The sequence below is a fragment of the Chloroflexus islandicus genome (assembly GCF_001650695.1).
Classification (GTDB): domain Bacteria; phylum Chloroflexota; class Chloroflexia; order Chloroflexales; family Chloroflexaceae; genus Chloroflexus; species Chloroflexus islandicus.
Genome location: NZ_LWQS01000049.1, coordinates 67777 through 125447 on the forward strand (window position 1 = coordinate 67777; position 57671 = coordinate 125447).

The following is a 57671-nucleotide window of genomic DNA, read 5'->3' on the forward strand; positions in this document are numbered from 1 at the left end:
GCAAGAAATTCTGCCGCCGCCCCGGCAGTCGTGCCCGCGCCGGTGGTTGCACCCGCGCCGGCAGTCGAGCCGGCCCCGGCGCCGGTCGAGATTCCTGCCGACGCTGAACTGGTGCCGTTGACGCCCATGCGGCGCAGCATCGCCGAGCACATGGCCCGCTCGGTGCGTACCTCGCCGCACGTGACCACGGTGATGGAGGTCGATCTGAGCCGGGTGCTCGCGCACCGCGCCGCTCACCAAGAAGCCTTCAACCGGCAAGGGGTGCGCTTGACCCTCACCCCCTACTTCGTGATGGCGACCGTGGCCGGTCTGCAAGCGGTGCCGGTCTTCAACGGCAGCTTCACCGAGCAAGGCATCATCATGCACCGCCGGATCAACATCGGCGTAGCGGTGGCGCTCAATGAAGGCTTGCTGGTGCCGGTCATTCCCGACGCCGACGAGAAGAATCTGCTCGGTCTGGCCCGTGCCGTCAACGATCTCGCCGAGCGGGCGCGCACTAAGCGGCTGCGGCCTGAAGAGACCCACGGCGGCACGTTTACCATCACTAACCACGGCGTCACCGGCAGCCTGTTTGCCACGCCAATCATCAACCAGCCGCAAGCGGGCATTCTCGGCATCGGTGCGGTGGTCAAACGACCGGTTGTCATCACTCAAAACGGGCTTGACGCCATCGCGATTCGCCCGCTCTGCTACCTCTCCTTCACCTTTGACCACCGGATCGCCGACGGCGCCACCGCCGATCGCTTCCTCGCCACGGTCAAGCAGCGGCTCGAACAGTGGGAGGGGTGAGCGGAACATAAGCGCGTATTCCACGCGCAGACGGCAGGTTCCATGGAACCTGCCGTCTGCGCGTGGTTGCATCCGGTTTTAACCCGCATCAATTCGCCAAACCGCTGTAGCAATGCGCGCCAGCTCACGTTGGCGGCGTTCGAGCAACTCCATTGTCCATTCCTCTGGCGCCAGTTCAGCAATGTCTTTAGTCAATTGATACGTGCTCTGCCGGTAGATATCCACCTTTTCACGATAACTGGCATTGCCGGCGCGTCGGTTGGCCGGTGCATGAAGCAAGGTGAGATTTCCTAAGCGATAAACAGCAGCTTCCCATTGTGATTGCGGAAACATCTGTTCCCATTCTTGGCTCGGATTTTCAGGCAGAATATGTTCAATCGAAGCCGGATCGGTATCAGGATCGCAATGGCGGCCAGATCGATAGCTTTCGAGCATTGCCAAGATATATTTGACCAGCTTTTTGCGTTGGCCGTTGGTTGAAATGGCCAAGGTAGCGAAATCATTCTCGAATTTATGGTCTGGCACGTAAATCGGACGCAATAGCTCAAATACTGCCGCTGGTGTTTTGGCTTGATGAGAGATGATAGCTTTGGCCGCTTCGTGATATACCGGCTCCAATTCATTAGGATTTAACGTGCTTACCACTGTATGTCTAAACGAGATGATCGAAACCATCCTAAGAATGCTGACAAAATTAGCAGGATTATCGGGCATCCATCGTTCCCAAGCGGCAAATAGCACTGGTGCCATCTGGCGCACATGGAACAGGTTGAGTTCGCGAATGTATGGTCGTGCCTCGCTGAGTTCAATCCAGAAACCATGATTTGGATCCGACAAGGCGGCGAATAGCTCAGCCCGCGACTCAAGCGCGGTAAGTAGCGCGAATACCTCAATCGGATCGCGCACTCGTTCCCGAATGAGTTTAAAGAGTCGTTGGCTGCGCACTTTGGGTAGTTCACAGAGCAAGTGATAACGCAAAAATTCGGGAAAACGCTCAGGGGTTACAGTATCAATCAGCTTTTGCCAACGCCGTTGCAACGCTTCCTGATCAGCTTTTACCTTAACCAATGAGAAAAGATAATTTTTGAGCAAATCGGTCGTGGTTAGCTCTAATCCTCGCGCATTCAACGTTTCAAATACAGTGTACGCACTGAGATCGTCGGCGACAGTAATCAGGATGAACAGCAATTGGCGGGCGATTGTCTCAGATAATAAACGAGTGAGTTCAATCCCATTCTGTTGAATATCGCTTAAATCACCAAGGCGCTCCTTGAAATATTGAAAACATTGCCATAATAACCGATTGGATTTTGGTAAGATTCGTGGATTAATCGGCTTGCGCAACTGTACTAAATAGTCTTGATAAAACGGGTTATCAGTTTCGTTAAGCGTCAGCCGGCTACTCTCGATTAACGAGGCCGGATCGCGCTCACCGATAAACCGGTTGCGCAGTTCTTTGGCCCGTTCACGATTGTCATCCGCATCAATCCCTTGTTTAGCCAAATCACCAAGTCGATCAATCACCGCCAACGCTAAGATACTGAGTGTCGCCATGCGTTGTTGGCCATCAATAATCAACAGATCATGATCGCTGCTCGCCTCTTGTACAACCAAAGCGCCCATATAGTGATATTCATTGGTTTGCTGGCGCAAGGCGAGAATATCGTTCCACAAATCTTCCCACTGCTCTTCCGACCACGAATAATCACGCTGATATGGCGGCACACGATAGCGTTTCCCATTTCCAATCAGCTCAAGAAAGCTGATCGTGCGCGTATTGAGCATTGTTGCACGGCTCATAGCCGACCTCACGAATAGAGTATTGTTTTCTAGATCATAGCATATTCCGCGTTCAGTAGTCTTCCACATCTACGAAAAACTGTTATGCCCCGCCAGCACTCTCACCCATACCGGGCCGGTCTGGCCGGCTTAGTCTGCGCTTAACAATCATCATCTACAATGGACATTGCTGAGGTTTTCCTTCACCACCGAGAAGGGCAGGACAATGGCACAATGGCGTAACCCGGCGGCGGCGCGCATCGCTGGTCAAATCGCGACCGGCGCTTTTGCCCTCGCGATGGCGGGGCAGCTTTTGTTGATCATCGGCGTGATCCCGGTCGCGTGGGCATGGGGCGGTACCCAGAAAACGCTCAACCCGACGGTGCAGATTGGCGGGGTGGCGGCAATTGCCATTCTAGCCCTATCGGCCTACGCCATCCGGCGGCGCGCCGGGCTTGACGGCGCGGGCCGTCCGGGGAGAGGGCTGATGATTGTGGCGTGGCTGATAACCGCTTATCTGTTCCTGAATACCCTAGCCAATCTCGCGTCGCCAAGCCTCGGCGAAAAACTGGTGTTTGGGCCGGTGGCGCTGGTCGCGGCGCTGTCGTGCTTGGTGGTGGCGTGGTCAAAGCCGGTTGAGCAGTAGCTTGTACCGCAGAGGAAGCTGAGGATGAAGCGCATTTGCGCTCCCTTCGCGCCCTCAGCGTCTTTGCGTGTACACTCTCTGCGCCTTTGCTCGCTTTGCGCCTTAGCGTTACCCCCGGCCCTGCTCCTAACTCACGACAGGGAGCGTAAGGCATAGCAAGAGCGGAACGCCGTAGCTCCCCTCTCCCGCGCCAGTGGGAGAGGGGCTGGGGGTGAGGGTCAGAAACAATGTCACGACCAACAATCCTTTATTTCCTCCTTGCTTATGGCCTAAGCTGGTGCGTGTTTACGCCACTGGCCTTGCAGGGCCGAGGGATCATCAGCGGCGTGCCGGCGTGGTTGCATCTGCTCGGTGCGTATGGCCCGTTGGCGGCGGCGTTCATCGTCACGTTGCTAACGGCTGGTTTTGCCGGGGTGCGCGAGTTGGCGAGCCGGATGGTGCGCTGGCGGATCGGCTGGGTTTGGTGGCTGGCGGCGTTCAGTCCGGTGGCGGTCTTTGGGGTGGTGGTGGTTGTGCTCCGCCTGATTGATGGCACGTGGCAGGCTGCGGCGGGCTTTGGCTACGTGGCCGAACTGCCGCAACTCGGTTGGCTGGCGGGGTGGGCCGTTTGGGTTCTCACTTTCGGGATTGGTGAAGAGACCGGCTGGCGCGGCTTTGCCCTCCCGCGCTTGCAGGCCCGCTACAACGCCCGCGACGCTGCCCTGATCGTGGGGTTGCTATGGGCCGGTTGGCATGCGCCAGCCTTCTTCTACAACTACGAACCTTCGCTGATCGCCGTTGTCACTTTTGTAGTCGGGATCGTCGCCGGCGCGATGGTGCTCGCGTGGCTCTACAACAGCACCGGCGGCAGCATCTTGGCAACGGCGCTCTGGCACGGCACGTACAATGCCGTCGTGGCTGGCGGCGAAGCGGTGGTCGCGGCAGTCACGACCGCTGCCGTTATCCTTGCGTTCATCGTGATTGTGCGCCGCTATGGGCCAGAGCATCTCGCGGCGCGACCGAGGCAGGCGGTGGGGGAAAGCGGTTGGGGTTGAGCCTGTGGAGTGCGGCAGTTGACTGCCGCATGCGAGACAAAACTCGGTGATGCGCTCGGAATGGTTGGGGTGAGCCTGTGGAGTGCGGCAGTTTGACTGCCGCACTCCATACCAGCTATCGAAACGGCTTGGTTCAGTGGAATAGCATGAGTCGCAGGCGAGGCGGATGCCGGTGTATTCTGCCCATTGCGAGATGATATTCATGCTGGAGAATAATCCGTGAAAGTCACCTTGCTCACCATCGGCTCGCGTGGCGATATCCAGCCCTTCATCGCGCTGGCGCAAGGTCTAGCACGGGCCGGTCACGATGTCATGCTCGGCGGGCCGCCCGATTTTACGGAACTGGCTGCGCGCTATCAGGTGCCGTTCACACCAATTGGCGCCAGCATCCAGATCCTCCTGCAAGATTCTGCCGTAAAAAACGCCATTACCGGCGGCGGTGTGTTGCGATTTTTACGCACTCGCAATACGCGCCGCGCCGATCTCTATGCCCAGTTGAACCGCGAGGCGCTCGCGCTCTGCCGCAGCGCCGATTTCATCATCTACAAAAATGCAGTGCTGGCAGCGTTTGGGATTGCCCAGAAATGGGGTATTCCCTGCGCTGAGGTGCGGTTGCAACCCTATACCCCAACTACGGCCTTTCCGGCTTTCTTCTTGAAAGGAAGAGCAAGTTATGGCAGGCTGATCAACTGGTTGTCCGGGTTCGTGCTGCAGACGGTAGTCTGGCAGATTTTACGCAACGACGTGCGCGCATTCTGGCGCGATGAGTTGCAGTTGCCGCCGTTGCCGGGCTTGTGGCCCGATCGGATGCTGGCCCGAGCCGGAGTTCGCATCTTTTCCCCGATCAGCCAACACGTCTTGCCGCGCCCGCACGATTGGCCGGCCCACCTTTACCTCACCGGCTACTGGTTTCTAGGGCCGCCGCCCGGTTGGACACCGCCGCCAGAAGTGGTTCGTTTTCTCGCCGCCGGTGAGCCTCCAGTCTATATTGGCTTTGGCAGTATGCCTCATCAAGCGCCACGCGCCACCTTCGATCTCATCACACGCGCGTTGCAACGCAGCGGCCAGCGAGGGATTGTCTACAGCGGTTGGGGTGGACTAAGCGGAGAAGTGGTTAGCAACCGGCTGTTGGTGATTGAGAGTGTGCCGCACGAATGGCTATTCTCTCACGTGAAGGCAGTTGTTCACCATGGCGGCGCCGGTACTACGGCGACCGGATTGCGCGCCGGCGTGCCGAATGTGGTTGTGCCCTTCTTTGCCGATCAGCCCTTTTGGGGTTGGCGGGTAGCGGCATTGGGTGCTGGCCCAGCCCCATTACTGCGGCAACGACTTACTGCCGAACGGCTAGCGATGGCGATCGAGCAAGCCGCTCACGATCCGACCATGCGCGCTCGCGCTCGCGAGATTGGGGCCCGATTACAAGCAGAGGACGGGATTGCACAGACGATCGAGCTGCTGCGTGTGCAGTGACCATGATCTCAGATATATTGAAATCATTCCTCATTTTGTATAATACAGCTTACGATCACCCGTCACTCATAAGGAGCACCCCCATGATCAACGACGATCGCCCGATCAGCCGGTTTCCGGTCGTTGACCGGATCGCCGATCTGCCGCCCGACATCCGCGCGCGGATCGAACAGGTGGCCGAAAAGAGCGGCTTCATCCCGAATGTCTTTCTCTTGCTGGCTCACCGTCCTGACGAGTTTCGCGCCTTTTTCGCCTACCATGATGCGTTGATGGACAAACCCTCCAATCTCAGCAAAGCCGAGAAAGAGATGATCGTCGTCGCGACGTCGGCGGCCAACGACTGTCTCTATTGCGTGATTGCCCACGGCGCGATTCTGCGCATCCGCAGCAAAAACCCGCGGCTGGCCGAGCAGGTCGCTACCAACTACCGGCGGGCCGAAATCACCCCGCGCCAGCGTGCCATCCTTGACTATGCGCTGAAAGTCGCGGTTGACTCGGCGCGGATCAGCGAGGACGATTGGCAACCGCTGTACGCGCATGGCCTGACCCAAGACGACATCTGGGAGATCGGCGCGATCGCGGCCTTCTTTGCCATGAGCAACCGGCTGGCGAATATGAGCGCGCTGCGCCCGAACGATGAGTTCTACGCGATGGGGCGGTGATGCGTCGCTGACCGCCGGGGACGCGGGACGCTGTCTCCTGCGTCCTCGGTGTTGCTGTGGTGAACGTTTACCGCCGAGGGCGCGGAGGAAGAGCCACAAAAAGACGCAAAAGGCACAAAGGTATCTCATGAGAGAGCTGTATGGCGTTTGCCCCCTGACCCGCTCTCCTGCTGGGGGATGGCCCCCACCCCTTGCCCCTCCCCCGCTGGGGGAGGGGGGTGCGAGAGGAAATAGCCACAAAAAGACGCAAAAGACAGAAAGGTATCTCATGAGAGAGCTGTATGGCGTTTGCCCCTCCTGACCCGCTCTCCTGCTGGGGGATGGTCCCCACCCCTTGCCCCTCCCCCGCTAGGGGAGGGGGGTGCGAGAGGAAATAGCCACAAAAAGACGCAAAAGGCACGAACAGAACCAAGTTTTGTTACGTGTTCTCTCCCGCGACGAGGGCAAGGTGTTTACCGCCGAGGGCGTAGACAACGCAAAGGGAGGAGAACAGAGCGTAGCGGCAAGAGCCAACGTGTCATTGCGAGGGCGCAGAGCGCCCGAAGCAATCCCCGGCGAGAGTGAATGGAAACATCTTGCTAGCGACCAATCGCGCTGCGTTGCCTGTGACACAAATAGGCGTCCCCTTTGTGCCCGCTGCGGTGGCGAGTTTATCGCCGCGTTTGTAGTACAAAGAACAGTTCGGTGCATGCAGTGTCGCTGCGGTAAGCTGTTAGGTGTTCCTGCCGACCCATATCTTTTACTGTAAGAACATGCGACAGCTCGCAACAAACTAATATGCCACCCCTTGGCCTTGCTTTCCACCTGACTCAGCGCGGTAATGCGCAGCACACCCGTTATGGCTGGCTGCGGCTCACGCCGGCTTACTCTGTCCATACCGTAACTGATCTGCTCAATCGTTATGCGCTGGCTGATGATGTGGTGCTCGATCCGTTCTGCGGTTCGGGAACCGCAGCGGTAGCGTGTGCTGAACGCGGTTTGGCTTGTATCTCGACGGACATCAACCTGTTTTTGGTGTGGTTAGCTCAGGCTAAAACAAGGATATATTCACCGGCGGAAGTTGACCAATTTCGCCAAATTGCCGCTGAGATTATTCAACATGTCGAAACCATACCACGTGACGTAATCTGGTTGCCTGAGATTCATCAGCGTGAAAAGTGGTGGGATGCCGAGGTTTTGCAGCTTCTTGGGGCGCTATGGTATCAGATTCAACAACTCCGCCAGCAGATTTCAGAATCGATCCACGATTTACTCAAGATCGCATTTTGCCGGGTGGTTATTCTGCACTCGCATGCGAGTTTCAGCCATCAATCAATGTCCTTTAAACCAGCGCGCCAACCGGGTCTGTTTGCCCGGACGCTTGATGATCTTGGTTTGACATGGCAGGCGAGCGTCAATGATATTGCGCGTTCGTTGCAGACTCCCATTATCGTGCCGCCGGCAATATATCTGCACGATGCGCGCCAGCTTTCAGCTTTGATCCCGCGCAATGCCATTTCACTGGTCATCACCTCGCCGCCGTATCCTAACCGGATGAGCTATATTCGCGAGTTGCGTCCCTATATGTACTGGCTCGGCTATTTGAACAACGGGCGCGATGCTGGCGAACTCGATTGGCAAGCCATCGGCGGTACGTGGGGGATTGCCACTAGTTATATCGGGCGCTGGCCAATACCGGATGATCACGGTGTTGTATACCCGCATTTTGCTGAGTTGATCCAACAGATTTCCCAACATAGCGATCTGTTAGCACGCTATGTTGCGAAGTATTTTGTTGATATGCGGCAGCACATCGCGGAACTGTATCACGTCACGCGACCACATGCACGGGTCTTTTACATTGTTGGCAATTCGACGTTTTACGATGTGCTGGTGCCTACCGAACAGATTCTGGCCTCGATGCTGCAAGCAGCAGGTTTTAGTCAAATAGACATAACTCCGCTACGCAAACGCACCTCAAAGAAGGAACTGTACGAGTATATTGTGTCAGCCCAGAAAGCATGATTCTTGCTACACAATTTCTGCCTACATACCATCGTTTTACCCCCTCCCACGGTAGACAGCCGCGATCAAGCGTGTTATATTCAAGACAAACCGCCGCCCATACTCAATTTATTGGCATGCAAGAGGTTGTCATCCCATTTCATATTGTGATCGGAGCGCGCACGCCGCAGGGGTATCCATTGCGGGCAATGTGCGGCGGGCGCAGCGCCGAGGAGACGATGCCGCCGCCGGTGTTGGTGAAGCCGCCGGCTGAGCCGGCGACGGAGTTGGGGGAATGGCTGTTGCCGGCGCCCATCCGGCGGTTGTTGATCGAGACGGCGCGGGAAGCTGCCGAGCACGGGGCGCGGATGCAGTTGCGGCTAGAGGTGGCCGCCCCTGAATTGGCAGTCTTGTCGTGGGAGTGGCTGGCATTAAGTAACGGTGAGCAACAGTGGCAGCCGGCCATCCGTGACGACTACCCATTGGTGCGGATCAGCCCCCGTGCTCTGCGCCCGCTGCCGCCGCGTCGGGTCGCCGGGCCGCTGCGCATGCTGATCGCGGTTGCTCGTGGTCACGATGTGGTCGCCAATGCGTTGGGAGAGGCGCTGATTGAGCCGGTGCGGGCCGGGAAGTTGGTGGTTGACCGGCTGCGCGATGCGACCGCCGATGAGATTGTGGCCGAGCTGGCCGCCGAGCCGCGCCATCTCTTGCACGTGATCGGCGAGTTTGAACAGCCGCCGCGCCAAGCGCCGCGTCTCCGGCTGGGGCGAGCGGTGAGCGCCGGTGAGCTGGCTGAGTTGTTGGTGAGCATTGATGAGTTGCGACTGCTCACGGTTGCCGGTGCGCCGCCGGAGGCTTGCGCGCTCTTTGCCGCTGCCCTCCACGAAGCTGATGGCCGGGCCGTAGCGGCGCTGCCCGATCTGAGCGCCGCGGCGCAGGCGCGCTGGAGCGCGGCATGTTATCAGGCGCTGGCTGCCGGCGAACCGGTTGATATTGCGCTGACGGCGGGCCGGGCGGCTCTGGCGAATGCGCAAGAGCCGTGGGGCGCGCCTCAGCTCTACCTCGCACCCGGTGGCGAGCAGCTCTTCCGCCCCGGCGAACCGCCGATTGCACCGGCGCCACCGGAAGCGGTGCGTCCGCTGCGCCAGACCACCACCGCGCCGCGGCCACGGTTCGCACCTACCGAGACGAGTGTGGGTGCGCCGACCAAGCGGCTGCAAGACTTGACCCGTCAATTCCGTCTGCAACCGCAATTGGTGGCGCTGATTATCGCCAGCCTCGTGCTGATCGTGCTGGTTAGCCAAGTGCTGATTGTGCCGGGCAGCGATGCGGTGCCTACGCCGGTGGCAACCCCAACCCCGCCGCTGTTGCTCGACCCGATCCGTATCCCGGTGCCGACCCTCTTCCCAACCCCGGCGCCGTGAGCACCGCATAAGCTGGTTTAGGGTAAGGGCGGGATTCATGATCCAAGCGCAAAGCGTGTAGCATAGCGCCATTGGCACGCGCCTTACCTTCGTTGCGCCCTAACCGCGCCAGAAAGGAACGACGATGACCATCCCGCTCGATGCCGCTTACGCCGATCAGCTCGATGCCGCCGATGATCTGGCCGGGTTGCGGCAGGCGTTTGTCAATGATGAACCTGACCTGATCTACCTCGATGGCAATTCACTCGGACGGTTGCCGCGCGCGACGGCGGATCTGGCCGCCGATCTGGTGCGCCGGCAATGGGGTACGCGCCTGATCCGTGGTTGGAATGAGGGATGGTTTGAACTGCCGGAGCGGATTGGGGCGAAGATTGCGCGCTTGATCGGTGCTGAACCGGATGAGGTGATCGTTGCTGACAGCACGTCGGTCAATCTGTTCAAACTGGTCATCGCCGCCTTGCGCGCTCGTCCCGGACGCGAACGGATCATTAGCGATGACCTCAACTTTCCCTCTGACCTCTATATCTTGCAGGGAGTGGCCGATCTGCTCGGCGGGCGGCACGAAATCGCTATGGCCTATTCGAGCGACGGCATCCACGGCCCGGTCGAGACGATCCTCGGCCTGCTCGACCACAACACCGCCTTGCTCACCCTCTCGCATGTCGCCTTCAAGAGCGGTTTTCTCTACGACATGCCGGCCCTGACCGCCGCTGCCCATGCGGTGGGGGCATTGGTACTGTGGGATGTGAGCCATTCGGTCGGCGCTGTCCCGATCAATCTCTCTGAGAGCGGGGCGGATCTGGCAATTGGCTGTTGCTACAAATACCTCAATGGCGGGCCGGGGGCGCCGGCGTTTCTCTACATCCGGCGCGATCTGCAAGCGCAACTGGTCAACCCGATTGCCGGCTGGATGGGGCAGCGCAACCTGTTTAACTTCGATCTCGATTACGAACCGGCCCCCGGCTTGCGCCGCTTTCTCACCGGCACGCCGCCGGTGGTGTCGCTAGCGCTGATTGAGCCGGGGGTAGACTTGTTGCTGGCCGCCGGGATCGACCGGCTGCGGGCCAAATCGCTCGCGCAGACGGAATATCTGATCGAGTTGTGGCAGCAGCGATTGGCCCCGTTGGGGTATACCCTCAACTCACCGCGTGATCCGGCCCGGCGCGGATCGCACATCTCGCTCGGCCACCCGGAAGGTCTGGGCATTGATCTGGCTCTGATCAACGAGTTGGGGGTATTGCCCGACTTCCGCGCCCCCGATAATATCCGGCTTGGCGTTGCCCCGATCTACACCAGCTTCCGCGACATCTACACCGCGGTCGAGCGCATGGCGCAAGCTGTGACCGAGCAACGCTATCTCAAATACCGCGACCATCGTCCGGCGGTGACGTAGGGACGGTTTTGTTCACATAAAGCGTTTTATCATAGAGTACGACAGTCATACTGCCGCAAGCCATATCTTTCTACACCAGCTTCCGCGACATTCACACCGTGGCCGAGCGCATGGCGCAAGCTGTGACCAAGCAACGCTATCTCAAATACCGCGACAACCGACCGGCGGTGACGTAGAGGCGGTTTTTAGAGAGCATTCTATCATGGAGTACGGCAGTGTGACTGCCGCACTTCATATCTTTCTAGTCACCCGCCAAAATAACCTCTTATATCATTCGCATAATCTGGATGTAATTCATAGTAGCGGCCTCGATCGGGCGCACGGATCAATGGTTCTTTACCGAGCGCTTCAATCCGCATCGTGATACCGGCACGAGCGCCAGCCAATTGCATACCGCTAAATTGGCTGTCGTCAGTTTCCATTTGTAGTTCCTCAATCAACTTGCGGCGTGAAATCTTATCGCTTTGCCTACTTAACACCTTGAACAATGCACGTTGATTTGAGGTTGAGTTAACTAAAAACTGGTAAATTTCATCACGTGTCCAAACACCGGCACTATTGAATGGTACGGCTTCCTCTTCTTCGGCAGGTAACGAGCGACGGAGCGTTGCGATTTCGATAATCACACGCACGAGGTGTCCAACATCAATTGTGTCGATGGGCAGTAGAATGCTCTGGATTTTTTGATTGACATCACGTAATTCTAGGGTATTGAGATCTTCTTTCAGTTTCAACAGGTTTAGCAGGTCATCGCAAGAAATCAGACGCACGCGATCACGGTATGCGCTGCCGCGTATCTGATCAGCTAGCGGGAGAGCATCGCCCTCACCAATGACATACAAACCAAACACTTTCGTGTAAGGAACCCCGACCGTCGTCGCCAGTCGTTGTAAATATTCACCGATCTGGCCCACATCGTGCGCAATCCATGTGCCGGATTTGACTTCGATCACAATATGTTCACCGGTTGACTTTTTCCACAAGCCATCGAAGCTAATGCTATTCCGGTTTGAACTATAGTGGCCAAACTCGATCTGGAAGCCAAGATACTGGCCGATCGCGATGACAATGTCTTGGAGGTGGCGCGGCCATTGTTGTGTGATCGCTTCTTTCACCCAGAGATGAAAGTGTTCGTGTTGCCATCGCGGCTGGGTAATAAACGCGCGAAATGTCTGTGCCGCTCGGTTGCCGTCTTTCAATTCTTCGCCTAAAAGCTGGTTGATACTTGCGAGCGAAATCTGCTCTTTCATCATGGCTCTCCACTTGTGGAGTCTTTATTCTTAGTTTAGCATCAAACAGTAAATATGTCTATATCGTTTCTACAATTGCAAAGCTGTTATGTACGCGACGAACGCTTGTTTCTGTCTATCACTCGTCGGCACTTAACATCAACACCCCGCCCCACTACCGAGTTCAAGGGCGGACAGAACATCCGTCCAGAACCCGGCCCTAAAGGGCCGGGCTAGAGGTACGAAGCCCGCTGCGCGGGCTACTGGCCCTCACCCCCAGCCCCTCTCCCACTGACGCGGGAGAGGGGAGCGCAGTGCCAAGCGTTGAGGCATCGCAAAGCGATCAACGGGGTTGTGCTCGACCAAACTTCTGCCTACCCCTCAACCCTACCGGGGCAGGGTGCATTTCACACCGTAGCATGATCGCTCATTCCAGCTCTAACACGCTATCCAACCCGCGGTGCAGACCAACCAATCCGCTCACCCGGCGGATGGCTAGCAACGCGCCGGCCACGTAAGGCTCGGCGCTGGCGCCGGCGTCGTGGCGAATGGTCAGGCGTTGGTCTGGCATGCCAAACACTACCTCAAGCGCAATAGTGTACCCCGGTAAGCGCACTGAATGCACCTGCATCCCATTGAGGCGCGCGCCGCGGGTTGCCGGCACACCTTTCGTCGCCTCAAGCGGCACGGTCAGCTCGGCGGCGCGGATGCGGCCTAGGCGCGCGGCGAGTTCGCGAGCCGTACCGCTCGGCGCATCGGGTTTGGTATCGCGGGCATAGTCGATGATCTCCCACTGTGCGATATAGCGGGCGGCAACCTCAGCAAACTTCTGCAACAACACTGCGGTGAGAGCAAAATTACCCACTGCCAGCACACCTCTTCCAGCCGCCTGTGCTGCCGTCGCAATCTCAGCGTAATCGTCGTCGCTCAACCCTGAGGTGCCGATCACCACGTGGCAGCCGCGATCCAGCGCCGCCAGCACATTGGCTTTGGCCATATCAGGCTTGGTGTACTCGAAGAAGACATCGCACGGCTGGGCTAGCGCCTCGGCGGCGGTGGCGTAGACCAGACAATCGAGCCGCGGCTCGCCCAACACCGCACCCAACCGCTGGCCAGCGGCGCGCCGGGCCACCGCGGCGGTCAACACAATATCATCCGTCGTGGCAATCGCGCGGGCCAGCGCCGAACCGGCCCAACCGGTCGCGCCGGCTAAACAGACATGAATGGGCATGGGAGACCTCCAGTGGGGACGTGCTGCGAGGAGCCCTTGTTGTGATCAGTGCTTTGATTGTAGCAGAACTGGCTTGTGGTGTTGAGCGGAGGCAATTCCCAGCCGCACTCGCCCAGTGCGACTCTGTTGCTGGTGATTTAAAAGGAATGTTTATAGGTATTTTAATCAAATTATGGTTTGACTTTGTGCGATCTTTGCGAGAGTGTAGCAATATGTGAGGGTTTTCTGCTAGAATCTCTTCAACAAAACGTCAACCATAGCCCCAATCACAAAACCTAGCACCGCTCCCACCGCAATACCCAGCCAAATCTGCGGCCAATTGCAGTAAGCGATGCTCCAGTCTTCGCTCACGGTGGTGATTAAGCATTTAAACAAGGTAAAATCTCTGCCCCAAGGGTCGTAGAGCAACGCAACGCTAACCATACTCACAGCAAGGCCGATCCATTTTGAGCTGCTGTCCATTATGCTACTCCATGTCTAGACCGCATTTCTGCAATGTTGTGAGCAATATCGTATTGATATACATGCACTTATTGGAACCAAAACGGGTATAATAAGTGATCAAACATCCAATCGTTTCCATAGACCTGCGACCCGCCGAGGAGTTTGTACCGATGTCTGTTGTAGTACGTATAGCGATAGTATGGCGCAGCCGCTGTCGCTTTGTCACCCCGTAAACCCTGTATCTGACTTGAAAATTTTGTCATCTTGCCGGCCATCTTTGCCGTTCTGACCCTCTCTTGCCGCACCGCTGCCCACCGGCGCCAGTTGCTCGCTACGCGGTTGGGGTATCCACGTGGCAATAGTTCGTTCGCGCTCCTCCTAACTATCGTCAAACCAGCGGGGCGAGGGGATACTCGCCAAGGATGCGTCAAGCCGCCTTTTATACACCGATCGCGAACATCCTTTGCGCTGTTCCGTCAAGGCGCTGGCCTTGGCGCGCATTGCTTTCAAAGGAGTATTCGCTATGCCTAAGCATCAGCGGCTGGCGATATTGGTGCAGTTGCGGAAAGCGGCTGGGGTGACGTTGACCCAGATGGCGCATGCCTGCGGGTTGCGCGGCAAACGCGCCTACGAATCGGTGGCGGCATGGGAACGCGGTGAAGCGACGCCGCGCCCTACGATCCGCGATCAGTTTTTGCTCTATCTGGCCCATACGCTTCAGCTCGCCAGCCAACCCGCTACCCTGCGCGCGGTTTGGGCAGTGTTGGTTGAGGAGTGGGGCTGGGAACCGTTGCAGCCGGTTGATTGGGGGTTGATCGAGCAAGGGTCGCTGGCGGCGCCGGCAGCTCACGAGAGCGCGTTGCCATGGCGCACGGTGCCTGAACCCGGCCCCTTGCCGGCGGGGTCGTTGCTGCCGTTCACGCCCTATCCCCACTTTGTCGGGCGTACCGGCGAGTTGTTGGCGTTGGCGAACCTGTTTCGCGTTCAGGCTGCACCGGCAGCACGTCACTCGCTATCCGGCCCGCCAACGAGCGTGATCCTCACCGGGCCGGGGGGCATCGGCAAGACCCAGTTGGCGATTGAGTTTGCCTATCGCTTTGGCCGCTTTTTTCCCGGCGGCGTATTTTGGCTGAGTTTGGCGAGCGCTGAAGCGGCGCCGGGTGGGGTTGCGCTGTGCGGGACAGTGATGAATCTGCATCCCCATTTTGAGCGTTTGACCCTCGATGATCAGGTGCGGCTGGTCACGCAAGCATGGGCCGAAGATACGGCGCGCCTCCTCATCTTTGATAGCTGCGAGGATGAGTCGTTGCTCGCTCGCTGGTTGCCGCAACGGGGTGGTTGCCGGGTGTTGGTCACCAGTCGCCGCAGTTGGTGGAGCCAGCGGGAGGGGTTGGCCCTGTTGCCGCTGGGCTTGCTGAGCCGGTCCCAGAGTGTTGAGTTGCTGCGAAAGCATTGCCCGCTCGGCCAGAACCGTGATGAGGAGTTGATCGCGATCGCTGCCGAACTCGATGATTTGCCGCTAGCGTTGCATGTGGCCGGGAGCTATCTGTCGAGCAGGATCGATACGGTGACGCCGGCCCAATACCTTGCTGACCTGCGCCAGAGTCTGGCCGGACACGAGCAATCTCATCCGTCCTTGCGCGGTCAAGGGCCGCGCGGACGCTCCTTGCCAGCCCCGACCGGCCATTTGAACCATTTTGAACAAATCGTCTTGCTGAGCCTCGATCGGTTAGATCGTCGCGATCCGGTTGATGGCTTGGCCTACCGGTTGCTGTTGGCGGCGGCATGGTTTGCTCCCGGCGAACCCATCCCGCTCGACTTGCTGCGTGCTATGCTGCGCAGCTCTGCCGAGCAGATACAGTTTCAGGCCGCTGTGCAACGGATGCTCGATACCGGTCTGCTCTTGCCGGTTGATGCAGGGGCGGCTATGGTACGCTTGCACCGGCTCGTGGCCGCTTTTCTCCACCGGCTCGCCGATGCCCGTGAGGCGCAGATTGCCGCCGAAGCCGCGTTGCTGACGCACGTGCGCCGGCTGAATGACGCTTGCGATGTGCCGGCCTTGCTGCGACTGCAAATCCATCTGCGGGTGGTGACGCAGACCGCGCTGCCGCACGGTGATGCGCTGGCTGCGGCGTTGGCCTTCGAGCTGAGCCGCCATTTGGGCGAGATTGAACAATTCGATGCCGCACTGTCTTACAATCAGCGTTCGCTCGACCTGCGCCAGCGTCTCTTTGGCCCCGATTCGCTGCCAGCCAGCGCTAATTTGCACTACCACGCCTTATTGCTCGATTGGCTGGGTGATTATCCCCGCGCGTATCACTATCACGAGCAGGCGTTGGCGATCCGCTTGCGTTGGCTAGGGCCGGATCATCCCGATACGGCAACGAGTTTGCTGTACGCCGGCGAAGGCGCCCAGCGCATGTGTGATTATCCGGCTGCCCACCGCTATTACGAACAGGCGCTGGCGATCCGGAGCCGTGTGTTCGGCCCTGAGAGTCCGCAAGCCGCCGAACTGTATAACCATCTGAGTTTTTTGCTCGGTGTGTTGGGGGAGTTTGACGCGGCGTTGCCTTACGCCCAACGCGCCGTAGCGATTTGGGACGCGCAACCGCAGCCGAACCGTTCATTGCAGGCGATGGCAATCAACAATTTGGGCTATCTCCACCGCGTTCGCGCCGAATACGATCTGGCGCTGGAATATCTGCGCCGGGCGCTGGCTATTCGGCAAGAAATCTATGCGACGTCGAGTTATATCGGCATGACCCGCAACCATATTGGACGGGTGTACTACTGTCAGGGCCGGTATGCGCAGGCGTTGGTCGAGTTAGAGGCCGCTTTAGCGATGATTGAGGCCGCAGTTGGCCGTGAACATCCGTATACCGCCAATGTGCTCGGCAATCTCGGCATCTTGGCGTTCGATATGGGCGATACCACGCAAGCGCAGCGCCAGTTGGCCGAGGCGCTCGATATTCACCGGCGGATGGTCGGGCCTGAACACTGGTATGTGGCGCGCGACCTCAACCGGCTGGGTCTGCTGCGCTTGTCGTTGGGTGATCAGGCGGCGGCGTACCGCTGCCTCCGCGCCGCATGGCGGATCAGGCGGCGCATCTTTGGGGCGCTGCATCCTGATACGGCGAATAGCCTCAGCCATATCGGGATGCTCTATCTGACCAATGGGCGGCTATCGCAAGCGCGCCTGCTGGCGATCGAGGCGTTGCGCTGCCATCAACTGCGATTAGGCGAACGCCATCCCTATACGGCCCGTAGTCTGTTGCGCATGGGGCAGGTGTCCGCCGCGCTTGGCGATCAAGCGGCGGCACGTGATTACATGGCGCGCGCGATTGCGATCTACATCGCCGTGCTGGGGCCGGATCACCCCTACACCCGCGCTGCCCGGCAGGCGGCGGGAGGAAATCTATAGGGCAACCTCACCCCTTGACCGCGCGTACGCAGAGAAACCCCGGCTCGCGCATCAGTTCGGCGTAGTGTTCGGGGTCTTTTGCGGCAAATTCGGGGGTGGGCAACGGTTCGAGAATCTGCTCAAGCCTGAAACCGGCCCCAATCAGCGGGTTGATGACGGCGCTGAGCGGGCGGCGGTACGAGGGCATCTGCACCGTGATGCCAAAGCCATGCCATTCGTATGCCACCTGCTCGATTGCGAAGTAGTTGCTGGTGGCGCGGTGCTGGTCGAATTTGGTCTGCGGATGTTCAATCGAAAAGATGAAATGGCCGCCGGGCCGCAAGATGCGGTGAAATTCGGCGAAGGTTTGCGCCCAGTCTGCGACATAATCAAGCACGAGCGGGCTGATCACCAGATCAAATGACTCGTCCGGCAGGAATGTGAGCGGTTGGCCAAGATCGGCCTGTAACACCTGCGCGCGACCTTGCAGCCGCTGTTGCGCGAGCCGCACCATCGTGGCATTCGCGTCAAGCGCCACGACCTCGGCGCCGCGGTCGAGCAGCAGTTCGCTGTAGATGCCCGGCCCGCAACCAGCATCGAGCACGCGCTTGCCTTGCACGTCAGGCAACAGCGAGAGGGTTGCCGGACGTTCATAATAGGCGTTGTGCGGTTTGGTCGCCACTTGGGCGGCGTATGCTTCGGCCAGCAGGTCATACGCTTGTTGGGCGATCGGTTCCGGTGGTGGTTGGTTCACAAACGTTTCCTTCTTGTGTGCGCCGCGCTAGCGCTCTGACTCCAGATCGTACACCGGCAGATAGCCGCGACGGGCCAAATGCTGGCAGAGGAGACTGTAGCCAGCTCCCGTACCGATACAAAGCACGAGGGTTGGCCAAAAACCGAACCGGTTGGGCGCCATCGCGACCAGCACCCCAAACAGCGCCATGATCCCGGTTGAGGTAAACACAAAGGCTGCCGCTCCCGGCGGAATGGCTTGATCGCTGGCAAAGGCGGGCAGTTTGCGCCGGCGGAGCGTATGCACGAGTCCGCGACCAAAGGCAATCGCTAACCAGAGAAAAGCCCCAGTGACGAAAGCCAGCGGCAATGCGCCCAAGCCAAACCAGCGCAAGAGGTGTGCGTCAGGCGCCAGCGCGCTGGTCAATGCCAACCCGCCAATTGCCCCGCCGAAGAAGACGGCAGCCATAACCAGAAATGTGATGATAGCCGGCTGGCGCATAGAAAGGCTCTTTCCAGTCGTGTTGAAGGTATGGAATGCAGCAGGTTGACTGCCGCACTCCATGCTCTGAGCCGGCAACCGGCGACGCTTCACAGAGCGGCAAAACGCGCCTCACGTGCTTAACCGCAGCTCACCGCGCTGGCGCAGGCCGGCAGGGTTGCGCACGACAATCTGGCCGCGCCCGCTGCTGATGAGGCCATTTAGCGTCCCTGAGCGCCTGTTATGGAATGCGGCAGTCAAACTGCCGCATTCCAAACTGGCTCCACTTCACAGAGCGGCAAAACGCGCCTCACGCGCCCAACCGCAGCTCACCGCGCTGGCGCAGGCCGGCAGGGTTGCGCACGACAATCTGGCCGCGCCCGCTGCTGATGAGGCCATCGTCGCTAAAATCGGCCAAAATCCGGCTCACCACTTCGCGCGAGGTGCCCAGTTCGGCGGCAATCTGCTGGTGGGTGGCGCTGACGGTCGGCGGGTCGCCTTGGGCGTGGCGCAGCAAAAACTCGGCCAACCGCACATCAACCCGGCGGAAGGCGATCTCATCCACAATCGCCATCACGGTAGCCAGCCGCTGCGAGAGCAATTGAAACACGTAATCGCGCCACGGGCTGTAGCGATCGATCCAATCGCGGAAGGTCGTTTGGCCCACCACAAAAGCGGTGGCATCGTGCTCGACGGTGGCAATCGCCGGGAAGTTGCGCTGGCTGAGCACGCAACTGGTGGTGAGAATGCAACTTTCGCCGCGGCCAAAACGGTAGAGGGTGATTTCACGCCCGGTTTCGCCAATCTTAAACACGCGCACCTGCCCGCCGGCCAGCACCGCAAACGCGCTGCACTCATCGCCTTCGGCAAAGATGGTTGCTCCTGCCGGCAAGCGCAACAGCGTCGCCTGCGCCGTGAAATCACGCGCAATCGCCGCCGCCGGATCGCGTAGGAAGGGCAATATCTCGCTGGCTAGCCGCAGTTCGTGTGCTTGGAGCATGTTGGTTAACGCTGAGACGCGAAGCTGTGGATCATAGTCATTCACCGCTCTCTAATATCGTAGCATACTTATCGGCTTATCAACAACATTCCCTATTTCCCCTGCCTCGCTCCCGCCCCAAGCCGGCCAGCAGCCCGCGCAGCGGGCTTCGTAGCCCTAGCCCGGCCCTTTACGCGGGCACGCTCGACGCAAAGGCGCAAAGGGTTGAAAGTGGGCAGGGGAGGGCGAGAATCTTTCGCTCTACTTGAGGGGCGGACAGAAATTTGGTGGAGTACAACCGTTAACCGCTGGGCAATGCCTCAAAGCTAAGATCTGCTCCCCTCTCCCGCGCCAGTGGGAGAGGGGCTGGGGGTGAGGGTGAAACAGTCCATCTCAAAGCCATAAACTGTATTTACACTCATTGCCTACTGTCCGCCCTTGAACCCGCCCCAAGCCGGCCAGCAGCCCGCGCAGCGGGCTTCGTAACCCTAGCCCGGCCCTTTAGGCCGGGTTCCCTGATCGCAAAGGCGCAAAGGGTTAAAATTGGGGAGGAGGAAGGCAGTGAGTATCCTTCCTCCTCCCCATTCCCTATTCCCCACTCCCTCTCTCCCGCGCTTGCGCGCGAGATGGGGCTTACCCCTTCTGCTCAAGCAGCGCCCCAATTCGCTCGGCCAGTTGGCGGAGCCGCACCGGCTTCGCCAGATAATCATCAGCGCCGGCGGCCAGACAACGTTCGCGGTCACCCGGCATTGCCAACGCTGTCAACACCAGAATCGGGAGGTTGCGGGTGGCTACGTCAGCACGGAGATGGCGCATCACTTCGATGCCATCCATCGTGTGCATCCGCACATCAAGCAGCACCAGACACGGTAGTTCGCCCTGCACGTAAGCTAACGCCTCTTCGCCCGATTCGACATGCACGACCCGGTAGCCGCAGCGCGTTAGGTACTGGGCAAAGAGCGATGCACTGGCTACGTCGTCTTCAACCATCAGCAAGGGCCGATCACCAGCGAGCGGCGAGGCGGACGGCAAATCGGTCGGTACATCGGCTTCGTGCTCCTTCTGGCGCTCATTGGCAAACCATTCAAGTAAGCGCTGTTGTTCATCCGGTTCCCACGGGAGCAAGACGTGGAACCGGCTGCCAACGCCGACTTCGCTTTCAAGGCTCACGCTGCCGCCGTGCAAGCGGGCCAACTTCGAGACCAGCGCCAAACCGAGGCCGCTGCCGGTCACTTCTTGTTGGCGTTCGTTTTCGATCTGCTGGAAGGGTTCAAACAAGCGCGCGGCATCTTCAGCGGCGATGCCAATCCCGGTATCCCAGACGGTAAACCGCACCGCCCCCCGTTCCGGCTCGCCGCGCACCTCCAGCCCCACTTTGCCGCCGGACGGAGTAAACTTGATCGCATTCGAGAGCAGATTAATCAAGATCTGGCGTAGGCGGCGCGCATCGGCCAAGATCACTTGCACCGCAGGGTCTAGATCGTAGATCAATTCGAGTCTGGCCCGCCGGGCCATATCGGCCACCATCGGGCGTAGCGAATAGCAGACATCTTGCACCGAGACGGGGCCGATATCTAGTTCCAGCCGTCCAGCTTCGATTTTAGCAATATCGAGATAATCGTTAATCAGCGCCAACAGATGCTGGCCGCCCTGCTTGATCCCATTGATAGCGTTTAATTGTTCTTCGCTCAGCGGGCCGACCAATTGCGCGCGCAGCACATCAACGAGGCCGAGAATTGCGGTGAGCGGCGTGCGCACCTCGTGGCTCATGCTGGCCAGAAACTCGTCTTTCAGTTTGGTGACGCGCAGCAAGCCGGCGTTGATGCGGGCCAGCTCGACGTTCTGGCGCTGGATGCGGTCTTTGAGCAATTGCAATTCGTTGCGGCGTTGGGTGAGCAGTCGTTCTGAGACGCTGCGGTGGGTCGTATCGGTAATGATCTGAATGAGACCGGTAATCTTGCCCCGCTCATCCATCAGCGGCACGGTCAGCAGATCGAGATAGAGCACCGAACCATCGGGCAATTGACGGTTGATCAACGGCAAGCTCAGCCGGTCACGATCCCCGCTGAGAATCTCGGCTAGCGCCTGCTCGTTGCCAAACAGTTCTGGCAGCAGATCGATCAGGTGAACGCCGATTGGCGGTTCGCCGCCAACCAGCGCTAATAAGCCACCAGCTCCCTGAACGTGCAACTCTGGATCGACGATCAGGTAGGCACTGCCAGTTTCGATCAGCACCTGTTGTTCAACCGTCAATTTCATACTCGTCTACGCTCCGCTCCTGCTTAGATGTTGATACCGCATCGTATATGGAGTCTACCGGATAAAACGTGATCTCAGCGCTCATTCTCATGGGGTTTCGTTGCCTATTCTGAAGGCTCGCCGTCTCGTCACGAGCCAGAGCGACGGATTACGGTCGCGGGAAGGGTGTCACAAGCTCTGGCGGGATCGGTCGCACCAAGCCTACCCACCGTGACGGCACCCATCCAATCAGTTGCACCGGACGTTGATCAATCCGCACATCGACTCGCACCTGATACCAATCGCCATATTGGGCTAAGACGACCACCGGTGCATTGCGTGGTGCGACAATCGGACTGCGCTCGCTGGCTTCATCGGGGAAGCTGTAGAGATAGACATTCCCCGTCATCACGCCATCGTAGGGAATCGGCGTCGCTGTCGGCGTCGGCGTGATGGTCGGCGTTGGGGTAGCGGTTGGGGTGGCCGTCGGCGTTGGGGTAGCGGTTGGGGTGGCCGTCGGCGCAAACAAAGCCGCCATCCGCGCTTCCACGCTGATTACCCACCAGCCGCAGAAAAAGATCGGTGACAGCGCGATCAAAAGCAGCAATGTGATAATGGCGCGCTGGACGAAAGAGTTGGCAGGTTTGGATTTGGCCAACTGGACAGTCGCTAAAGGGATTTGTTGGCGAATAATCGCCTCAGCCTCGGCCACCAAACTATCATCATCGCCGGAAAACGCGCGGAGCCGGTCATAGCGCCCTTCGTGGATCGCGACCAGTGTTTGGTGCAACTGTTCGCGAAAGCCGCTTGGTTCGACGCCGGTGATCACTGCGGCGAGGTACGCGGCGCTGCCGCTCGCAATCACAATCTGGCGCGACTCATAGCTAATCGCGCCGAGTTCATCGCCCTCGCCGAGCGCATCGCGGGCAAAATCGCGAATCGCCGTCAGCATCCCGCTCACTAAATCGCGGTCGCTCGCCGGCGTGCCGGAAGCGGCGATATGGCAGATCAGCAACCCAGAATCGCGCTGGATCAGAAAGACTTCCTGCACCGAAAAGGGTAATTGCTTGCGCAGTGCATACTCGCCAGCCGAAACGCCTTGCGCCCGCGCCTGCCAATAGCCGGGATCGAGCATCAACATAGGGCCGGTGCGGATGCGGGTGTCAATCTGGGAGGCCAAATCGCGAATGGCTTCGGTGGCTGCGCGCGCGATCATCGCGCCAATCACCGGATAGAGCGCGTCAATAATATCTTCGCGCGCCTTATAGACCTGCTGACGAATGGCCTCGCCGATCGCCGGCGCAATAGCGCGCGCGATCTCATCTTTTGAGGTATGGATCTGCTCGGCCAAGATGTCAGCGATCACCGGACTGATCTTATCGACCAGCGCTTCCGGCTTCAGCAACACACGCCGCAGCTCTTCGATCTCACGATGCGTCTGCGGTTCGGTAGCCATAATCGCCTATTATTCATCCTTCGCCGAAGAGAGGCCTTCGAGCAAGCCAGCCACCGGACTGCCGGTTTCTAACCGGGTTGCGATTTCGATCAACATACTGGCCAGCGCCTTGCGATCGGTCTTCTGATTATCGAGCCGGTCGGCGATGCGGCGCAGCTCGGTGCGCAGCGTGTCTTCGGCGCTGCGCAATTCGCGGCGCAGGGTTTGGGTGCGCTGCTCAAGCAGATCGCGGGTCTCAGCGAGGTTCGCGCGGCCCGAACGAATCTCAAGGTCGTGATGGCTCTGTACCCGCCGCAGCTCGCTTACCCCGTCTCCCAACCCGTTCAACGCCGCTTCGTGCTGGCGCACCTGCGCCGAAACCTGCTGCAAGATCGACTCGCGCGCCCGCGCCCGCTCGACCTCGCGCCGCAGTTCGTCATTCAGCCGGCGCGTCTCGACATCAAGCGCATCAAACCGGCGCAGCATCGCCTTCTCAACCTCGCTCAGCCGGTCTTGCAGTTGGCGCACATCGTCGTTGAGGTGTTCGATTTGGCGGCGCAGGTCGCTAAATGCGCGCGCGTATTCCTCCATCTGCGGCCCGAAGATGATATCGCGCAACCGATCGACTTCGGCTTGGCGCGGTTGGCGCGCGCCCGAACCTAAGATAATCTGCCGCACCCGTTCTAGCTCTTCGGCCTCTTCGGGTGTGTTGATCCCATTTGCTTCATTCATCATATCCGCCCCTTTTGTTGTTTAATCCGGCGCCCCAAGATCTGGAACGCCTCATAGACTCCCTCGCCGGTTCGCGCACTGGTGCAGAGCCAGTCAGCCGAGAGCGTTGCTGCTACTGCGGCAATCTCTTCGTCAGCAATGCGCCGTTGTGTGGTTAAATCGGCTTTGTTTGCTGCGATGACTAATGGGGTTTCGGGACTGGCGCGGTGAAATGTAGTGGCATATTCACTCAATACTGGTAATGTGTCAGGGCGGGTCAAATCACAGACGAGCAGCGCTCCGGCTGAGCCGCGATAATAGTTCTGCACGATTTGATCGAACCGCTCGCCGCCAGTGGTGTCCCAGATCAACAGGTTCACTTCGGTCTGTTCGAGGTTCATCGTATGGCGGCTGATCTTGACGCCGAGCGTGCTGAGGTACCGTTCATCGAAGACGCCTTCGACGAAGCGGCGGATGAGGCTAGTTTTGCCGACAGAAAATTCTCCCAGCAAACAGATTTTCGCGACAAGTCGATTCACGGCGCCTACTATTGGTGAAGACGGTTCCAATATATTTCCATCCATGGATCTTGCCTGTAGTATAACACGACTCTCTTACCGTATTGTAGCAATGGTGCGCGCGGCCCCTTCATTTCGGATGACGTAGTTTTGATAGCGAGGGCAATATCTCTCTGTGATTTGAACGTAGGATTGTTTGTGGATTCGTGGCTTGACTTAGCGTGTATTTTGTTAAAGAAAGTTAAAAGTGGTTGCATTGCCGAGAAAGTCGCTGTATTGTATTGTAAATAAGAACGGTTATTAATGCAAGTCTGCTAAATAAATTGAAAATAGGTTTGGTGTCTTAGATGAGAATCGTGTAGTGTATCGCAAACCATGCCTTGGCAATATGTTCTGCCAGTCGTCGTAGATTATGCGCGCTGCAGCACAATGATCGTCTCGATATGCGGGGTTTGCGGAAAGAGATCAATCGGCTGCACCAGAATGAGATGATAACCGGCAGTCGCTAATGGGGCCAAATCGCGCCCGATTAGGCCGGGATGGCACGAAATGTAGACGATCCGTTCCGGGGCATGAGAAATGACCGCCTCGATCAACGCCGGATGGCACCCGCGCCGCGGCGGGTCGAGGATCGCGGCCTGAAATGGGCCGGGCAGGCGTCCTACCACCCGCTCGGCAGCGCCGGCAATATATTGCACATTTGTTATCTGATTAGCGGCGGCACTCTGGCGACCATCCTCGACCGCAGGTTGGTACGCTTCTACTGCCACCACTTCGTCATACGCGGCGGCCAATGGCAAGGCAAAACTCCCCACGCCGCTGTAGGCGTCGAGCAAGCGCCCGCCGTGCGGCGCTAACGCCGCCCGCACCACCTCGACCATGCGCTCGGCTTGTGCGTGATTGACCTGAAAGAAGCTGCTGAGACTCAGCCGGAAGACCACCCCGCCTAATTCGTCATAGATTGCATCAGCCCCCACCAGTGGTTCGTCGCCGAGCGTGACCCCGGCTAACACCGGCGTAGCGGCCATCCACGCTGCGGCCAACCGGGCCAACGCAGTACGATCAGCGCCGGGGGCGGGATCAATCCGGGCGGCGGCGTAGCCATACGTTGCGCTGGCCCGCAAGTGTACCTCATTGATGAGGCCGGCAAAGGGCAGTTGGCGCAATCCGGCCAGCGCCGCGCGCAAGGCCGGCAATAAGAGCGGATCATCGGCCAGATCAACCACCGTCTTGGCGCCGGCGGCGTGGTAGCCTAACGCTGCGCCATCGGCGTGCAGGCGGGCACTGTTGCGATAGCCCCACGGCTGCGGCGCTGCAATCGCTGGCTGGATCGGAACTGCAACGCCGGGCAGAAATTTATTGATCTGTTCGGCGACAATGGCCGCTTTATAGCGTACTTGGGCTGGATACGCAATGTGTTGCCATGGCACGTGATCGCCGGGGCTGATCAGCGGCGCCACCCGATCCGGTGCAGCGTGCAGCACCTCGCTCACCGTTGCGCGCAGAAAGCGCGGATGGCGCTCGCGCACCAGCGCGCGCACTCGCTCTCCCGGTAACGCTCCGCTTACAAACACCACTAGCTCGCCGAGCCGGCCAACGCCGTCGCCACCCTGCGCGATCCCGTCAATGTCGAGTTCGATAACCTCATCCATACCTGCCCGCCGCGAATCCTGCCGGCCAGTTGCCGCAGCGCGCGGGTATTATAGCCGATGCGATGCTATTGGTGCAGGCTGGCTTTTACCGCTGCCTCGAGTTCAGCCAGACTCAGTCCGTACACCGCGTTGAGCATTTCCGGCACTATTTCGCTGCGGAAAGGGCCTAATCCGCTATCCATCACTGAGAAGAGCGGCAGCGCTTGCCGCAGCCGTTCGGCTGGTACGCGGCTAAACGAGCGATAAAAGTCCCAGAATCGCTCGCTGCCGTAGGTGTCGATTAAATATTGGACGACTGCGGCGGAAAAGAGATATTCGGGGCCGGCCCTGCCGCCGATAAAGTCGAATTGGCCGAGTTGATCGGCAGCCGTGAGTTGCGCAAGGCTGATCTGATCGGGCTTGCCTTCGCTAATGAGGTATTGGCGCAGCTCAGGCCGGTATTGGCCGGCGAAGTGTATGGCGGCGCCTTCGATAAGCCAGACCGGCGTGAACGGCATCGTCTCGCGGGCGAGCGCCAGATGAACCATCTCGTGCTTGATGGTAGCTTTCCGGCCAAAGGGGTCATCAACCGCATCGCGTTCAGTGAAGCTGGCCCCGTTCAGATAGAAAGCCCAACCCTGCGTTTGCACTGTCTCATCTAGCAGAAGGTAGTTCCAGATGGCTAACCCCAGCGTGCGCGCGCCTTGCCCGGTTTGCTCACGAAAATCGTCCTGATCAACCATGACGTAGACGGCAAACCGTGAGTCGAGCCTGAGTCCGGCAGCTTGCAATTCGGCGTAGACCTGCTCGCATTCGGCGGCAACGGTATTGGCGAGATCGGCAGCGGCTGGCCGGTAGAAGATCAGGAAATGTTCGCTCTCAGCAAACTGTGCGTCATCGAGCCACCAGAAGGGCGCCGGACGGTCAACTTCGTACCTGCTCACCACCCAGCGGCCATCTTGCCGGCTGAACCAGTAGGTGAGAGTATGCCGGAAGACGTTTTCCTCCGGCAACCCGCGCCAGCGGTATGAAATGTTGACCGTTACCTGCGACTGCTCGCCGCGTTCCCATTCCGATCCCACAAAAAAGGCATTCGGCGCCAGCGCCAACCGGTAATCGGCCAGCGGCAGGTGCCGGCTCCGCTCGAAGATGGCTGTTTGCGCTGGTTGCACATCGCTCGCGAAGGTGCTCAGGTAGCCGGCCAGATCTCCCGCCATCACCGCCTGCGCCTGCCGGTTTAACAGCTTTTCCAGCATTTGCAGCGCCTGTTCCTCAACGGTTGGCGTTGCCCTTGGCGGCGCGCCACCGGTGGCCGAGGTGACGGCGGCGCTCGCCAAGCCGTGTTCGTTGAAGGTGAGCGTGGCCGTGGTATAGCGTGGAAAAAAGAAGCGGATCTGCTCGATCGGTTGCGGTCGCGCGAACGCGATTTCGCCGCGATAGCGTTGCCCCGGCATGAGACCGCCGGCAGGGGTGATACCGTCGCGCAATGAATCACTTACGCGCAGTGGTTTGTAGACGACTCCCTCGGCGTCAAACAGCCGGCTATCGCTTCCGGTCAGATTACCGCTGATCCCTACTGGCCGCCGGCCAGTATTGGTGAACGCAACAGCAAACACGATCTCGTCACTGGTGACCGTAATCTGCTCGATCTGCAAGCGCAGCGGAACAAGCGTAGCGTGGCTGCTGTACAACGCCACGTCGAGCGGGTATCCGCCATTGGGTACGGTGAGCTCCGGTGCAGGCGCCAACCGATCGAGTGTAAAGGTGATGGGATCAAATGCAGGTGTTTGCAGAATAAACGGCCCACCTGCCGTTGGAATCGGGAACGTTATGTCACCCACGTTCGCTTGCCCCGGCAAGTAGCCTTCCTTGAGATTAAACCGTTCAAGATTGGCGCTTGCTGCAGAAGGACGATATTCATTACCGGCGCTGTCTAACAGGCGCAGGTCGTTGAAGCCTATATAACTGTTGAGATACCTCAGCTCAGAAGTTATATGTTGAATGCCAAAACGTAGTACGAGTGCGTTTTCGGTCAGGATTGCCTGATAGAGAACGGCCTCAAACGCAGTGAATTGTTGGCTGTGTGCGCGTTGATTGATGCGGTATGTGCCGGGTGTGGCTGCGAAGCTGTTGGTAATGGGGCGTTGGGATGATGTTTCTGTAGCGCTAGCGGGGGGTGATTGATCTGGCAGATTGGCTGTTTGATTGTGACTGGGCGGCGATGAAGCGGCGCATCCACTGATACACAGGAGTATGATGAGCCGAAAGATTGCGTGCGGTAACTGCGTCATAGCGTCTCCTTGAGGTTTGCGAAAACGGTAGGGATGACGATGAGCAGAGCAGCCGGTCTGATCGAATGGGATGTTGGGCCAGCGAAGGAAGCGCAGGATTTGATGTTTCTACTGCTCAAACTATATCATTACTACAATATGTCAGCAAGGGGTAAATGGCGCGCATTGATGGGTGAGCCTAGCACCGAACGGGTAGCCGGCGTTGGGAGACTAAGGTGTTCTCACGCATGCGTGGTGCGACCAGCACCGGTGGAAACGCGCTGGCATCTCAAGCGATTCTGCTAAATTGCCCTTCAACAAGTGTGCTGACGGTCGAAGTGCCGCAGTATAATGCAGCCAGCACGCTGTTGTGCGCTTCATATCTCCGCTTTTTTATCGCAGGTGCTGCTATGCACACACTATCCTCCCGGCTCACGTCGTTCGCTCGCTTCGCAATGGGTTTGGTCTTGAGTGTGACAATCGCTGGATGCACCCAACCTGCTACCGGGTCGCCTACCCCAGCCGCCACCGCCGTTCAGCCATCGCCGCAGCGTCCGCCAACTGCTACTCCGGTCGCCGGCCTCGCGAATCCTGCTTCAACTTACTGTATCGAGCAGGGTGGCCAGCTTGAGATCCAATCTACCGAGGGCGGCCAGATTGGGGTGTGCCGGTTTAGCGATGGGACAGTATGCGAAGAGTGGGCCTTCTTCCGCGGCGAGTGCCGGCCCGGCGAGCGGTACGATCTGCCGCAGACCGCTCCGACCGAAGCCGCCGCCAATCCGTTGCGCGAGGTGTTTGCGGCGATGCGGGCATCATTGCCGGCGAACGCGTTCGCGCAGTTCGCGGCGCAGCCGTTGCGCACTACCGATGGTCGCCAACTCTGGATGGTGTATAGCAGCGGGATGCGCAATTTTGACCTGACCCCGCCTGTGCCGCATGTGATCGCGCTCTTTGAGGAGGCTGGCGGAAGCTGGCGCGAACTTGACCGGGCAACGCTCGCCAATCCTGATGCCGAAATCGATTATCTTGGCGATGTGCAGCAGGTCACGATCGTCCCCGGCGAGATATGGATTCAGATCGAGGGCGGGATGGGGGCGCATGGCGGCAGTTACTATCTGTATCGGTTCACTGGGCAAATGCTACAGCTCGAGTTGGCCGCCTCTGCGCCGAGTCCCGGCGTGGGCCGGATCGAAGACTTGAACGGCGATGGCGTGAATGAAGTGGTGCTGAATCGTTCTGAACCGTACATCTTCTGTTATGCTTGCGGCGTCTACTATCCATTTTATCAGGTCTACACGTGGCAAAACGACAAGCTGGTAGCGCTAGCGATCAGCGAGCTCACTGCTGATCAGGCGGCGCCGTTCGCCGATCTCAACCAGCAAGCGGTCGCGTTTGCCCAAGCTGACCTGTGGTCAGATGCGTTGGCGGCAATTAACGCGGCAGTGGCGCAGGCCGGCGCTGCCGATCCGCCCACTGCAGCCGGCTCGCTGCGCTGGAATCAGCGCCTGATCCAGTTGATCCACGATGCGCAGCGCGAAGCAGTAGCTGACAGCGCCTACCCGTTGATCAACCATGTCTTCTACGGCGATTATGCCGGTGCGGTTGATCTGATGCGTAACTATGCCCCAAGCGATATTTTCAATCCTGCCTCGCCGTTGATCGCCGGTACGGTGGCTGATGGCTGGCAGTCGGAGCTGAGCACGTATCTGCGTAAAGAGACGGAACGGGCGCTGGCGGTATCGCCTGATTGGGCCGCGATCTATTTCATCCAAGCTTGGGGTAGGTTTTTGGCCGATCCGGCTGACCCGGCGATCGGTGATGATCTGAAGCAGGCGGCGGCATTGGCTCCCGATGATAGGCTCTTTGCTGAAACTGCGGCGTGGTGGGCAGCGCGCTAAAACGAACACCACCGGCGCTTGCGCCGGTGGTGGAATGGTGGGCCCCGTGGGACTCGAACCCACAACCGATTGATTAAGAGTCAACTGCTCTGCCAATTGAGCTAGAGGCCCGCTGAGAATATACAACAACCTGCCCAAATTGTCAACTTGTCGTAACCGGCGAGGTTTTGTACAATGCGAGAGGTGTCCATGACAGGTTCGCTGCATCGCTATGCCGAGTAATCGCTACTATCAAGAATACGGCCCGATCTACCGCCGGCGGGCGGCGCAACGCGAGCCGCTCCCCGGCGATGAGCTGCCCCCCGATGAGCCGCGCCGGCCACGGACGCGCCGGCCCCTGCGCCGGCGCCGCCGGCGTGCGCCGGTATGGGTGTGGCTAGCGTTCGTGTTGCTCTTGGTCGTAGCTGCGCCGGTGGGTGCTGTCTATGCGGTTGATCTGGTCTATCCCAATACGATCTTGCCCGGCGTTTCGCTCAACGGCGAGCCGATCAGCGGGCGCAGCCGCGCCGATCTGATCATCGAACTGCGCCAACGTTATCGCGCCTTTGAACAGCAACCGGTCACGCTCACCTTCCGCGATCGGGTCTGGCAGCCAACCTTGCCGGAGCTGGGGGTGGCGTTCGATGTTGAACGACTAGTAAACGACGCCTTCGCCTTGGGCCGTAGCGGCGACCCCTTGACCCGTGCCCGCGATCTGTGGCTGCTCTGGCGCGAGGGGATCGATCTCAGGCCGCGGTTGGCGGTTGATCTCGGCCAAACGCAGCGGTACCTGCTCGGGATTGCGCCCCAGATCGAGCAACTCCCCGCTGACGCGGTGCTCAGTTTGGCTGATGCGCGCGTGATCGGCCAACCCAGCCAACCCGGTACGCAATTGTTAGTCGATGCCACGGCCAACGATGTGCTGCTGGCCGTGCAACAACTCCGCCCGCAGACGGTGCCGGTGCGCACCCGCCAGCTTGCGCCGCTGATCGACGATACCGATCTGGTAGTGGCCCAGCAGATGGCGGTGCAGTTGCTGCGCAGCCCGATCGAATTGGTCGTCGAGGATCAGCGGATCGTGTGGCCGCCTGAACGGTTGGCCGAGCTGTTGCAGGTGAAGCCGGTTGATGGCCAGCTCGTCATTCAACCCGATACCGAGCGGCTCGCTCGCGCTGTCGAGGGTCTAGCGCAGAGCATTGATACCGGCACTGCCGAACCGCGCCTGCGCTTCAGCGATGGCCGGGTACGGATCGTCGCCGAGGGCCAGCCGGGCCGGCGCTTGCGGCAAGCTGAGGCCGTCACCGCTATCGCCGAGCTGCTGATGCAACCCGACCCGATTACCCGCACCCTCGCGTTGCCGGTTGACCGGATCGAGCCGCAGATCACGGCTGCCAACCTCGATAGTCTCGGCATCGTCGAATTGGTGGCCGAAGGGCGCAGCAGCTTCGTTGGCTCAGCTCCCTACCGCATCACCAACATTCGCGCCGGCGCCGCGCGCATGAACGGCGTCCTCATCGCTCCCGGCGAAGAGTTTTCGTTCAACCGCCAGCTCGGCGAGGTCAACGCCGCCAATGGCTTCGTCGAGGGCTATGCCATCATCGGCAACCGCACCCAACTCGAATGGGGCGGCGGCGTCTGCCAAGTCAGCACCACCGTCTTCCGCGCCGCTTTCTGGGCCGGCTTGCCCATTACCGAACGGCATGCCCACTCGTTCTACATCAGTTGGTACGACCGGTTTGGCCTTGGCCCCAACGGTGACGGCCAAGGGCTAGACGCCGCCATCTTCACCGGCGTGCAAGACCTGAAGTTCGTCAACGACACCGGGCGCTGGCTATTGATGCAAACCAGCATCGATGAGCAAGCGCAAGTGTTGGTGGTGCAACTGTACGGCACCCGCCCCAACCGCGACGTGCGCATCGAAGGGCCGATCATCGCCAACGAAGTACGCGCGCCGAGCCAGCCGGTCTACGTTGATGATCCCACCTTGCCGCGCGGCACCCTGCGCCAAACCGACGTTGCCCGCAACGGGCGCGACATCTCGATCTACCGCATCATCACCGACGCCAACGGCCAAGAACGGCGCGAACTCTTCTTTACCCGCTTCCGGCCATGGCCGAACATCTTTGTCCGTGGGACGGGGTGAGGCATAAACACTCCCCAGCCGGCTGAGGGGTGTGGTGCAACGTAGTGGCGTGATAGGTCTTATTGACAAACAAATGTTCTGCATATATGATGATGGGAAAAGTGCTCTGACGAGGCCGTCGATGATCGATCCGCACGCATACGCACCCGTTCAAGACAGTAAGCATGTTCGCATTGGCGACGCAGTTGTCTACCATGCCGATTGCTTCACGTGGATGCGCGCCGCACCTGCCGAAAGCATCCATGCGATTGTGACCGATCCACCTTATGGATTACGCGAATTTGAGCCAGATCAATTGGCTAAACGGGAACGCGGTCAAGGAGGGGTTTGGCGCATCCCGCCATCGTTTGACGGCCATACCCGCGCACCGTTGCCGCGGTTTACTGCACTGACCGAGGATGATCGCCGGCGATTGGCTGTTTATTTTACTGAGTGGGGCCAACTTGCGCTCAGGCTTCTACGCCCCGGTGGACATCTCTTTATTGCCGCAAATGCGTTACTAGCGCAATTGGTCTTCACTGCCCTGAGCGATGCCGGATTTGAATTTCGCGGCCAGATAATCCGGCTAGTACGCACCTTGCGCGGCGGTGATCGGCCCAAGAATGCCGAAGCAGAGTTTGCTGATGTGTGCTCGTTACCTCGTGGGTGCTACGAACCGTGGGGTTTATTTCGCAAGCCGTTGCCTGCCGGCATGACGGTCAGCGAATGTCTTCGCACCTACCAGACCGGCGGCCTTCGCCGTAATCCCGATGGCACGCCATTCACTGATGTCATTGAGAGCGAGCGCACGCCGCAGCGTGAACGAATGATTGCTAACCACCCTAGTTTGAAGCCGCAATCCTTTTTGCGCCAGATTGTGTATGCTGCTCTTCCCCTCGGTACGGGGGTGGTTCTCGACCCATTTATGGGTTCTGGTTCCACGATCGCGGCTGCATTGGCGGTAGGTTATCCGGCGATTGGCATCGAGCGCAATGAGCAATACTATCAACTAAGCTTGCATGCCATTCCGGCGCTGGCAGATTTGTATCCTATGCAATCAACGCTATTGCTGCAACCGTGATCGTTATTCTCTGTACACCCAATTCTCACGCAATTTTGCCATACCTTGCCGGTTAATCGTGGCGGTGATCGTACGCCGGCTGGTGCTGCTTCGTCCTGAGAATGACCAATCACTTTGCTCAAGTAACGCTGCATAGACGGCTTTGAAGCGAAATGGCGTGTAGTGTATCGTGTGATCACGTTGAGAAGCCGTATGGGTGCTAATCTGAAACACCATCAGCCAGACCGCCTCTAGGTTATGACCTTGCCAGCCTGAAGCATGGCGTGAGGCTTTGATTTCAATGCCTTCACGAGCGTACTGGATGGCATCTTCAGGAAACATACCCTTCGGTATCAAATCTGGATGGCCATTCGGGTAGCGATTTTTAACCAGTTGCGAGCAGTAAAGAGGTAGTCTTGTACTGATAAACTCTCCAACCATGCCACTGATTGTTGCCGGCATCAGCCAGTGCTCCAGATAAGGCAAGGCATGATCCTGCAATTGCTGATTGATAAGCTGCCAAAATGTGAGCCAATCTTGCATTGCATGTCGCACATGGTCAGTAGTAAGTTGGTAGGGCAGGCGACAATGCATGTTGAAGCCAATAGGGTTGAGCGAATGTGCGAATATTGTCATTGCTGTCCTAATGAAGCTGGAGAGGAGGTTATCTATACTTGGTTGTGCGCTATCATCTTGGTAAAGATTTGGTTCAAATGTAGCAGAAAGCCAGCAACGATTGGTTAAGAGTGCTCCATCAAAAATCACTTCCCAATATCTGCATCCGGCTTTGCCTCACTCACTGCCAACGACCGTTCATTCGTTCATTGTGCCATCGCCCTATCTTCAAATTCCTCTCGCTGCCTCATCATTGTAGCGCGGATTGCGGAATACGTTTACTTGCAAGCATTATCGTGGTTGGTCGGACGCAATCGCCACTTCCCCACTTGTCATTGCGAGCCGCCCGCTCGCCGCTTGTCATTGCGAGCCGCGTAGGGGCAATGCGCAGCATTGCCCAGCGCGGCGAAGCAATCCCCCACGCGCACGGGAGCGGACTCTTTCCGCCGCCGGGGGAGATTGCTGTGGGGGCTACGCCCCCTCGCAATGACAATGGTTCCCCCCGCCAGCACGGGAGCGGCCCGCTCAGGCATCCTTCCCGGCGACTCCCTCCCCCAGCGGGGGAGGGCTGGGGTGGGGGCCACGTCTCCCGCTTGCCGGTTGTCATTGCGAGCGAAGCGCAGCGGAGCGAAGCAATCCCCCGCGCGTGCGAGAGCGGGCTCCTTTCCGCCGAAGGGGGAGATTGCGTCGGGGGCTGCGCCCCCTCGCAATGACAATGGTTCCTCCCACGCGCACGGGAGCGGCCCGCTCAGGCATCCTTCCCGGCGACTCCCTCCCCCAGCGGGGGAGGGCTGGGGTGGGGGCATCAGCCCGCGCAGCGGGCTTCGTAACCATAGCCCGGCCCTTTAGGGCCGGGTACCGGACTCTTGCCGCCGCCGGGGGAGATTGCTTCGGTCGGGCGGCACCCAGCAACGCGGGGTGCCGCCACTCCCTCGCAATGACAATCGTTCACCCCTCTTGTCACGGTGGCAATTCCATGCCAATTCGTGGCCAAACTCATTATCTGCTATACTACCAATATTCAAAGGAAAACGAGCATGGCAGCCATCCGCCTGATCCCAACCTTACGCCGGCAAGGCCACCCGCTGGCCGATCCGCTGGCCCAGCAGCAGATACTGGCCAACGTGCCGGCGCCGCCGTTCGCGGACACGTTGGCCGCGTATGGGCTAGGGCCGTTGCGCGCCGGGTCGCGCATTGAGGTGTTGCAGATCAATGTCGGGCGGCGCTGTAACCAAACCTGCCGCCATTGCCACGTCGATGCCGGCCCCGATCGCACCGAGGTCATGCCGCCAGAGATTGTCGCTGCTTGTCTTGATCTGCTCGCCCGCTGGCAGATCCCCGTGCTCGATATTACCGGCGGCGCGCCAGAGATGCATCCTGCCTTCGCCGAGATGGTGCGGCGGGCGCGCGCGTTAGGCTGCCACGTGATCGATCGCTGTAACCTGACGATTGCCCAATTGCCCAATTATCGCTACTTGCCCCGCTTTTTCGCCGAACAACAGGTTGAGATCATCGCCTCGTTGCCCGCTCCCGATCCCGCCGGCACCGATGGCCAACGCGGCGCTGGCGTCTTTGACCAGTCGCTCGCCACCCTGCGCGAATTGAATGCGTTGGGCTATGGCCATCCCGGCAGTGGCTTGCTGCTCAATTTAATCGCTAACCCGACCGGGCCGCATCTGCCTGAACCGCAGGCGACCCTTGAAGCGCGCTGGCGTACCGTGCTGGCCGAGCAGTATGGAATTGTCTTCAACCAGCTCTATACCTTGACCAATATGCCGATCAGCCGCTATCTGGCCTATCTGCACGAGAGCGGCCAACTCGACGACTATATCCAGTTGCTGGTGCAGTCGTTCAATCCGGCGACGGTGGCTGGCTTGATGTGCCGTACGACGCTCTCGGTCGGGTGGGATGGCCGGCTTTACGATTGCGATTTCAACCAGATGCTCGATCTGGCGCTGCCGCAAACAATTGTAGATGTGACGCTGAACGATCTGATCGATCGCGATATTCGCACTGCTGCCCATTGCTACGCATGCACCGCCGCCGCCGGTTCCACCTGAACAGGGGCGATCGGCGCGCCGTGAGCGCGCTGCCCGTCCTCGTGATGATGGCCCGCCGTCCCGAAGCGGGCCGGGTCAAGACGCGCCTGTGCCCGCCGTTAACTCCGGCGCAGGCCGCGACGCTCTATGCCGCGTTTCTGCGTGATCTAGTCGATCTGGTGCGCGTAGTGCCCGGTGTGCAACCGCTGATCGCCTATGCACCGGCTGAGGCGGGTGATTATTTCGCGGCGCTGGCCCCTGCTATCGCCCGCCGTCCGCAAACCGGCGCCGATCTCGGCGAGCGACTGGCTGCGGTGACCGATGCGGTGTTGGGTGAAGGCGCGCCGGCAGTGCTGGTGATCGGCAGCGACAGCCCTAGCTTGCCGCCGGCCCAGATCACCCAAGCCGTTGCTGCGCTGGCTGGCGGCGCTGATCTCGTGCTGGGGCCGGCGGAAGATGGCGGCTACTATTTGGTTGGGTTGCGCCGGCCCGCCCCAGCCTTGTTCACCGAAGTACCCATGAGCACCCCCACCGTACTGCGCGATACCCTCGCCGTCGCCGAGCGATTGGGCCTGCGCACGGCCCTCATCGATCCGTGGTACGACATTGACACCATCGCCGATCTGCACCGGTTGCGCGCCGATCCGGCCCCGCTGCGCCATACCCGGCCCGTGTTGGCAGCGGTGCTGGCCAGCTTGGCAGAGGAACGCTAGCCTCACCCCACCGCTATCCGCACCCGCGGTACGGGCCGGTTCCACTCCGAGATGCGCTCGCCAATCACCACGCCACCCATACGGAGGTAGAAACCGAGCGCATTGGGATCAGCGTCCAGCTCGATCTGCGCGCTGCCACGCTCGCGGCATACAGCGATGGCGTAGCGCAAGAGCAGCTTACCAACGCCGCAACCAATCCATGCCGGCGTCACCCATAGGTCTTCAAGGATGGCTGGGGTCTGTTCGATCAGTAGCCGGCCCCAGCCGATCGGGATTGTTTCAGAGCGGGCCACAAACACCACATCACGCTCGATCGCCGTTGGGGTGATGATCGGCGTCGCCGCCCACGCCTCGATCAGGTGGCTGGGATAGCCCCAATGGCTCTTGGCTGCAATCGCGATCTGTTGCAGGGCAGCGGCTTCGGCGGGTTGGGCGCGGGTGATGATGATTGATGGCATAACGATCCTTTTGCAGTGATGATTGACTTGTCAAAAATCTTGAAAACGGCGATAATGAGGCGGCGAAACCGGTGTGCCGGCGGTAGGACACCTGCCGCACACCATGACGACAAGACATTGTACTGCACAGGTGTCTATGCCAACCGAATCCAGCCAACCCGGCCCGCGCATGGGCGAATTTGTGGCCATGATGGCGCTGATGACCTCACTGGTGGCGCTGTCGATCGATGTGATGCTGCCGGCGCTGGCCCAGATCGGCGCCGATCTCGGCGTCCAGCACGAGAATGCCAACCAGTTGGTGGTGACGATGGTCTTTTTGGGGTTGGCGATCGGCCAACTGCTCTATGGGCCGCTTTCGGATAGCATCGGGCGCAAGCCGGCCATCTACCTCGGCTTTGCCCTCTTTTTTGCCGGATCGCTGCTCGCGATCGCGGCTGTCAACTTTCCGATGATGCTGGCCGGACGGTTGCTGCAAGGGTTGGGGGTGGCCGGGCCGCGCGGCGTGTCGATGGCGTTGATCCGCGATCGGTTTGCCGGGAGGGCAATGGCGCGGGTGATGTCGTTTATCATGGCCGTGTTCATTATTGTGCCGATCGTTGCGCCGGCGCTAGGGCAGGCGATCTTGCTCGTGGCGGCGTGGCGAGCGATCTTTGTTGTCCTGTTGCTGTTAGGGATGGTGGCGCTGATCTGGTTCGGGTCACGCCAACCCGAAACCCTGCCCGCCGGACGGCGCGCGCCGTTGTCAGTGACGCGCATTGGGCTTGCCTTCCGCGAAGTGCTCAGCCACCGGATTGCCCTCGGCTACACGCTCATGGCCGGCGTGGTAGCCGCCGTCTTGCAGAGCTATCTCAGCTCGGCGCAACAGATCTTTCAGCTTCAGTATGGGCTTGGCCCGCTCTTCCCGTTGTTTTTCGCGATCAATGCGCTCGCCATCGGGTTCGCTTCATTCACCAATGGCCGGCTGGTCATGCGTTACGGTATGCGACCGTTGTTGCATGTTGCCCTGTTGGTTCTCGTCGGTGTTACAGTCGTCTTTGTGGGGGTGGCGCTGGCAACCGGCGGCCAGCCGCCGTTGTGGCTCTTGATGGCCTACCTCGTCCCATGCTTCTTCTGCCTTGGCATCCTCTTTGGCAATATGAACGCGATGGCGATGGAGCCGCTCGGCCACATTGCCGGCATTGGTTCGGCGGTGGTTGGCTCGCTCTCAACCTTTGTCGCCATTCCGCTCGGCGCGATCATCGGGCAGGCCTACAACGGCACCGTGACGCCGCTGGCCATCGGCTTTGCCGCGCTGGCGCTCGGCGCGTTGGGGTTGATGCGCTGGGCCGAGCGCGGGCAGATGGCGGCTGCGCCTGACACTGAACCGGTGGTGTGAGCAGCAGAGTTCCGCTGCGCGTGCTGGCAGAGGGCGATGCCCCGCGTTACTTGTGCCAATCAATTCCGCTGTTTTATGGAGCACATACACAAGCAGGGGTCAAACACTCTGGCACTGGCCAGATGAGAGTGCGGCAGGTTGACTGCCGCACTCCATCGTTGTTCACCAGACTTCTTCCAGCATCGCCAACAGCTCTGCTGGCGTCGCCGGACGCGGGTTGTTGAAGATCGCCGGCTCGACGGCAGCCAGCTCGGCCAATTCGGGCAACGCCTCGCGCGGCACGCCAACATCGCGCAGCCGGGTGGGCAAGCCGCAGTCGGCGGTCAGGGTATGCACGGCGGCAATGCCATCGGCGATCACCTCGGCATTACTGCGTCCGCCGACGTTGACCCCCATCGCGCGCGCAATCCGCACATAGCGTTCAGGCGCGACTTCGCTGTTGAAGCGCATCGCCGGCGGCAAAAAGATCGCGTTGGCGGTGCCGTGATGCACCGGGAACTTGCCCCCCACCGCATGCGAGAGGGCATGGACAACGCCAAACAAGCTGTTGCCGCAGGCGATGCCGGCCATGGCTGCGGCCATCAGCAATTGGCTGCGCGCTTCGATGTTCTCGCCGTCATGCACCGCGTCGCGCAAGTGAGTGGCGATCATATCGATCGCCGCCAGCGCCAGACTATCGCTGAAGGGGTTGTTTTCGGTCGAGACGTAGGTCTCAATCGCGTGCGAAAGCGCATCCATACCGGTAGCCGCAGTGAGGCGCGGCGGCAGGGTACGGGTCATCATTGGGTCGAGAATGGCCAGATCAGGGGTGACATAACGACTGACGATACTGATCTTGCGGTGCTCCGCTTCATCGAGAATCACCGCGATCGGGGTCACTTCGCTGCCGGTGCCGGCGGTGGTGGGGATGGCGACCAGCGGTGTCAGCGGTGTCTCGATCACGTTGTAGCCTTCGTAATCCGGGATCGATCCTCCCAGTGTGAGCACGATGCGAACACCTTTCGCGGTATCGATCGGGCTGCCGCCGCCAACGGCAATCAGCAGGTCGGCGCCGGCGGCGCGGGCCTGCTCGGCGGCTTCCGCCACTTTCGCCACCGATGAATTGGCCGGCACATCGTCAAACACGCCAACAATCTCAACGGGGGCAATGCCGGCCTTGATCGGTTCGAGCAAACCGGCTTGCACCACCCCTTTGTCGGCCACAATGAACGCGCGGCGCTGCGGCAACGCATTGCTAATCACTTGCCCCAATTCGGCAGCCAGCCCAATCTGGTAGAGCACACGCGCGCCAAGGCTGAATTCAAAAAAGTCTTGCATCGCCTCGTCCTTTATCTGTCAAAAGAGCACTGCTACGCTCATTATACGACCGGAGGGAAGAGGGGGAACGCCAAGGCGCAAAGCGGGCAAAGGCGCAGAGATTGTTAACGCAAAGACGCGAAGAACGCAGAGGGCGCAGAGAGATGTGGGATGGAGATCGTTCGCTGCGTCCTCTGCGCTCTCGGCGGTAAACACGATCTACCCCTCACCCCCAGCCCCTCTCCCGCTGTGCGGGAGAGGGGCGCTGCTTTCGCGTGCTCAAGCTGTGTCTTGCGCGGAGACAACGCGGCTCCCCCTCTCCCGCCGCAAGGTGGGAGAGGGGGTCGGGAGGCGAGGGCCAGCAGCCCGCGTAGCGGGCTTCGTAACCTTAGCCCGGCCCTTCAGGGCCGGGTACGAGCTGAGGCATCCGTCCCGCTCAAGCGGGAGATTGCTTCGGTCGGGCGCCACCCTGCTGCGCGAGGCGCCGCCACTCCCTCGCAATGACATCTAGGACACGCCAGCGCAACACAAACCCCTCTCCCTACACGTGGGGAGCGGGGCGCTGCGTTATCTCGCTCGATCTCTAGCGCTGCCGAATACCACACTGCACTCCAATCATATCTTTTTTGTGTCTTTTGCGACTTTTTGCGGCTATTCCTCTCGCTCCCTCTCCCCCAGCGGGGGAGGGGCAAGGGGTGGGGCCGTGTGCGTCTCCCCTCCCCCCCATGTCATTGCGAGCCGAGCGAAGCGAGGCGAAGTAATCCCCCGCAAGCACGGGATTAATCCCCTCAGACATAGGTTCCGCCGAAGGGGGAGATTGCTTCGGGCGCTGCGCGCCCTCGCAATGACAGGTCGCGCACGGGAGCCAGCGCTTACTCCCTCCTCTGGCGGGTTGTGGGGCGGACAGAACGTATGAGCGTAATGTAGTTGATGGCGTTGCGATCGCTGGTTCGCCCTCACCCCCAACCCCTCTCCCGCACGGCGGGAGAGGGGCGCTGCTTGCGTGCGCTCAAGCTGTGTCTTGCGCGGAGACGACGCGGCTCCCCCTCTCCCGCGCTAGTGGGAGCGGGGCCGGGGGGTGAGGGCCGACGGCCACACTGCGCTCCAATCATATCTATATTTGTGCCTTTTGCGTCTTTTTGCGGCTATTTCCCCTCGCACCCCCCTCCCTCAGCGGGGGAGGGGGCTAATACAGCTCATTACTCATTGCATAATCCCTCTTATCATTCTAGCCAAACGCGAATACGCCGCTCCAGCTCGCCGATGTCTTCGGGGCAGCGCTGGCGAATGCGCTCGTAGCGGCGCGCTGCCTCTTGCCCTAACGTGCGCCTCCCGCCACCCGGTTCATCGCTCACGCCACGCTGGCGCGCAAGCTGGTCAAAATAGCGTTCTTTTGGGTTTAGCTAAGCACGAATGCTTGCCCACGACCATCCATCGAGCAGGTCGTGACCGGCTAACAGCCAGACCTCAATCTCTTGCCAAGCATGCTCAGCCAGAAACAGCCGTGACTCAGGCAGCAGCGCTTGCGCAGTGCGCTCAAGTTCATCTAGTCGCTGTCGGCGATGTTCGTCGCCATCACGGTCAACGCAGAGCAAAAAGAGATCAACCATTCCCTTATAGCGATCAATAATCTCACCGATCCGCTCGGCTTTCAGTGCTTCACCGATACCGCCGAGCAATGGATCGCGGCAAACGACGATACGGGCGCGTGGTCGTCCAATCGCCGCCATCATCGCAGTCACTAATGGTTGCAAAATATACTGATCTTTCCGAAAGTCTTCTGGAATAACCAGCACTCTCATCGCGCTTCCTCAGCCATCAAAGTGACCGCGTCTTCTAACCATCCCGACTCATGGAGACGCGCGAGATCGTGTTGGTCAATGACGCGCTGCGCTTCGGGAATGTCGCGGAGCCGGATGATACGGGCATCAGCTTGATCGGCTAGCCGATACGTGAGCGTGATGTGTTGGCGCGTTTCCGCGCTTGCAAGTCGCAGCACTTGCGGCGAGTGCGTGCTGGCGACCACTTGAAGCTGGCCTTGTTTGGTCTGGCGTTCAATAAGCTGGAGCAGCAGATGAAGACGGGTAGGGTGCAGACCATTGTCAAGTTCTTCAAAAAAGTAGAATCGAGCTGGTTTCGGGCCGAGCAAGGCGGCCAGCATGCCAAGAAAGCGCAACGTCCCGTCCGACGCGCTGTAGGCGCTGACCTGAGCGCCGTTTTCCTCGACAAGGCTGACCAAAATTCGCCCAATTTGGTCGGATGGGAAGGCGAAGTCAACCGCATCCATCGGCGTCAATTCTCTGAGCCATGCCCGCAAGGTTTCTTTACGCTGAGGATCAGCGCACATAGCGTACAGCACAGCGGAAAGGTTCTCACCTTGATCACCGAGGACGAGTTGGCCCGGAAATGACGCTTGCCGCATCGCCTGCGGATTCAAATCCAGAAAACGCATGTCAGCGAGCGTGTCTAGACCCAACTGGAGCTGCTCGCGCACTGCTGAGGTTACTTTTGGGTGATCAACGCACTGGGCCAGAATCGTTTGATGACGAGAGAGCGTTTGGGTAGGCGTCCGGCCAAGGCCGGCCTTGCGCACGCGCACCCGGATATGGGCCGGATCATGAGGCGCCACTGGCTCTGATTCAAATAGATACTCGTCGTTAACTGCCAAACGCTCAGATGTGACGAGAGGCAACTGGTTTTGCAAGGCCACCTCAATGCGATACGTCATGGTTTGCGTATCGCTTTTCCCCGGTATGGAAAACGTCACTTCCAACCCAAATTGCTGCGCGCCAAACGCAGCAATCTCGCGCGTGCCGCCGCGGATGCCGCGCCATTGCAATACCCCGCCTTCACCATACTTCTCGCCGATAATCTCGGCAAGGCTGTACCCGCGCCCAACCCCGTGGAGAAAGCGGAATGCGTCGCGGAGGTTGCTTTTCCCGCTCGCATTGGCGCCAACAATCAACGTGAACGGGCCAAGGTGGAGCGTGCTCTGCCGAAAGTTTTTGAAGGCGGTGAGGCTCAGGCGCTGGATCATGCACAGCTCCTCACAGGGGCTTTAACAGGCTGATCTTCGATGATTGAGATTATAGCATGGTTGGACAGATAGCCGGCTCCGCAGAGGGTTAACGCCAAGGCGCAAAGCGGGCAAAGGCGCAGAGATTGTTAGCGCAAAGACGCGAAGAACGCAGAGGGCGCAGAGAGATGTGGGATGGTGATCGTTCGCTGCGTCCTCCGCGTCCCGTTAGTCCCCCTCCCCCAGCGGGGGAGGTGGTCAGGGGGTGGGGGCCATCCCCCAGCGGGAGAGGGGGCCGGGGGGTGAGGGCCGACGGCCACACTGCACTCCAATCATATCTTTTTTGTGTCTTTTGCGTCTTTTTGCGGCTATTCCTCTTCCGCCGTGCGGTGGGAGCAGGGGCCGGGAGGCGAGGGCCAGCAGCCCGCGTAGCGGGCTTCGTAACCTTAGCCCGGCCCTTCAGGGCCGGGTACGAGCTGAGGCATCCGTCCCGCTCAAGCGGGAGATTGCTTCGGTCGGGCGCCACCCTGCTGCGCGAGGCGCCGCCACTCCCTCGCAATGACATCTAGGACACGCCAGCGCAACACAAACCCCTCTCCCTACACGTGGGGAGCGGGGCGCTGCGTTATCTCGCTCGATCTCTAGCGCTGCCGAATACCACACAGCGCTCCAATCAGATCTATTTTGTGCCTTTTGCGTCTTTTTGCGGCTATTCCTCTCACCCCCCTCCCCCAGCGGGGGAGGGGCAAGGGGTGGGGGCCATCCCCTCTAGCGGGGGCCGGGGGGTGCGGGCCAACGCCACGCAACGCTCCAATCATATCTTTTTTGTGCCTTTTGCGTCTTTTTGTGGCTATTCCTCTCACACCCCCTCCCCCAGCGGGGGAGGGGGCTGTGCGCGCCTCCACTCCCCCAATGTCATTGCGAGCCGAGCGAAGCGAGGCGAAGCAATCCCCCGCGAGCACGGGATCCGTCCTCTCAGGCATGGGTTCCGCCGAAGGGGGAGATTGCTTCGGGCGCTGCGCGCCCTCGCAATGACAGGTCGCGCACGGGAGCCTGCGCTTACCCCCTCCCCCAGCGGGGGAGGGGCAAGGGGTGGGGGCCATCCCCTCTAGCGGGGAGAGGCGGGGGGTGCGGGCCCACGCCACACCGCGTTCCAATCAGATATGTTTGTGCCTTTTGCGTCTTTTTGTGGCTATTCCTCTCCCGTCACCTACCCATCTGCACAGCGCGCAGCTCCTCTAGTGGGATATGGCAGCGCAGGCGATGACCATCGCCGGCTTCTCGCCACGGTGGTTTCTCGGTGCGGCATATATCGCCGAGCGCGCGCGGGCAGCGTGGCTGAAACGGGCATCCAGTGGCCGGCGCTGGGATCATAGCCTCGGCTTCGCGGAGGCGTATGCCGTGTGGGTTGGTGGCCGCCAGCAAGGCTTCGGTATATGGATGCAGCGGCGGGTTGAGCACTGATGCCACAGGGCCTTCTTCGACGATCTCGCCGCGGTACATCACCACGACATCGTCGGCCAAGTAGCTCACCACTGCCAGATCGTGGGTGATGAACACATAGGTGATGCCGGTGCGCTCTTTGATGCTGGCCAGCACGTTCAATACTGCTGCCTGCACTGAGACATCGAGCGCCGAGACCGCTTCATCCAGCACGAGCAGATCGGGCGTGGCCGCCAGCGCGCGGGCAATCGCCACCCGCTGCTTCTCGCCGCCGCTCAGTTGGTGTGGACGGCGGTTGGCATAGTCGGGCGGTAAGTTCACCAGTCGCAACAGATCAGGTACTCGCTTGGCCGCCGTTGCGCCATCGAGACCTCCCAGCCGGATTAGCGGCCTGATCAGCGCCTCGCTAACAGTCAGGGCCGGGTTGAGCGCCTCTTGCGGGTTTTGCAGCACCATCTGCAAGCGCCGCACCTGTTCGCGCGGTCGTTGTTCGATGCGCGGCGCCAGCGGGATGTCGAGCAATTGGATTTCACCTCCTGACGGCGGGGTCAAGCCGATGAGGCAGCGGGCCAGCGTGGTTTTACCGCTGCCGCTCTCGCCGACGACCCCTAGCGTGCGGTTGCGCTGCACGGTGAGATCGACTCCCGCCAACGCTTGCACCGCCGGCGCAGTTTTGCCGCGCACCGCGTCCACAAGTGACCGGCGTTGCGCAATCGTTTTGGTGAGATGATGCGTCGTCAATAACGGCGCTTTGTCCGGTGCGGCGGTGGCAGGCGCCGGGGCCGGCGGCGCGAGGTCGAAGGTGAGCTGTGACCAGTAATGGCAGCGGGTGGCGTGATCGGGTGCAATCGTAAGCAATGGCGGTCGTTCGCGCCGGCAACGGTCATCGGCCAGCGGGCAACGCGGCGCAAAGACGCAGCCGTCCGGCAGCGCGCCGGGGGCCGGAATGGTTCCTTCGATCGGTTGCAAGGGATGGCTGTCGTAGCGCAGGCCGGGGTGCGGCAGACTGCGCAACAATCCTTGGGTGTAGGGATGGCGCGGCTGTTGGAACAGAGTGCCGGTCGGCGCGATTTCGACCAGCTCGCCGGCGTAGAGCACGGCTGTGCGGGTGGCGATGCGGGCAACAAGGCCAAGGTTATGTGAAATGAAGAGCGACGCCGGCTGTCGCTCGGCAATCAGATCGGCTAGCAAATCAATCACCGCGGCTTCGGTCGTCACATCGAGACTCGTGGTCGGTTCGTCGAGCACCAGCAGGCGCGGCGCGCCGTGCAATGCCATCGCGATCAGCACGCGCTGTTGCATGCCGCCGCTGAGTTCGTGGGGATAGCTGCGCATCACCCGCACCGGGTCAGCGATGTGTACGCGCGCCAACAGCGCAGCAGCTTGCGCTTCAGCAACGGGACGCTTGCCGCCGATCGCTTCGACCAGTTGCTCGCCAATGCGCAGGGTGGGGTTGAGCGCCGCCAGCGGATTTTGTGGCACCAACCGCAGGGATCGCTCCCAGAGCGCGCGCAAGGCTGCCCCTTGCGTTTGGGCGAGATCGAGACCGTCGATCAAGACCCTCCCGGCGCTGATCCGGCCATTCGCCGGCAGCGCGCGCAAGATCGCCAAGCCAAGCGTGCTCTTGCCGCTACCGCTCTCGCCGACGATGCCTACTGTCTCGCCGGCGGCGACGCTCAGGGTTATCTCGCGTAACACCGGCAGCCGTTGCCGGCCAGTGTGGTATTCAACCGCAAGGTTCTCGACCGAGAGGACGGAAGTTGCCATGACTGCTCTTGCCCAATGCAGACCGAAGGGGTGCAAAGATGTTTGCCGGCTCAGCTTCGCTCTGCGCTGTGTGCCTGCTCCACCGCTTATGAGTCGCTGATTGCCCGGCGCACCCCTTCGGCCATCAGATTGACCCCAATCACCAGTAACGCAATCGCGGCTGCCGGGACGTAGAGCGACCACGGCGCGAGCGCGAATTCATTGCGCGCTTCCAGCACCATCAGACCCCAGTCAGGACTGGGCGGTTGCACGCCAACGCCAAGGAAACCGAGCGAGGCGACCAGAAAGATTGCGTAAGAAAAGCGCAGCGCCGCTTCGACCGCCAGCGTTGGCGCCACCAGCGGCAACAACTCGCGCCAGAGAATGTACCCCAGCCGTTCATTGCGCATGCGCGCCGCTTCGATAAAGCCGCGCGATTTCAGCGTCAAGACCACGCTCCGCACCACGCGGGCCACGATCGGGGTATACACCACCACCATCACCAGCAACACGTTCGCGCGTGAAGGGCCGGTGGCGCCAAGCAAGATCAACGCGAGCAAGAGGGCCGGCAGGGCGAGCAAGCCGTCGAACAGGCGAAAGACGGTCTCCTCCAGCCAGCCTCCCAGATACGTAACACTGATCCCGATGAATGCTCCTACGATCACCGCCAAGACGGTGCCGCCGCCGGCCAGCGCCAGAATATCGCGCGCGCCGTAAACGATCCGGCTGAACAGATCGCGGCCCAGCCGGTCGGTGCCAAAGGGGTGGCTCAGCGACGGCGGTTGGCGGATGAGTTCGGCATTCTGCGCAGTCGGGCTATACGGCGCGATCAACGGCCCAAACAGGGCCAGCGCCAGAAAAACAGTCACAATGATCGTTCCAGCCGCGGTTGCCGGATCGGCGAAAAAGGCGCGGCCCAGTCTCTGAACATTCATGGTTCTCGCACGCCGGCAAACACCAAGGTACGTTCGCTCTTGCCCATCTTAGACCGCAATCGTTGCCAGATCGGTGCGGCCCGGAAACGCCTTCGCCACATATCCGCGCAACCCTTCACGGTGGGCGCTGAGTTGAGCAAAGAAATAGGGAATGATAATCGGGCCGCGCTCGATCAAGATCCGTTGTATTTCGCGGTACGCGCGCACCCGCTCGGCTTCATCGAGCGTGGTGCGAGCCGTGGCGGCCAGCGCGTCAAATTCGGCGTCGCTAAAATGGCTTTCGTTCCATACGGCGCCACTCACCAGCATTACATCAAGGTAAAACTGCGGCACCGGGCGCGAACCCCAACCAGTAATGCCCAGATCGACCTCTAGCCAGCCGTTGTCGCCGTAATAGACGCTCTCTGGCTCGACGATCACGTTAATGTCGATCCCGGCTTCCGCCCACTGCTCTTTCAACACCACCGCCAAATCGGGGCGATCGCCCGAATCGGGTACGTGCAGATCGAGTTTCAGCCCGTCAGGATAGCCCGCACTCGCGAGCAACGCGCGCGCTGCCGCCGGATCGCGCGCCGGGAGCGGCGTTGCTTCGGAGTAGTAGGCGCTGAAGAGCGGGCCGATCGGGCTGTCGCGCCCCACTGCGCCCAAACCGGCTTTCACTTGGCGGAAGATCGCTTGGCGGTCGGTAGCCAGCTTGAGGGCGCGGATCACCTCAGGTTTGTTGCCCGGCTCCCGGTCGGCGCGCAACCGCACCAGATCAAACCCGTTGGTCGGCGTCTGCACGGCCACAATTCCCGCTGTCTGTTGCAGGGTTTGGAACAGCGGCGTTGGCATGCGCAGCACCAGATCGACTTGCCCGCCGCGCAGTGCATCAACCGCCGCTGCCTGATCAGCGAAAAAGATGATCTCAAGATTGGCGACCGCTGGCTTGCCGGTTTGGAAATAGGCCGGATTGGCCGCCAGATCAATCCGGTTCTCAGTGCGATACTCGACCACCTTGAAGGGGCCGGTGCCGTTGAAGCTAGTGGCCGGATTCGCCGTGCCGGCCCGGAGGATCAAGGCGTGATTATCGGACAAATCGTAGAGGAAGAACGGATTAGGTGCGGATAGGGTAAAGACGACAGCAGAATCGCCGTCGGCGGCAATCTCGGCGATATTGGCGTAAAGGTCGGCAGTCGGCAATTGCAGTGCGGGATCGCGCAAGCGATTGAATGTCCACACCACATCGGCGGCGGTGAACGGGCTGCCATCGTGGAAGGTGACGCCGCTGGCGAGCGTTAGCCGGTAACGCAAACCATCGTCGCTGATCGTCCATTCGCGGGCAAGGCGCGGAATGACGTTATTGCCGGCATCGATGTCAACCAGATAGTCGTACACGTGATTGAGAATGAGGATTTCGGCGTCTGACGAAGCGAAGGCCGGGTCAAGCTGCACCGGAATTTCGCTCGCCACGCGCAACCTGCCGCTGGGGCCGCTGCTAGCAGGAGCTGGTGCGGCAGTAGGGGCAGGCGCCGGCGCCGTGCCGCCGCAGGCTGCCAGCGCTGTTGCGCCGGCTGACAACCCCAGCGCCAATCCAAGGCGCAGAAACGCGCGGCGGCTCATCCGCCCGGCCAACACCTCAGATCGGGCCATCTGCAACACGTGCAGTTGCTCGTCTGATTGACTCATCGGTTCGTCCTTTCTCTGCAAAACGCGGCTCTCGGCAGGCGCTACCTCCTACGAAAGGGGTACAGACCTGATCTATGGCGTGCGGCAGTCGCACTGCCGCAATGTCTCCCCGGCCATAGCCGTTGAGGAGCGCACAGAACAAGTAGTCGCACCCACCCGTTGATCGCTGTGCAATGCCTCACCGCTCAGCGCTCCGCTCCCCGCTCCCGCGCCAGTGAGAGCGGGGCTGGGGGTGAGGGCATGGGGCCGAATAGCCACAAAGATACGCAAAAGACGCAACAATCGTCCGTTTTTGTGCCTCTTGTGTCTTTTCGTGGCTATTCCACCCGCGCAGTGAGCTAGCCCTCATTCCCCGCCCCTTCTCCCATCTGACGGCGGGAGAAGGGGCGCCGCTGAGTGGACAGGAGAGGCACGGCTCAAGCGGCCCACAGCAGCGCCCTGATCCCGCGCCAGAGGGAGCGGGACTGGGGGTGAGGGCATGGGGCCGAATAGCCACAAAGATACGCAAAAGACGCAACAATCGTCCGTTTTTGTGCCTCTTGTGTCTTTTCGTGGCTGTTCCACCCGCGCAGTGGGCTAGCCCTCATTCCCCGCCCCTTCTCCCACCTGACGGCGGGAGAAGGGGCGCCGCTGAGTGGACAGGAGAGGCACGGCTCAAGCGGCCCACAGCAGCGCCCTGCTCCCGCGCCAGTGGGAGCGGGGCTGGGGGTGCGGGTGAAACAACCTCTACCACCCCCATGTACCGGGGCCGCCCTTAAACGGCCCGACAATATCGCTGGTAATCCAGCCGCCATAAAATCTGCCCGGTTGCGGAGTCACCTGTTCATCATCGACATAGCAGGCATCCATCGGGCCGGCGTAGAAGGCGAGATACCCGCGGATGGGCGCGAAATCAGGCGTGGGTTCAAGGTACGACCACGCCGCTTGCACCGCGCTGCGCTCGCCAACCACCACATCGTAATAAGTAGCGATACCCTTGAATTCGCAAAACGATCGGGCCAGATTAGGGCGCAGGAATTCCATCTGCACATCAGCGGGCGGCACATAGTAGACCGGCGGATGGCTGGTTTCGAGCACCCGAATCGCATGCCGGCTATCGACCAGCGTGATCCCGGCAAAGATCACCCGGATCCGGCGCGAGGTCGGTTCGAGCCGTGGCGGGCGCGGATAGTCCCAGACCGATTCTTGGCCGGGGCCGGGCGGAATGCGTTTGACCATTGTCTTCACCTCTGGCGACAGTGAATACGGCTATCTGCACTATACCATGGTTGTGGGGCAGATTCAGCGAAAAAAAGTACGTTGAAGCATTGCCGTAAAAAACTGTCAGCGTTTTATGGTCTATGCCGCGGCCAGCCTCTTGGCAGCGTGCGCGCGGCGAGGCGGCTCACGCACCAACCCCAGCGCGCATGCAGAGCGAGCCGGCATTTGCCTGATAACCCACTTCCTGCGAGCATGCAGCGTACAGCTTGCCCGCCATTCGTCGCCTATGGCAGATGGCCGGTAGTTGAAAAATGGCGACGAATGGCAGCCATCTGCGCATCGTTTCGCTGTTTGCAGCGGTATACTAATAGGGAGGAAAAAAAGTAGCGCGCCCCTCTTGTCATAGTCGTACACTTGTGCTATTATAGCACATATGTACGGGGCAGGCAACGGCGTTGACAGCGCCCTCCCCATCGAGTAGAGTAGCAAGAGGAGCATACGAGTGGGTACGAATAATGGAGGAGCGCCCGCGATGGCAATCACCCCGGAGAAAGAAAAAGCGCTCGCGGCGGCGATGTCGCAGATCGATCGCAAGTTTGGCAAAGGCTCCATCATGAAGATGGGGGAATTAGGGAACCGGCTGGCCATCGAAGCCATTCCCACCGGTTCGATTGCCCTCGACATTGCGCTGGGCATCGGCGGCGTACCGCGCGGGCGCGTGATCGAGATTTTTGGCCCTGAGAGCAGCGGTAAAACCACGCTGGCCCAACACATCATCGCCGAAGCGCAGAAGATGGGTGGCGTCTGCGCCTTTATTGACGCCGAACACGCCTTTGACCCCGTCTACGCGGCGCGGTGCGGTGTCAATACCAATGATCTGCTGGTATCCCAGCCCGACACTGGTGAGCAGGCGCTTGAGATCTGTGAAATGCTGGTGCGCTCGAATGCGATCGACGTGATCGTTATCGACTCGGTTGCCGCGTTGGTGCCGCGAGCCGAAATCGAAGGCGATATGGGCGATTCGATGCCCGGCATGCAAGCCCGCCTGATGAGCCAAGCGCTGCGCAAGTTGTCCGGCGCGATTAGCAAAAGCCGCACGGTCGTTATCTTTATTAACCAGTTGCGCATGAAGATCGGCGTGATGTTCGGTTCGCCGGAAACGACCACCGGCGGGCAGGCGCTCAAGTTCTACGCCTCGGTGCGGCTTGACATCCGGCGGATCGAGACGCTCAAGCAAGGGCAAGAGGCGATCGGTTCGCGCGTGCGGGTGAAGGTGATCAAGAACAAGGTCGCGCCGCCCTTCCGGCAGGCCGAATTCGATATTCTGGCCAACGAGGGTATCTCGCGCGAAGGCAATATCATCGACATCGGCACCGAGTTGGGCATCATCCGCAAGAGCGGCGCGTGGTTCTATCTCGGTGAAGATCGGCTCGGCCAAGGGCGCGAAAATGTACGCGAGTTCCTCAAGAACAATCCGGCCCTGACCGACGAGATCGAACGCTTGATCAAAGCGCAAGCGTTGACCAATCCGTCGGTGATCGCGCCGAGCGCCGATGTCGGCGACGATGACAGCATCTTTGAAGAGTAACGCCTGCGTTATACACTGCCGGGTGCTGCCGGTGCAAGCTGGCAGCACCCATGTGTTGGCTCATGCCGCCGGTTCCGGGGTGGGCCGGGGGCGATGTGTACGGCAGGCGTTCTGGATGGTGTTGTCGCGGGTGATCACTCGTGCAATAACGTCGCCGTACCCTTCGCCCTGCAAGCTTGAGGGACTAGCAGAACGTGTAGTCGATCATCACCGTTGATCGCTGTGTGATGCCGTAAAGCTCGGTGCTGTGCTCCCCTCTCCCGCGCCAGTGGGAGAAGGGCTAGGGATAAGGGCTAGCAGCCCCGGGCAGCGGGCTTCGTACCCCAAGCCCGGCCCTTCCGGGCCGGGTGCTGGATCAGAGGGTCTGTCCGCCCGTAAACGCCAGTGGGAGAAGGGCTAGGGATAAGGGCTAGCAGCCCCGGGCAGCGGGCTTCGTACCCCAAGCCCGGCCCTTCCGGGCCGGGTGCTGGATCAGAGGGTCTGTCCGCCCTTGAACGCCAGTGGGAGAAGGGCTAGGGGTGAGGGCAAACCAGCGCATCTCAACGCCATCAATCACATCTGCGCTCATGGGTTCTGTCTGTCCTTGAACCTCGTAAGCAGGGCGCAAGCGTAAGAATGACGGTCTGAGCAAGTTAGCCAATGCCAGCCACTCCTCCGCGCGTAGTGTTGAGACGAGAGCTATGCCTGCCGGTACAATCACCGCTCTACGCCAACAAAGCAACGATCCACAGCGCGTCAATGTCTTCATTGACGGTGAGTTTGCGCTAGGTATTAGCCTCAATACGCTGGTGCGCGAGCGTTTGGCAGTAGGCGTGCAGCTTGATGAGGCGGCGTGGGAACGCCTCGTGGCCAGCGAGCAGGCCGATCAAGCGTTGCAGAAAGCGTTGCAGCAGCTTGAGCGGCGACCGCGTTCGACTGCCGAAGTGCAGCGATATTTGCAGCGCAAAGGGTTTGATGAGGCGACGTGCGCGCGCGTGATTGCCCGGCTGCACGAATTAGGTCTGCTCAATGACGCTGAATTTGCTAGTCGTTGGGTCGCTAACCGGCGCGCTTTGCGTCCCCGCGGCGATCGCGCCTTGCGGGCCGAATTGCGCCACAAGGGGATTGCGCCGGCGATCATCGATGAGGCATTGGCAGCGGAAGATGATGGTACAAATGAGCGTGAACGGGCCGAGGCGGTTGCGCGCGCTGTGTTGCCGCGCTATGCGAGGGTTGCCGATTGGGCCGCGTTTCAACGCCGGTTCGGCGGCTATCTGCTGCGCCGCGGATTTGCTGCCGATCTGATCCGGCCCATTCTTGCTCGCCTTTGGCGTGAATTGCATCCGGAGGCGGATGGGCCAGATTGGTAAAATGACCGATGATCAATGTCTTAACGTTAGCATGGGCCAAGATTGTTGCGCAAGGTGTGATTTCGTCTGGCCCAAACACGACAATCCGCCGTCGTAACACTGGAGCGCGGGCGGCTCGCCCGCGGGGGCAGCACCAGCGCGTGGGCGGCTCGCCCGCAGGTGTAGCACCGGAGCGCGGGCGGCTCGCCCGCAGGTGTAGCACCGGAGCGTGGGCGGCTCGCCCGCAGGTGTAGCACCGGAGCGCGGGCGGCTCGCCCGCAGGTGTAGCACCAGCGCGTGGGTGGCTCGCAGCAGCGTCTCTTGTCGCGAATGGCGTTTGGCGAACGGTTATACCCTGTCTATGGATAGCTTCTTATGGTGAATTTGGTTGTGGTAGCATCCGTTTCGGCTAGGAGGATGCGCAGAGTCTCGCTTCTTTCGCTTGCAGGTGGGAAGATGGGGAAGGGAAATGGATGACAACGGCGGATCGTCTTCCCAAAACGCTATCTACGCTATTGGACAGACACCCGCTTGCCGGGTATGATGGTGGGTATGGCAGCGGGCGTTGTGTTCGGCAAATGCCTTTTCCATTTCAAGCAATGAGCGCGCCGCTGTTCATCGCTCGGCGCCATAGCCAAACAAGCTAAGGATTTGATTATGGCTGAAGTGCAATATCTTGGTCATGCCTGTTTTCGTTTGCGCGGTCGCGATGGCACCATTGTCTGCGATCCTTACCATCGCTCGATCGGTTTCGATCTCGGCCGGCCAACCGCGACGATCGTCACCGTTAGCCATCACCATCCCGACCACGACAATGTGGCGGCGGTGCGTCCGTTGCGCGATCGCGTCTTTGTGGTTGATGGCCCCGGCGAGTATGAGATTGGCGGGGTGCTGATTACCGGCGTGCGCACCTTCCATGACACGGTAAAGGGTGCTGAACGCGGCTTCAATACCGTGTATATTATCCATCTCGATGATCTGGTCTTCTGCCATCTCGGCGATCTTGGTCACGAATTGACCACAAGCCAGCTCGAAGAGATTGGCTCGAATGTCGATGTGTTGTTTGTGCCGGTCGGCGGCGGCGAGACGATCGGGCCGGCGACGGCCAGCAATGTCATCAGCCAGATCGAACCGCGTTTTGTGATCCCGATGCATTACGCGATGGGGCAGACCGATTTTAACCCGCCGCTCGCGCCGCTCGAAAAGTTTGTGAGCGAAATGGGGATGAAAGAATATACCCCTGAAGAAAAGCTGGTGATTAATGCGAATGCCCTGCCCGCCGATGAGGAGCAGACCCGGATTGTCATCTTGCGCCCGGCTCATAGTTGACCATTCATGCGTCTTACATGTGGTATACTGAAAAATTGAAGTGTAAACGTGCGGCAAATACATGCCGCTCATCATAGTACGTATTATCCGGTAAACAGCGATTGTGTGGCATGCAATCCGCTTTGGCACAGTGCAAGCGAGCGCCAGCGTGGGTCGGTTCAACCGAAGGTTGACCGACCCACAAATCTTTATGCAGGGAGCAGTCCTCTATGACGAAGTACATTTTTGTGACTGGCGGGGTGGTCTCTTCGGTTGGCAAGGGGATTGGCGTAGCTTCGATTGGCCGCCTGCTCAAGAGCCGCGGCTTCACCGTTTCGGTTATGAAGCTTGACCCCTACCTCAACGTCGATCCCGGTACGATGTCGCCGTACCAGCACGGTGAGGTGTTTGTGACGGCCGATGGTGCTGAGACCGACCTTGACCTCGGCCACTACGAGCGCTTTATTGATGTCAATCTGAGCCGGTTGAGCAATGTTACCACCGGCCAGATCTATTCAGCGGTCATCGCCAAAGAGCGGCGCGGCGATTATCTGGGTGGCACGATTCAGGTGATTCCGCATATCACCAACGAGATCAAGGCGCGCATCGGTGCGTTGGCCCGCAGCAGCCAAGCCGATGTGGTTATTGTCGAAATTGGTGGCACCGTTGGCGATATCGAAAGCCTGCCCTTCCTTGAGGCTATCCGCCAGATGCGCAAGGACGTTGGGCGTGACAATATTCTCTATATTCATGTGACATTGTTGCCCCACATCAGCACTGGCGAACTGAAGACCAAGCCGACCCAGCATTCGGTGATGGCGCTGCGTAACGTGGGTATCAGCGCCGATGTCATTCTCTGCCGGGCCGATCGCCCGATTGATGACGATATTCGCGAGAAGATCGCCTTCTTCGCCGATGTTGATGTGCGTGCGGTGATCCCGGTGCCAACCGTTGATTCGATCTACGAAGTGCCGCTGGTGCTCGAAGATATGGGTTTGGGTGAGTATCTCGTCGAACGGTTGGGATTGCCGGCGGCGGCCCCCGATCTCGACGAATGGCGGGCGCTGGTGGCGCGCATCCGGCAAGAGAAGCGCCGGTTGCCGATTGCCTTGGTCGGTAAGTACGTCGAATTGCACGATGCCTATATCAGCGTGGTTGAAGCCTTGCATCACGCCGGGCTTGAGCAGTCGATCGACGTAGATATCCGCTGGGTGGCCGCTGAAGATGTCGAGCGCGAAGGGCCTGCCCGTTTATTGTCAGGCGTCTATGGCATTCTGGTGCCCGGAGGGTTTGGCGAGCGCGGGATCGAAGGCAAGATTGCCGCCGCCGACTATGCGCGGGTGAACGGGATCCCATACCTTGGCTTGTGTTTGGGCATGCAGTGCGCGACGATTGCGTTTGCCCGGCACGTGCTCGGCACCCACGATGTCAACAGCACCGAATTCAACCCGCAAACCGCCCATCCCGTAATCGATCTGATGCCCGATCAGCGCGATATTACCGAAAAGGGCGGCACAATGCGGCTTGGTCTCTATCCCTGCGATCTCGTGCCGGGCACGCGCGCTTATGCGGCGTATGGCTGTGATCGGGTGGAAGAACGCCACCGCCATCGCTTTGAATTCAATAACCGCTATCGCGCCATTTTAGAGGCGGCTGGGCTCGTGATTAGCGGTGTCTCGCCCGACAAGCGACTGGTTGAGATTATCGAACTGCGTGACCATCCATGGTACGTTGCCAGCCAGTTTCACCCCGAATTCCAGTCCCGTCCGGGTAAGCCGCATCCGCTCTTCTATGGCTTTGTGGCAGCAGCGGCGCAGACGCTGCTCGCCGGCGAAGCGCGCCAGTTGCCGCTCGTGGAAAGCGCCTCGTAACCCTTGTCGAAGCGTATACGCTGATAAGCCCCTCGCTCATCAATTGAGCGAGGGGCTTTTGGGTCTTCTCAATCGGCAATGGCGCTGTTACGACAGCGCGCAGACGGCACCCTCTGGCGCGTGCAGCGCCACCTCTGCGCTGAGCCGCCAAACGCTGCTCGTCCACCGCAGGGTGAGACATTCAAAAATTGCTCACAATTTCTGCGAATCCTTTTGGCATCTCGCGCGGTTTCATATATGAGCACACTTTTTTGTACCGCTGAGGTGTCGCATGCGATTCGTCCACCTGTTCGTCTTACTCTTCGTCCTGACCGCCTGCGCTGCGCCGATGGCCAGTGCCCCTGAACCATCCCGGCCCGTGCCGGCGCCTACCCAAGCCCCTGTGGCGAGTGGCAGGCTGGTTAGCCCATTGCAGCCACGGCTCTGGTTAGTGACCGATTCGAGTGCGGTATTGGCTGCCGCCGCAAACGCAGAGTTTGCCGACTTGCCGCCGGCGCCGCCAACGAATACCGCACACAAATTTGCCGTCGAATGGCTCAAGACCACGCTCAAGTTCATTGCCCGCGACGGGCTACCGCCCAATCGGGCTGCCCGTGAATTGATGCTCGTATCGGTCGCGCTCAACGATGCGTTACAGATTGGGCAAGAAGCCGCACGTGAGCAGCCGGTTGATAACACTGCGCTGCTCGCTGGTGCGATGTGGCCGGTGTTGCGCTATCTCCATCCCCAACACAACGAGATCATTGAGGGGTATGTCTACGTGTCGCGCTGGCATGGGCTATGGCTGCGCGATCCGGTTCCGCCGGAGCAGCTCGCGCGCAGCTTCCAGATTGGGCAAGCGGTGGGCCACGAGGTGGTCGCGTGGGCGCAGCAGGACGGCAGCGATGCGGTGCGCGAGATTGTTTTGCCGGCTAGTGGTGGATGGAACACGAAAAAACTCCCGCTTGATCCTCATTGGGGCACGGTCAAGACTATAGCCTTGCCCGCCGGCGATGCCATTGTGTTACCGCCGCCGCCAGCGTGGGATAGTGAAGAGATGGAGCGCGAACGCACCGCCTTTCGGGCGGGGCAGCAGGTGTTGACCGATGAACATCGCGAACTGGCGTGGTATTGGCACGCCGATGTGGGTACCGTCACCCCTCCCGGCCTCTGGTTTGAGACGGCGATCACGATGGCGTTGGTCAACAAACTCAATGAAATGCAAACGGCGTCGCTCCTTGCCCATCTCGGCGTTGCCATGCACGACACTGCCGTCGCGTGCTGGTACAACAAATACCTGTACGGCTTTCAGCGTCCCGAGCAATGGATGGCTGAGGTTGAGCCAGCATGGCAGCCGGTGTTGCCCACCCCGCCCCATCCTTCGTACCCGTCGGGCCATGCCGCTTTCAGTTCGGCGGCAGCCAATTTGCTGATGGTCACCTTTCCGCACCACAAAGATCTGATTGTCGAGCGTGCCGCTGATGCCACCCGCTCACGCATCATCGGCGGGGTGCATTGGTTTATGGATGGCATGCAAGGCATGAGCTTGGGCCGT

General features: G+C 60.0%; 43 protein-coding genes and 1 tRNA gene (1 of these 44 running past the window's edge). 21 read left to right on the plus strand and 23 right to left on the minus strand.

The features are described from left to right. Window positions 1-789, plus strand: a 789-nt coding sequence (locus tag A6A03_RS20840; RefSeq protein ID WP_245668919.1) for a dihydrolipoamide acetyltransferase family protein, incomplete at its 5' end; no start/stop codon positions are given. A gap of 78 nt (window positions 790-867) precedes the next feature. On the opposite strand, the gene A6A03_RS08835 is transcribed toward A6A03_RS20840, so the two are convergent. After that, window positions 868-2589, minus strand: coding sequence for a DUF262 domain-containing protein (locus A6A03_RS08835; RefSeq protein ID WP_066786564.1), 1722 nt, complete (start codon window positions 2587-2589; stop codon window positions 868-870). A gap of 205 nt (window positions 2590-2794) precedes the next feature. On the opposite strand from A6A03_RS08835, the gene A6A03_RS08840 reads away from it, so the two are divergent. From A6A03_RS08840 to kynU, 7 genes are all read left to right on the plus strand, one after another. Continuing rightward, on the plus strand, window positions 2795-3214 hold the full coding sequence (locus A6A03_RS08840) for a hypothetical protein (RefSeq protein ID WP_066786568.1): 420 nt from the start codon (window positions 2795-2797) through the stop codon (window positions 3212-3214). Window positions 3215-3441: 227 nt separating this feature from the next. Beyond that, window positions 3442-4248, plus strand: a complete 807-nt coding sequence (locus A6A03_RS08845; protein ID WP_082908947.1) for a CPBP family intramembrane glutamic endopeptidase — start codon at window positions 3442-3444, stop codon at window positions 4246-4248. Window positions 4249-4467: 219 nt separating this feature from the next. Beyond that, window positions 4468-5718: a glycosyltransferase gene (locus tag A6A03_RS08850; protein WP_066786573.1), complete on the plus strand. Its 1251-nt coding sequence runs from the start codon at window positions 4468-4470 to the stop codon at window positions 5716-5718. Between the two features lie 83 nt (window positions 5719-5801). Beyond that, window positions 5802-6380, plus strand: a complete 579-nt coding sequence (locus tag A6A03_RS08855) for a peroxidase-related enzyme (protein WP_066786575.1) — start codon at window positions 5802-5804, stop codon at window positions 6378-6380. A 777-nt stretch (window positions 6381-7157) separates the two neighbouring features. Next, window positions 7158-8384: a DNA methyltransferase gene (locus A6A03_RS08860; protein WP_066786578.1), complete on the plus strand. Its 1227-nt coding sequence runs from the start codon at window positions 7158-7160 to the stop codon at window positions 8382-8384. Between the two features lie 116 nt (window positions 8385-8500). Continuing rightward, a complete protein-coding gene (locus tag A6A03_RS08865) occupies window positions 8501-9787 on the plus strand; it encodes a polysaccharide deacetylase (protein ID WP_066786581.1) in 1287 nt (428 codons plus the stop codon). A 124-nt stretch (window positions 9788-9911) separates the two neighbouring features. Further along, window positions 9912-11180 (plus strand): kynureninase, encoded by a 1269-nt coding sequence (kynU, locus tag A6A03_RS08870; protein ID WP_066786584.1) that lies wholly within the window; start codon window positions 9912-9914, stop codon window positions 11178-11180. A gap of 245 nt (window positions 11181-11425) precedes the next feature. Here the strand turns inward: kynU and A6A03_RS08875 are convergent, their stop codons facing one another. Together A6A03_RS08875 and dapB are read right to left on the minus strand one after the other, a co-directional pair. Beyond that, a complete protein-coding gene (locus tag A6A03_RS08875; protein WP_066786586.1) occupies window positions 11426-12430 on the minus strand; it encodes a hypothetical protein in 1005 nt (334 codons plus the stop codon). 406 nt (window positions 12431-12836) lie between these two features. Continuing rightward, window positions 12837-13640 (minus strand): 4-hydroxy-tetrahydrodipicolinate reductase, encoded by an 804-nt coding sequence (dapB, locus tag A6A03_RS08880; protein WP_066786590.1) that lies wholly within the window; start codon window positions 13638-13640, stop codon window positions 12837-12839. 41 nt (window positions 13641-13681) lie between these two features. On the opposite strand from dapB, the gene A6A03_RS20345 reads away from it, so the two are divergent. After that, window positions 13682-13858 (plus strand): hypothetical protein, encoded by a 177-nt coding sequence (locus A6A03_RS20345; protein ID WP_156525304.1) that lies wholly within the window; start codon window positions 13682-13684, stop codon window positions 13856-13858. 749 nt (window positions 13859-14607) lie between these two features. Continuing rightward, window positions 14608-17505, plus strand: coding sequence for a tetratricopeptide repeat protein (locus A6A03_RS08890; RefSeq protein ID WP_066786596.1), 2898 nt, complete (start codon window positions 14608-14610; stop codon window positions 17503-17505). Window positions 17506-17512: 7 nt separating this feature from the next. On the opposite strand, the gene A6A03_RS08895 is transcribed toward A6A03_RS08890, so the two are convergent. The 9 genes from A6A03_RS08895 to A6A03_RS08935 all read right to left on the minus strand — a co-directional run bounded on the left by A6A03_RS08895 (window position 17513) and on the right by A6A03_RS08935 (window position 28050). Further along, the gene (locus A6A03_RS08895; protein ID WP_066786600.1) at window positions 17513-18238 is read right to left on the minus strand and encodes a class I SAM-dependent methyltransferase; all 726 of its coding nucleotides are present in this window, start codon (window positions 18236-18238) and stop codon (window positions 17513-17515) included. A 27-nt stretch (window positions 18239-18265) separates the two neighbouring features. After that, a complete protein-coding gene (locus A6A03_RS08900; protein ID WP_066786603.1) occupies window positions 18266-18718 on the minus strand; it encodes a hypothetical protein in 453 nt (150 codons plus the stop codon). Window positions 18719-19007: 289 nt separating this feature from the next. Further along, complete coding sequence (locus A6A03_RS08905; protein WP_066786605.1) at window positions 19008-19697, minus strand: Crp/Fnr family transcriptional regulator; 690 nt, start codon at window positions 19695-19697, stop codon at window positions 19008-19010. A 612-nt stretch (window positions 19698-20309) separates the two neighbouring features. Continuing rightward, window positions 20310-21935, minus strand: coding sequence for an ATP-binding response regulator (locus A6A03_RS08910; RefSeq protein WP_066786608.1), 1626 nt, complete (start codon window positions 21933-21935; stop codon window positions 20310-20312). Between the two features lie 148 nt (window positions 21936-22083). Then, window positions 22084-23370, minus strand: a complete 1287-nt coding sequence (locus A6A03_RS08915; protein ID WP_066786611.1) for an SH3 domain-containing protein — start codon at window positions 23368-23370, stop codon at window positions 22084-22086. 9 nt (window positions 23371-23379) lie between these two features. After that, a complete protein-coding gene (locus tag A6A03_RS08920; RefSeq protein WP_066786614.1) occupies window positions 23380-24084 on the minus strand; it encodes a hypothetical protein in 705 nt (234 codons plus the stop codon). Then, on the minus strand, window positions 24081-24599 hold the full coding sequence (locus tag A6A03_RS08925) for a Rab family GTPase (protein WP_066786617.1): 519 nt from the start codon (window positions 24597-24599) through the stop codon (window positions 24081-24083). Before A6A03_RS08925 ends, A6A03_RS08920 begins: the two co-directional genes overlap by 4 nt. A 389-nt stretch (window positions 24600-24988) precedes the next feature. Further along, window positions 24989-26230 (minus strand): class I SAM-dependent RNA methyltransferase, encoded by a 1242-nt coding sequence (locus tag A6A03_RS08930; RefSeq protein WP_066786620.1) that lies wholly within the window; start codon window positions 26228-26230, stop codon window positions 24989-24991. A 65-nt stretch (window positions 26231-26295) separates the two neighbouring features. Then, window positions 26296-28050, minus strand: coding sequence for a gluzincin family metallopeptidase (locus tag A6A03_RS08935; protein WP_156525305.1), 1755 nt, complete (start codon window positions 28048-28050; stop codon window positions 26296-26298). A gap of 839 nt (window positions 28051-28889) precedes the next feature. Between A6A03_RS08935 and A6A03_RS08940 the strand changes: the two genes are divergently transcribed. Continuing rightward, window positions 28890-30377 carry a putative hemolysin gene (locus tag A6A03_RS08940; protein WP_066786911.1) on the plus strand — a complete coding sequence of 496 codons (1488 nt, stop codon included), beginning with the start codon at window positions 28890-28892 and terminating at the stop codon, window positions 30375-30377. A gap of 35 nt (window positions 30378-30412) precedes the next feature. On the opposite strand, the gene A6A03_RS08945 is transcribed toward A6A03_RS08940, so the two are convergent. Beyond that, window positions 30413-30488, minus strand: a tRNA-Lys gene (locus tag A6A03_RS08945). Between the two features lie 100 nt (window positions 30489-30588). On the opposite strand from A6A03_RS08945, the gene A6A03_RS08950 reads away from it, so the two are divergent. After that, entirely contained in the window at window positions 30589-32499 is a 1911-nt protein-coding gene (locus A6A03_RS08950; protein WP_066786625.1) for a VanW family protein, read from the plus strand. Window positions 32500-32620: 121 nt separating this feature from the next. Then, window positions 32621-33559, plus strand: coding sequence for a DNA-methyltransferase (locus A6A03_RS08955; RefSeq protein ID WP_066786632.1), 939 nt, complete (start codon window positions 32621-32623; stop codon window positions 33557-33559). 3 nt (window positions 33560-33562) lie between these two features. On the opposite strand, the gene A6A03_RS08960 is transcribed toward A6A03_RS08955, so the two are convergent. Next, window positions 33563-34303, minus strand: coding sequence for a hypothetical protein (locus tag A6A03_RS08960; protein WP_216636345.1), 741 nt, complete (start codon window positions 34301-34303; stop codon window positions 33563-33565). An 887-nt stretch (window positions 34304-35190) separates the two neighbouring features. Between A6A03_RS08960 and arsS the strand changes: the two genes are divergently transcribed. Continuing rightward, complete coding sequence (arsS, locus tag A6A03_RS08965) at window positions 35191-36213, plus strand: arsenosugar biosynthesis radical SAM (seleno)protein ArsS (RefSeq protein ID WP_066786634.1); 1023 nt, start codon at window positions 35191-35193, stop codon at window positions 36211-36213. Window positions 36214-36233: 20 nt separating this feature from the next. Then, window positions 36234-36905 (plus strand): TIGR04282 family arsenosugar biosynthesis glycosyltransferase, encoded by a 672-nt coding sequence (locus A6A03_RS08970; protein WP_245668921.1) that lies wholly within the window; start codon window positions 36234-36236, stop codon window positions 36903-36905. 2 nt (window positions 36906-36907) lie between these two features. Here A6A03_RS08970 and A6A03_RS08975 read toward each other — a convergent pair whose 3' ends face one another. Next, window positions 36908-37363 (minus strand): GNAT family N-acetyltransferase, encoded by a 456-nt coding sequence (locus A6A03_RS08975; protein ID WP_066786639.1) that lies wholly within the window; start codon window positions 37361-37363, stop codon window positions 36908-36910. Window positions 37364-37499: 136 nt separating this feature from the next. Between A6A03_RS08975 and A6A03_RS08980 the strand changes: the two genes are divergently transcribed. Continuing rightward, a complete protein-coding gene (locus tag A6A03_RS08980; protein ID WP_066786642.1) occupies window positions 37500-38738 on the plus strand; it encodes a multidrug effflux MFS transporter in 1239 nt (412 codons plus the stop codon). A gap of 162 nt (window positions 38739-38900) precedes the next feature. On the opposite strand, the gene A6A03_RS08985 is transcribed toward A6A03_RS08980, so the two are convergent. From A6A03_RS08985 to A6A03_RS09015, 8 genes are all read right to left on the minus strand, one after another. Continuing rightward, complete coding sequence (locus A6A03_RS08985) at window positions 38901-40055, minus strand: iron-containing alcohol dehydrogenase (protein WP_066786644.1); 1155 nt, start codon at window positions 40053-40055, stop codon at window positions 38901-38903. A 1202-nt stretch (window positions 40056-41257) separates the two neighbouring features. Then, window positions 41258-41389, minus strand: coding sequence for a hypothetical protein (locus tag A6A03_RS20985; RefSeq protein WP_281181280.1), 132 nt, complete (start codon window positions 41387-41389; stop codon window positions 41258-41260). A gap of 48 nt (window positions 41390-41437) precedes the next feature. Continuing rightward, on the minus strand, window positions 41438-41836 hold the full coding sequence (locus A6A03_RS08990) for a hypothetical protein (protein WP_216636346.1): 399 nt from the start codon (window positions 41834-41836) through the stop codon (window positions 41438-41440). Next, window positions 41833-43071: an AAA family ATPase gene (locus A6A03_RS08995; protein WP_066786647.1), complete on the minus strand. Its 1239-nt coding sequence runs from the start codon at window positions 43069-43071 to the stop codon at window positions 41833-41835. The genes A6A03_RS08990 and A6A03_RS08995 overlap by 4 nt, the downstream gene beginning before the upstream one ends. 1185 nt (window positions 43072-44256) lie before the next feature. After that, window positions 44257-46260 (minus strand): ABC transporter ATP-binding protein, encoded by a 2004-nt coding sequence (locus A6A03_RS09000; protein ID WP_066786655.1) that lies wholly within the window; start codon window positions 46258-46260, stop codon window positions 44257-44259. An 86-nt stretch (window positions 46261-46346) separates the two neighbouring features. Next, window positions 46347-47174 carry an ABC transporter permease gene (locus A6A03_RS09005; RefSeq protein WP_066786658.1) on the minus strand — a complete coding sequence of 276 codons (828 nt, stop codon included), beginning with the start codon at window positions 47172-47174 and terminating at the stop codon, window positions 46347-46349. 48 nt (window positions 47175-47222) lie between these two features. Further along, window positions 47223-48842: an ABC transporter substrate-binding protein gene (locus A6A03_RS09010; RefSeq protein ID WP_066786661.1), complete on the minus strand. Its 1620-nt coding sequence runs from the start codon at window positions 48840-48842 to the stop codon at window positions 47223-47225. A 726-nt stretch (window positions 48843-49568) separates the two neighbouring features. Beyond that, complete coding sequence (locus A6A03_RS09015; protein WP_066786664.1) at window positions 49569-50060, minus strand: DUF427 domain-containing protein; 492 nt, start codon at window positions 50058-50060, stop codon at window positions 49569-49571. A 514-nt stretch (window positions 50061-50574) separates the two neighbouring features. Between A6A03_RS09015 and recA the strand changes: the two genes are divergently transcribed. The 5 genes from recA to A6A03_RS09040 all read left to right on the plus strand — a co-directional run. Continuing rightward, complete coding sequence (gene recA / locus A6A03_RS09020; RefSeq protein WP_066786667.1) at window positions 50575-51630, plus strand: recombinase RecA; 1056 nt, start codon at window positions 50575-50577, stop codon at window positions 51628-51630. Window positions 51631-52310: 680 nt separating this feature from the next. Continuing rightward, the gene (locus tag A6A03_RS09025; RefSeq protein ID WP_066786670.1) at window positions 52311-52979 is read left to right on the plus strand and encodes a regulatory protein RecX; all 669 of its coding nucleotides are present in this window, start codon (window positions 52311-52313) and stop codon (window positions 52977-52979) included. A 636-nt stretch (window positions 52980-53615) separates the two neighbouring features. After that, complete coding sequence (locus A6A03_RS09030) at window positions 53616-54287, plus strand: MBL fold metallo-hydrolase (protein ID WP_066786673.1); 672 nt, start codon at window positions 53616-53618, stop codon at window positions 54285-54287. Between the two features lie 209 nt (window positions 54288-54496). Beyond that, a complete protein-coding gene (locus A6A03_RS09035; protein ID WP_066786677.1) occupies window positions 54497-56137 on the plus strand; it encodes a CTP synthase in 1641 nt (546 codons plus the stop codon). 271 nt (window positions 56138-56408) lie between these two features. Continuing rightward, a protein-coding gene (locus A6A03_RS09040) for a vanadium-dependent haloperoxidase (protein ID WP_066786680.1) crosses the window boundary here: on the plus strand, window positions 56409-57671 show its 5' portion. Its footprint extends 30 nt past the window's final position; 1263 of the gene's 1293 nt are visible here — the first part of the coding sequence; it begins with the start codon at window positions 56409-56411; its stop codon lies beyond the right edge, outside the window.

What these genes read in the sequence shown, in the direction of transcription:
- A6A03_RS08835 (WP_066786564.1), bottom strand. Translation starts at nt 2,589, where the DNA reads ATGAGCCGTGCAACAATGCTCAATACGCGCACGATCAGCTTTCTTGAG.
- A6A03_RS08840 (WP_066786568.1), top strand. Translation starts at nt 2,795, where the DNA reads ATGGCACAATGGCGTAACCCGGCGGCGGCGCGCATCGCTGGTCAAATC.
- A6A03_RS08845 (WP_082908947.1), top strand. Translation starts at nt 3,442, where the DNA reads ATGTCACGACCAACAATCCTTTATTTCCTCCTTGCTTATGGCCTAAGC.
- A6A03_RS08855 (WP_066786575.1), top strand. Translation starts at nt 5,802, where the DNA reads ATGATCAACGACGATCGCCCGATCAGCCGGTTTCCGGTCGTTGACCGG.
- A6A03_RS08860 (WP_066786578.1), top strand. Translation starts at nt 7,158, where the DNA reads ATGCCACCCCTTGGCCTTGCTTTCCACCTGACTCAGCGCGGTAATGCG.
- A6A03_RS08865 (WP_066786581.1), top strand. Translation starts at nt 8,501, where the DNA reads ATGCAAGAGGTTGTCATCCCATTTCATATTGTGATCGGAGCGCGCACG.
- kynU (WP_066786584.1), top strand. Translation starts at nt 9,912, where the DNA reads ATGACCATCCCGCTCGATGCCGCTTACGCCGATCAGCTCGATGCCGCC.
- A6A03_RS08875 (WP_066786586.1), bottom strand. Translation starts at nt 12,430, where the DNA reads ATGAAAGAGCAGATTTCGCTCGCAAGTATCAACCAGCTTTTAGGCGAA.
- dapB (WP_066786590.1), bottom strand. Translation starts at nt 13,640, where the DNA reads ATGCCCATTCATGTCTGTTTAGCCGGCGCGACCGGTTGGGCCGGTTCG.
- A6A03_RS08890 (WP_066786596.1), top strand. Translation starts at nt 14,608, where the DNA reads ATGCCTAAGCATCAGCGGCTGGCGATATTGGTGCAGTTGCGGAAAGCG.
- A6A03_RS08900 (WP_066786603.1), bottom strand. Translation starts at nt 18,718, where the DNA reads ATGCGCCAGCCGGCTATCATCACATTTCTGGTTATGGCTGCCGTCTTC.
- A6A03_RS08905 (WP_066786605.1), bottom strand. Translation starts at nt 19,697, where the DNA reads ATGCTCCAAGCACACGAACTGCGGCTAGCCAGCGAGATATTGCCCTTC.
- A6A03_RS08910 (WP_066786608.1), bottom strand. Translation starts at nt 21,935, where the DNA reads ATGAAATTGACGGTTGAACAACAGGTGCTGATCGAAACTGGCAGTGCC.
- A6A03_RS08915 (WP_066786611.1), bottom strand. Translation starts at nt 23,370, where the DNA reads ATGGCTACCGAACCGCAGACGCATCGTGAGATCGAAGAGCTGCGGCGT.
- A6A03_RS08920 (WP_066786614.1), bottom strand. Translation starts at nt 24,084, where the DNA reads ATGATGAATGAAGCAAATGGGATCAACACACCCGAAGAGGCCGAAGAG.
- A6A03_RS08930 (WP_066786620.1), bottom strand. Translation starts at nt 26,230, where the DNA reads ATGGATGAGGTTATCGAACTCGACATTGACGGGATCGCGCAGGGTGGC.
- A6A03_RS08940 (WP_066786911.1), top strand. Translation starts at nt 28,890, where the DNA reads ATGCACACACTATCCTCCCGGCTCACGTCGTTCGCTCGCTTCGCAATG.
- A6A03_RS08950 (WP_066786625.1), top strand. Translation starts at nt 30,589, where the DNA reads ATGCCGAGTAATCGCTACTATCAAGAATACGGCCCGATCTACCGCCGG.
- A6A03_RS08955 (WP_066786632.1), top strand. Translation starts at nt 32,621, where the DNA reads ATGATCGATCCGCACGCATACGCACCCGTTCAAGACAGTAAGCATGTT.
- arsS (WP_066786634.1), top strand. Translation starts at nt 35,191, where the DNA reads ATGGCAGCCATCCGCCTGATCCCAACCTTACGCCGGCAAGGCCACCCG.
- A6A03_RS08975 (WP_066786639.1), bottom strand. Translation starts at nt 37,363, where the DNA reads ATGCCATCAATCATCATCACCCGCGCCCAACCCGCCGAAGCCGCTGCC.
- A6A03_RS08980 (WP_066786642.1), top strand. Translation starts at nt 37,500, where the DNA reads ATGCCAACCGAATCCAGCCAACCCGGCCCGCGCATGGGCGAATTTGTG.
- A6A03_RS08985 (WP_066786644.1), bottom strand. Translation starts at nt 40,055, where the DNA reads ATGCAAGACTTTTTTGAATTCAGCCTTGGCGCGCGTGTGCTCTACCAG.
- A6A03_RS08990 (WP_216636346.1), bottom strand. Translation starts at nt 41,836, where the DNA reads ATGAGAGTGCTGGTTATTCCAGAAGACTTTCGGAAAGATCAGTATATT.
- A6A03_RS08995 (WP_066786647.1), bottom strand. Translation starts at nt 43,071, where the DNA reads ATGATCCAGCGCCTGAGCCTCACCGCCTTCAAAAACTTTCGGCAGAGC.
- A6A03_RS09000 (WP_066786655.1), bottom strand. Translation starts at nt 46,260, where the DNA reads ATGGCAACTTCCGTCCTCTCGGTCGAGAACCTTGCGGTTGAATACCAC.
- A6A03_RS09005 (WP_066786658.1), bottom strand. Translation starts at nt 47,174, where the DNA reads ATGAATGTTCAGAGACTGGGCCGCGCCTTTTTCGCCGATCCGGCAACC.
- A6A03_RS09010 (WP_066786661.1), bottom strand. Translation starts at nt 48,842, where the DNA reads ATGAGTCAATCAGACGAGCAACTGCACGTGTTGCAGATGGCCCGATCT.
- A6A03_RS09015 (WP_066786664.1), bottom strand. Translation starts at nt 50,060, where the DNA reads ATGGTCAAACGCATTCCGCCCGGCCCCGGCCAAGAATCGGTCTGGGAC.
- recA (WP_066786667.1), top strand. Translation starts at nt 50,575, where the DNA reads ATGGCAATCACCCCGGAGAAAGAAAAAGCGCTCGCGGCGGCGATGTCG.
- A6A03_RS09025 (WP_066786670.1), top strand. Translation starts at nt 52,311, where the DNA reads ATGCCTGCCGGTACAATCACCGCTCTACGCCAACAAAGCAACGATCCA.
- A6A03_RS09030 (WP_066786673.1), top strand. Translation starts at nt 53,616, where the DNA reads ATGGCTGAAGTGCAATATCTTGGTCATGCCTGTTTTCGTTTGCGCGGT.
- A6A03_RS09035 (WP_066786677.1), top strand. Translation starts at nt 54,497, where the DNA reads ATGACGAAGTACATTTTTGTGACTGGCGGGGTGGTCTCTTCGGTTGGC.